Genomic DNA, 57,671 nt, shown 5'->3' on the forward strand with positions numbered 1-57,671 from the left:
ATTATCTCATAATACAGTAAAAATTCCGGCTGCTTGGCTTATCGAAAAAGTTGGTTGGAAAGGAAAAAAAGTTGGAAATGTTGGGGTTCATGAAAAACAGGCTTTAGTATTAGTTAATTATGGTGGAGGAACCGGAGAAGAAATATATCAATTATCCGAACAAATAATAAGAGATGTTAATAAGTTATTTGATATTCTTTTAGAAAGAGAAGTAAATATCATTATTTAAATTTTAATTTTGTTGAAAATATGAAGATATTACTCTATCCTTTTGCTAGTATATACTGGTTAGTCACTTATATAAGAAATAAGTTTTTTGATTGGGGATTTTTAAGGTCCAAAAAATTTAATAAACCTGTAATTGTTGTAGGTAATTTAAATGTAGGAGGAACCGGAAAATCACCCTTTGTTATTTATTTAATTGAATTATTAAAAGATAAAGGATTAATAGGTGTGATAAGTCGCGGATATGGAAGAATAACCAAAGGATATTTTTTTGCTAATTATAAAACAACTTTTGAACAAATAGGGGATGAACCTATGCAGTTTTTTGAACGTTTTCGAAATAAAATTGTAGTTGGAGTCGATGAAAAAAGAGTACATGGAATAAATAATTTTATAAAAGATTTCAATCCGGATATTTTTATATTAGATGATGCCTTTCAACACCGTTATGTAAAGGCAGGATTATATATTTTACTGACCGATTATCATTCTCCTTATTATGAAGACCATCTTTTACCCTTAGGACGTTTACGGGAAGGAGTTTATGGAGCTAAAAGAGCAAAGATCGTTGTAGTAACAAAATGTCCCGAATTCCTATCCTCAGAAGAAAAGAAAATAATAGAAAGAAAACTAAAATTACAAACTTATCAATCATTATTTTTTTCTAAAATAGTTTATGAAGATAAAATCAAATCTTATAATTTTACCCTCAATATAAAAGATATATCGCATTATAAAGTGTTGTTAGTAACAGGGATAGCCAATTGTAATAACATTTTGGATTTTGTTGAGCAACATTTTAAATCTATAATCCATTTACAATTTAAAGACCATCATAATTTTACAGAATTTGATATAGAAAATATACAAAAATCCTATCAAAAAATAGAAGGAGATAGGATAATTCTTACTACAGAAAAAGATTATATGCGATTAAAATGTTTTCATCAATTTAGAGATAATTTATATTATTTGCCTATAAATATTGAATTAGATAGACCTGAAGAGTTTTATGAACTTGTAAATTCATATCTGAAAAAAAATAAGTAATTTTAAATAAAATAAATTAAAAATTATGTTATATTTATTAAAATAACTGTTTATGAATAAAAAAATATTATTTTGGATTTTTTTTACTATAGGAATATTTTGGATAGCCGGGGTAAGTTATTGGTATATAAGTGAAGTAGAAAATTTAAATTTTAACAATATTCATTGGAATGAAAACTTCTCAAGTAAAGACCCTTCAACTCAGGCATTTTTTAGAGGAGTATTATGGGTAATCGTACCATTAATAATAACAGCATTTATATTTTATTTCATGGGCTTATTTTTTGGTAAAAAAGCAGAGGATAATTTGCATATAATAGAACAAGAAAATGAGAAATTAAAAAATAAATTAGCACAACATGTTAATAAATTAGAGGATATGAAAGTGCTTTATACCGGAGGAATTATTGAAAAAAGAAAAAAACATATAAAAAACGAGAAATCTAATGAGGAAAAATATAATTTTACAGATACTCAGCAGATAAAAGGGGAAATACTTGAAAATAAAGAAATTTCATCCTCTATTATTAAAGATGATTTGAAGATTATAGAAGGTATTGGAGAAAGGATTGAGTTTTTTTTAAATGAAAACGGAATATATACTTGGGAACAATTAGCTTCAACAACAGAAGAAAAATTAAAAAATATTTTATGGATTTATGGAGGTGATTCCTATAAAATTCATGATCCCTCTTCTTGGCCGGAACAAGCAAATTTAGCCTCGAATAGAAGATGGGACGAATTAAATCATTTAAAAGAAATAATAAGAAAAAAAATTAACTAATGAGGCTATTTTAAGAGGAATTATAATGAGTATAAAACGGTTTAAAAATTTTATAAAATCAGAAGCAGAATTTAAAAATTATATACATGAAAATCATAACTTTAATGACAATGTCATACAAAATATAGATTTTGTTATACTGAAGGTTGATTGGTCCCAATTTACTTTTAAAAATACCATATTCATAAATTGTGATTTATCTCAAGAAGATTTTATTTATTTGACTAAACAAGGTGTTTTTATATACCCTAAGTTTAAAGAACTTCCATACAAACCCACACGTAAATCTTTGTATACTTGGAAAGAGTTAATGAATAAAGAACCTGAAGATAACATTACACAAGACGAAAAAATCTATGCTCATTTTAATCAAACAAGATTCAATCCCTCTATGGATGAGGCTCTTACACAAAGAGTACATGATTATAGTATAGATAATGGGTTGAGAGAGTTATTAATGTTTGATGATGAAGGAATGACAGAGAAAAAAAGTGTAGGTTTTATGGGGGGACACTCTTCCTCCAGAAAATCTGAATATTATATAAAAACAGCACAATCTGCAAGGCTCCTTGCTAAAAAAGGTTATTATATTGTAAGCGGAGGTGGACCCGGAATTATGGAGGCAGCAAATTTTGGTGCTTATATGGCTTCATATTCTGATGATGAATTTAATGATGCTTTAAAAATTCTTTCAGATTTAGATACCTGCCAACAGGAATATTTACATCCTAATTACAAGGAACAAGCGTTAAAAGTAATACAGAAATATCCTGCGGGAATGGAAAATTTAGCAGTTCCTACTTGGTTTTATGGGCATGAACCCAGCAATGTATTTGCCTCTCATATTGCAAAATATTTTTCTAATAGTATAAGAGAAGATATTTTATTAGCTATTTGCTTATATGGAGTAATTTATGCACCTGGAAGTGCAGGAACCACTCAGGAAATTTTTCAAGAAGCAACTCAAAATCATTATGGAACCTATGGATATTATAGTCCTATGGTTTTTTTGAGTAAAAAAAGATATGTGGAAGATACTTCATTATACTCCACCTTACATCAATTAGCTGTGGGAACAAAATATAAAGATTTACTTTTTTTAACAGATGAACCGGAAGAGGTATTAAATTATATACAAAATCACCCACCCATAAAAAAAGAAAATTAATTTTTGGTAGAAAGAAAAATTATTGTATATTTGCACTCACAAACATCGCGGGATGGAGCAGTAGGTAGCTCGTCGGGCTCATAACCCGAAGGTCACAGGTTCGAGTCCTGTTCCCGCTACTAAACTAAAAGTCAATTATTTGTAAATCAGATAATTGACTTTTTTATTTCCCAAAACTTTCCGAATATTCTAATTTTTCGTATCGAAAAACAATGTCTTTATGGGCTAATGATAATAAAGATTTTACCTAGAATTCAATGTAAAGTAGATAATATAAGATAATTTGAACATTCTGCTAGGTTCTTTATTATAATGAAAAATTAATGATTTTAATAGACTTAATGTTACAAAATTTTCTAAATGCCTTATTTTTTATTGAACTAATTTTATTAAAATAGAGTTTGACTAAATTCTTATAATTTCTGTAATTATAATTAGGGGTATCTAAAATGACTAAAGTTGTAATCCTTAGATAATTGATGCTAAAAAAGTAAGGAATTAATTCAAATTCCTAAACTGAATAGGGGGAATGCCTGTTTTTTGCTTAAACAGTCTTGTAAAATGTTGCGGATATTTAAAACCTAATTCATAGGCAATTTCACTGATAGATTTATTGTTTTCAAAAATTCGTTCTTTGGCTATATTAATTACTTTAGATTGTATATATTCTTGCGCTGATAAACCGGTTTCTTTTTTAATTAAATCGCCAAAATAATTAGCTGATAAATGAAGTTCCTCAGCACACCATGCGACAGATGGTAAACCTATATTTTGTGGTTTATCCGAAAGGAAATAATTATTCATTAAAAGTTCAAAACGCTCTAAAATTCCTTTATTTACATTATCTCTTGTAATAAATTGACGATCATAAAATCGTGTACAATAATTTAAGAACAATTCAATATTAGATATAATCAGTTGTTTACTATGTTTATCAATAGCATGTTGTAATTCATATTCAATTTTTGAAAAACAATCCTGAATAATCTTTCTTTCCTGTTCAGACAAATGCAAAGCTTCATTAACAGCATAAGAGAAAAAATGATAATTACCTATATTTTTTCCGAGTGAGGTTCCTGCAATTAAATCATGATGGAATACTAATGCTATGCCTTGTGGCTGATAATAATTATTTTCGCTTTGCCCGATTACCTGATTAGGAGCAAGAAAAATTAACGTACCTTCTTCATAATCATAATTACTTAATCCATAACGAAGGTCACCACAGAAAATTTGTTTCAAAAATATAGTATAAAAACCATAGCGCAAGCGTTTAAGTTTTCTTGGTTCAGCCTTATATAAATGAACCACACTTACCAAAGGATGCAACGTCTTATTGTTGTTGAAGGTATTATATTCTTTTATTGTATTAAAATTTAGAATATCATTCATTATTTACCTCTTTTAAACTAACAAAACAAATTTACAAAATCATTTACCTTATTTCACGCTATTGTTCTTCAATCTGTAATATTGGTAGATAAAAACGTAATTGATATAAATAAGTAGCTTTTAATATTTCGAAATTTGTATAATTAAAAAGAGAGAAAAAACCATTGAAAATAATTAATCTTATAATTATAATAATTTCTATTTCATTGTTTACAAATTTCTTAAAAGCACAACAAATGGAAACAAGAAATAAAAATTTAAGTTTACAAGAGCAAAGCATTATTTCAATTTCTGCTTTGACGGCAAAAGGGAATTTAGATAAATTAAAGACGGCCTTAAATATAGGACTTGAAGCAGGACTTACCGTTAATGAAATAAAAGAAATATTGGTACACTTATATGCTTATTGTGGGTTTCCCCGCAGCATCAGGGGATTACAGACTTTTATGGAGGTCATGGAAGAAAGAAAGAGAAAAGGCTTAAAGGATAAGGTAGGTAAAGAGGCTTCAAAGATTGATGAGACGGATAGTAAGTATGAGCGGGGAAAAAATATTTTAGTTAAATTAAACCAAATGCCACAATCCGATATACTTACAGGCTATTCAGCATTTGCACCAATAATTGATATCTATTTAAAAGAACATTTGTTTGCAGATATTTTTGAAAGAGATGTATTAAACTATATTCAAAGAGAATTGGCGACCATTTCCGTAATTACATCCATAGGTAAATCGGAACCGATGCTCAAAAGCCATTTAACCATTTGTATGAATTTAGGTTTATCTCCCGAACAATTATATGAATTTATAAATGTTATAAAAACAACCTTAGGAAAAAAAGAAGCAAAATCAGCAAAGAGAGTTTTGAATGGGATACGGATACTTAAGATCAATCAATCAAAATAGAATGCAAAAAAGAATATTAGGGAGTAGTGGATTAGAAGTATCTGCATTGGGTTTAGGTTGTATGGGTTTAAGTTTCGGTTATGGAAAAGTTTAAAAAAAGGTTTAAATAGATAATAGCAATCATAAAATAATTATGATAATGAGAAAATTAACATTCATAATAGTATTAATAAATTTATTATTAACTGATATGGTAAATGCACAAGTAAATCAAAAAAATTACGATCAAAATCCCTTTGGTTTAGTATATGAAGGAGCAATTACAGAGAATATAAAAGGTAAGATAAATATTCACCCTGTAACTTATAAAGTTAATGGAATAGATATTGCAGCAAATGTTTATACACCTGCCAATTACGATGTATCCAAAAAATATTCTGCCATAGTTGTAGCACATCCCAATGGGGGAATAAAAGAACAGACTGCCGGATTATATGCTCAACGTTTAGCAGAGGCTGGTTATATCACTATCGCTTTTGATGCGGCCTATCAGGGAGCAAGCGGAGGTGAACCTCGTCATATGGATAAACCGCAATACAGGATCGAAGATATACGTGGAGCAGCTGATTTTATTACACAATATCCGGGCGTAGATGCAAATCGTTTAGGTGCTTTGGGTATTTGCGGTGGAGGTGGTTATACTTTAAAAACAGTACAAACAGATAAACGGTTTAAAGTAGTAGCTACATTAAGTATGTTTAATTCAGGCCAAGTAAGGCGTAACGGTTTTCAAAATTCTCAATTAAAAACGATTCAGGAACGATTGAAACAAGCATCGGATGCAAGAGCACAAGAAGCCGCAGGGGGCAAAATACTTTATTCGGGTGTTGCAAGCATAACAGATGAAGAAATTGCAAAAACTTCAACCGATCTGTATCGCGAAGGATATGAATACTATTATAGGACGCACGCTCATCCTAATTCAACCTTTCTGTATACTACAAGTAGCTTGATGGATTTAATGGCTTGGGATGCAACGGATCAAATTGAATTGATTAATCAACCTTTATTAATGATAGCAGGAAGCAAGGCAGATACAAAATATATGACTGATGAAGCATTTAAAAAAGCAGTCAATGCAAAAAATAAACAATTGTTTTTAGTAGAAGGTGCTACTCATATACAGACATATTGGAAACCTGAATGCGTATTACAAATAGTAAATAAATTGGTTAATTTCTATAAAATCAACCTTTAAAATTGAATGATGGTAAATCATAAATTAAAGTATATATTACTATTGTTTTTTTTAACTATTTTGTATACAAGCTGCAAGAGTAGTAAAAATAAGAACGAACAAGATAACCTTGTTTTCCCGCAAGGCAAAGAAGTAAATAATAACAATTTTACTGGCAAAGTTTGGCTACAAATGTTGGTTCAATCCGACAGTACATTATACACACAAATTGGCAATGTTACTTTTGAACCCAAAGCTAGAACTAAATGGCACTATCACAAAGGAGGTCAGATACTTTTGGTAACAAGAGGAGTGGGGTACTATCAAGAAAAAGGCAAACCGAAAGAAGTTATTAAAAAAGGAGATGTAATAAAATGTCCTTCTAATATAGTGCATTGGCATGGAGCTTCGTCAGAGGATACAATGATACACATAGCAATAAGTCCAAACTTAAATGATGGTGGTGTGGTTTGGTTAAAATCTGTGTCCGATGAAGAATATTATCAATAAAAAATGATGAAAAATTTTTCATTATGATAATTCTTACTTGCAAGGCATTTACATAACGACATTTCGTGTCATGCTTCAAAGAGAAAAATGTTAGAAATCTGTATAGCATATTTCAGGTAAATCCTTGCTTATATAAGAATGTATATATCTTTTCAAAATTATTATGAAATTATATTGAAGTCAAACGTTGAAAAGAAATTTTTATTTAACATTTAAAATATAATTATTGAATATATAATTTTGAAAATATTATATTAAAAAATATGTAAATTTTAATATATTACAGGCTATTAGTTTATATAAAAACTGTAATTTATAGATCATTTAAATAACCTATATTTTCAAATATAAGTTGTATAATATTTGTATGAATATTAAGTTAAATTATCTTCTAGCTGTTTTTTTATATTTTCTATTTCTTTCATATCTAATTGATGATAACAATGATATATACTAAGGTTCTGGATATTAAAAGTAATTATAGGTACTAAAAAAACGTACGAATAATTAACAGACTTGATCAATTGAATAAAAAGAAAATTAAGAAAGGAGTAAAAGACTTTAATGTTTTTTTATCACAAATTTTTTATCAATTCATCTATATTGATACGATTCATATAATTGGCATCAACAAAAGAGTATGTGATCTTATAATTTTTATCTATAACAAATACAGCAGGTATAGGAAGAGAATTTTCATCATTTCCGTTAAATTCTCTCAAGTTAATTCCTAATTGCCGGTAATGAGTAATAACAAAATCCTGTAATTGAAATGAAATACCAAGTTGTTTAGCAAAAATGTTATCTTCATCAAATAATATATCATAAGATAATTTATTTTCCTCTTTCATCATTGTGCTGTATTCCGGTTTTTGGGGAGATATTGCAAGCAGCTTAACCTTCTTTTTTTCAATTTGTCCCAAAGAATTTTGTAGTGCCTTTAGTTCCAGATTACAATACGGACACCAGTTTCCTCTGAAAAAAGCCAAGATAACCTTATCATAATTATTCAATAAATCATCCGAATTAATACTTATTCCTTTTCGTGTTGATTTAAGACAAAACGAAGGGATTTTCCTTCCTTCCTTAAAAGAATAATTTTCTATTCCTTTTGCCTTTAAATCAGCAATTGAATCAGCAAATGCCTTCAATATTTCCTGAGGTAATTGCGAACCTATTGAATTATTCAGATTTTCGATTTGTTTTTGTAGATTTGTCATATCCGATTTATTTAATATATTATAAGCGAAACTCGGTATTTCCTTTTAAATACACAATACCGCATATTTTTATGCGGTAGGGATATAAAAGTCACTCTTTGATGAAAGAAAAGATACGAACAATTACAGAAAAAGAATGCCCACTCGAAATTGCAGTCAATACCATTTCAGGAAAATGGAAAATCCCCATAATCTGGCATATGAATGCAGGAAAGAAACGTCCTTGTGAATTTCTTCGGGAAATAGAAAATGTAGATAGACGTGTTCTGAATCAACAGCTTAAAGAAATCGAAACGGATGGACTTATAGCAAAGAAATCATACAATCAATTGCCTCCTAAAGTGGAATATACATTGACCGAACTTGGTCAAAAGTTAGTAGAAGTACTCAGGCAATTGAACGAATGGGGTAAATTACTTCAGTAATAAAAAATTGAAAAATAATGTATCAATCCTTATATTCAATAGTGACGGACAAGCTAAAACTTTCTGATCATTACTATGATAGATTAATAGAAGTTTCAGAACAGAGATTTTTTACAAATAAAGAATATCTTTTGCAAATCGGTAAGACTTGTTCGTTTATAGGATTTGTGGAAAAAGGATATCTGCGTTCATTTAGAGAGAAGGATGGAGAAGAGTTTATCAGTGATTTTTATGTACCCGGCACTTTTATCACTTCTTACAGAAGCTTTATCAATCAGGAACCCAGTGCCGGAGCTATTCAATCGCTAGAAAATTCTGAAATCTGTTGGCTTTCTTTTGATACCTACAATCTGCTATTGAATGAATCATCGGAATGGTTTAAGTTGGGAAAATATATCTCAGATACACTTTTTATTAAAAAGTGTATGAAAGAAACTTCCTTGCTTATGGATTCGGCACTAGACAGATACAAGTTACTCTTGCAAACCTATCCTCATCTTGAACAACATGTTGCCCAATACCATATAGCATCTTATCTGGGAATAAAACCCGAATCGCTGAGTCGTATTAAATCTCTTAACCTAGGTCATTAAATTATCCATATTCTAGCCGTTACTTTGAAGTGTTAAAAAACTTAAAAGTATGAAACAAAAAGTGACCAGAGCAGATTTGCTATCTGTTTTCTTAAACCAATCAGTAACTAATATTGAAATTAAAAAAGTGACAATTCCGGCAGGAGGAAAGGGTGCATATCATTCACATCCTTGTCCGGTTGTAGGTTACGTTTGTTCGGGTAAAGTCCTTTTTCAGATTGAAGGACAAACTGAAGAGATATTACAAGAGGGAGATGCTTTTTATGAACCCAAAGATATTCCTATCCTACATTTTGATAATGCCTCGCATACTGAGCCTCTTACATTTATTGCTTTTTATCTGAGAGAAGCTAAAGAAGATCTAATAACTATATTATAACCAGAGATATGAAAACAATAAATCCAAAAACAATAAAGAAAGATTTGGTAACAGACAAATATGTTGTTGGGCATGTAATGACAAAACTATTAGATGCAGGGAAAGAATCAGGTATCCATATTTCTGAGTCTTTCTTTGATGTGGGAAGCCATACACATTGGCATACACATCCTAATACCCAAATTTTGATAGGAAAATCAGGAAGCGGCTTTGTTCAGAAAAAAGGAGAGAAACTAAAACATATCGAAGTGGGAGATATAGTGATCATCCATGCCAATGATATACATTGGCATGGAGCAGGAAAATATGACACTTTTGTACATATAGCCATACAAATAGGTGATGACGAGGGAAATATTATTATGCCACTAACTGAATCGGAATATAATGAAGTAGATAATCTAAATAAATGATAAATTATGCCCTTTGTAAGAATAAGCCTTCATAAAGAACTAAACGAAAAAGTAAAGAATCAGATATCTTTATGTGTACATCAGGCATTAATGCAAAAATTTCTGATACCAGAAAACGATTATTTTCATATAATAGAAGAACTAGATGCAAACCAAATAAAATATCCTAAAGAATATCTTGGAATAAGGCATACTGATAGAATAGTCTTTTTACAAATAATTGCTGGCTCAGGAAGAACGGAAAACCAAAAAAGGGAATTATATGCAGAAATAGGTAAAAGTATTTCAGCAACTACGGAAATATCTATTAATGATATTATTATCATCTTAATAGAGAGTGATTCCTATTATAATTGGTCTTTTGGTATGGGAAAAATACAAAAACTGACGCACATCAAATAGAAAAAGAAGAACTAAATTCTTAGTAATATTTAAAGTATTTTCTGATATACGTTGAAATATAAATCACAAGGAGCTATATTTTTTATCTGATATAGCTCCTAAATTATTATCTTCTTACAATTTTCATATCTAGTACCTAGTAGTATTTTTAGATGATTTTTAAAATCTTATTCACAGTCTACAATACTTTATTTTCGAAATAGATACTAAGGTCTTTAATTCGTAAAACCTTTTATTATATTTTTATTTTTATTAATTCAAGTACTTTTATTGAATTTATTAAATAACAAGATAATAGTTAGTTAATTGGGAATATTAGATTTTATATGTTAAGATTAAAATTCAATTTTGTGAGTAAAATTTAATAATATGAAAAAAATATTTCTTGTTACACTAAGTCTTTTATTGTTTTATTTAATCAATTTAAAAATAAAAGCACAAATGAAAAATGATACACTTAATTTTCTATCCGAAAAAAAAATTAAGCTTGAAGAAAATAGCAGTTTTAAAGACAATTTATTGAAATTTAATCAATGGAGTATAAATATAGATTCCAAGGGAATTATTATTTGCGAAAATAATAATAAAATTTTTAAAGATGAATCTACTTATTTATTATTAGATACGTTAACATATCTAGAAAAAAATAAATCTGCAATAAAAAAAGATTTAAATTTTTTTAATAATAATTATAAAAATATTGGACAAAATAAGGATATATTTAAAAATATGATTTCACTCACAAAAACAACAAATGAAACGATTAATTATGACGAAAGCAAAACTATAAATATAGATAATAATCAGGATATCAATAAAGGTAGAGCTATGAATAACAATAGAGATCGTAACCGGGATTTTAAAAGAGATAAAAATAGAGATAGGGGAAGGGATAAAAATAGGGATAGAAGTAAGAATCTAAATGATAGTACAACTAAAATAAAATGTAAAATTCAATATTTAATAATTAAGTAAATATATATTTGAAATATAGTTTAATATTCAATTTTTATTTTATTAAAATAAAAAAGTAGTCATATTAAAATATTTTAATATAAAATTGATATAAATCATGTTTTATTTAACCAATATATGGTATAAAATTTATATTTTTATGAAAAATAAATAATATAATAGGTTTGTGTTTGAGTTGTTGTAGAGAATGTTAGAACAACTGAGAAGCCCCCTTAAAGGGGGCTTTGTTAATTATAAATTGTATAAAATATGTATACACTAATTTTCTAATTTAGCCTTTTCCCATAACTCATTCATTTCATCTGTAGATAAAGAGGGTAAATCCAAATTGGAGTTTTTAGCAATTTTTTCCATTTTTCTAAAACGAGATATAAATTTTCTATTTGTTTTTTCTAAGGCATTTTCAGCGTCAATATTATTATATCTGGCATAATTTATAAGTGAAAATAATATATCACCAAATTCAATTTCTTTTTTTATAGGATCCTGTTCTTTTTTAAACTCATTTATTTCTTCATTTATTTTTTCTAAAATTTGTGAATCATGTTCAAATTCAAAGCCTATGCCTTTCACTTTTTCCTGAATTCTAAAGGCTTTAACCAAGGCTGGTAGGGCAGAGGGTACTCCTTCTAATATAGATTCTCTTCCTTCTTTCAGTTTAAGTTTTTCCCAATTAAGCTTTACTTCATTTTCATCTTTAACCTTAATTTCTCCATAAATATGTGGATGACGATAAATTAATTTCTCGCAGATTCCATGTATAACATCTCCTATATCAAAATATTGAGATTCTGAAGCTATTTTAGAGTAAAATACTAAATGTAGCATTAGATCTCCTAACTCTTTTTTTATTTCTTCTATTTGTTTATTCTCTATGGCATCAGCAAGCTCATAAGTTTCTTCAATAGTATTATTTTTTAAAGATTGAAAGGTTTGCTTTTTATCCCATGGGCATTTTTCTCTCAATTCATCCATTATATCTAATAATCTGCTAAAAGCTTGTAGATTTTCTTCTTTTGTATTCATAAACTAAAAATAATAAAAAAGGCTGAGATTAATTCAGCCTATATATTTATTGAATATAGATATTTTTTTATTCTTCTGTTTTATTTTTATTAGATTTTGTTTTTGAAGTTTCTTTTTTCTGACTTGTTTTTTTATCTTCTTCATTTTCAGCACCCACTTTTTCTTCAGTTTCCTTTAATGAATTTTCATAAGTTTGGATACTTTCTTCTGTAATAATATTGTTTTTAATTAAAATATTATACCAATTAAAAAGTTTCTTTAAATCCGAATCATAAACTTTATCTTCAGCATAATCGGGTTGAATTTCAGCCATCATTTTCCTAAGAGATTGAGGGTCATTTTTAGAAAAATTGATTTCTTTGCAAGAGTATTTTTTTGAAATGTTTACTAAAACTGATATAAGAGAAACTTCAGTTTCAATTGTATAAATTGATATATTTTGTAATAAACTTACTTGGCTGTTGGCGTTAATTGAAAGTTTCTTTTGAGTAACTAAATCTTTTACAATAAATCCACCCTTAGTTTGAGAAGCTAATTCAAATAATCCGGGTTTCCCGGTAATAGCAATTATTCTTGTAAGATCCATTTTTTTATAATTAATTATATTATGATTTAATTTATTATTAGTTTTTTATTTTAACGAGAATGAAATTTAATTTTATAATCTACCTGTATTTTTCCTTTAGAAATATCTTCTAACTTTCTTTTTATTAATTTCTTTTTTAAAGGAGATAATAAATCTGTAAATAAAATTCCTTCAATATGGTCATATTCGTGTTGAATGATTCGTGCTCTAATATCTTTGAAAGTTTCTGTTTTTTTTACCCAATTCTCATCATAATATTCAATGGTTATTATTTCGGGTCTTTTAATATCTTCTCTTATATCGGGAATACTTAAACAACCTTCATTAAATTTCCAGAGTTCCCCTTCTCTTTTTATAATTTTTGGATTTATAAAAATCTTTTGCCCATTATTTTCCAAATCCTTTTTTATATCTTGATAATCTTCATCTTCTGCTAAAGGAGTGGCATCAATAATAAAAAGTCTTATATTTAAACCTATTTGGGGAGCAGCTAAACCTATCCCGTGAGATGCATACAAGGTATCAAACATATTTTTAATTAATTGATCCAGCTCAGGGTAATTTTTGTCTATATCAACTGTCTTTTTTCTCAAAACAGGCTCTCCATAGGCATATATGGGTAAAATCATAATTTTATTTTTTTTCTAAATAAGTTTGAAGAATTAATGTAGCACTTACCTTATCTAGTAAGTGCTTATTTTCTCGTTTTCTTTTATTTTTTCTACTTTGACTAATTGCATTTGCTGCAATTTTAGAAGTAAATCTTTCATCTACTCTTTCTATTGGGATAGTTGGAAATTGATGGTTAATTTTAGTGATATATTTTTGAATTGAGTTTTCAATCTCCGATAATTCCCCATTTAACCTTATAGGTAATCCAATAATTATTTTATCTACATTGTTAGTACTTAAATATTTCTCTAAATAGGGAAGAAGATCCTGAGTCATAATTCCTTCTAATCCACTAGCAATAATCTGCATATCATCAGTTTCAGCCAGACCCGTACGTTTTTCCCCAAAATCAATAGCTAAAAGCTTAGGCATATGAAATGAGTATAAAATTAAATATTAAATACTTTTTTAATGGAATCTACATAATCTAATTTTTCCCATGTAAATAATTCTACTTCCATTTCTTTTACTTCAACATTTCCCCCTTCTTTGTTTCTTTCAAATCTTTTTACTACAGTTTCATTTTTTCTTCCCATATGTCCATAAGCTGCTGTTTCAGTATAAATAGGGTTTCTTAATTTTAATCTTTCTTCTATAGCATAGGGACGCAAATCAAAAAGATTTTGAATTTTTTGAGCAATTTCTCCATCAGAAAAATTTACTTTAGAAGTTCCATAAGTATTGACATAAACACCACAAGGTTCTGTAATACCTATCGCATAAGAAACTTGAACCAAAACTTCATCTGCAACACCAGCCGCTACCAAATTTTTTGCAATGTGTCGAGTTGCGTAAGCAGCTGAACGGTCTACTTTTGATGGATCTTTACCAGAAAAAGCACCACCTCCGTGGGCTCCTTTTCCCCCATAAGTATCAACAATAATTTTTCTACCTGTTAATCCAGTATCTCCATGAGGTCCTCCAATTTCAAATTTACCGGTAGGATTAATATGATATGTAATATCACCATCAAACAAAGCCTTAATCTCTTCTTTAGATTCGGCTTTTACTTCAGGAATTACAATGTTTTTAACATCTGCTGCAATTTTATTCAGAACAGTTTCCTCATTGCTGTCAAAACTATCATGCTGGGTAGAAAGAACTATTGTATCTATACGAATTGGTTTATTATCATCACTGTACTCAATAGTAACCTGAGCTTTTGCATCAGGACGAAGATAGGTCATAACATTTCCTTCTTTTCTTATTTTAGACAATACTTTTAAAATGCTATGAGAAATATCTAAAGCCAATGGCATATAATTGTCTGTTTCATTGGTAGCATAACCAAACATCATTCCTTGGTCTCCAGCACCTTGATCTTCCTTCTTCTCCCTATCAACTCCTCTATTTATATCTTGAGATTGTTCATGTAGGGCAGATAAAATTCCGCATGATTCAGCTTCAAATTTATATTCACTTTTAGTGTATCCTATTTTTCTGATTATATCTCTAGTAATATGTTGTACATCTATATAAGTATTGGATTTAATTTCTCCGGCTAATATAACCTGTCCGGTTGTTACTAAAGTTTCACAAGCAACCTTAGAATCAGAATCAAATGCTAAAAAATTATCCAAAATAGAATCAGAAATTTGATCTGCAACTTTATCTGGGTGACCTTCGGAAACAGATTCCGAGGTAAATAAGTAAGGCATATTTTTTGATTTTAATTACAATAAAATTTTTGGTAAATTTAATAACATTAATTAAAAAATTTGCTATCTATCATATAATAAATTTCAATAACAACATTAAACATGAAAATAATTAAGATATTTATATTTTTATTGGGACTAGTTTTATTTATAAAATGCGCTACTAATCCCTTAACAGGAAGGAAATCATTAAGTTTTATCTCAAACGACCAGATATTTCCCTCCTCATTTCAGCAGTATAAAGATGTTCTATCTTCAAGCAAGATTATCACCAATACGCAACAAGCAAAAGAAGTGTCAGAAGTGGGGAATCGTATAAAAATAGCGGCAGAAAATTATTATAAGTCCATAGGCAAACAATCGGTTTTAGACGGGTATCAATGGCAATTTACATTAATAGATGATCCCAAAACAATCAATGCGTGGTGTATGCCTGGAGGAAAAGTAGCTGTATATACAGGTATTATGAACGTTTGTAAAAATGAAACAGGTTTGGCAGTAGTTTTAGGACATGAAATTGCTCATGCTTTAGCAGGACATGGATCAGAAAAAATTTCGCAGACTTGTGTAGCTGAATTAGGCGGTCAATTGTTAGGAGGAGTAACAGACAACCAGGTTCTGAGGGAAGTAATTAATGATTATTATCCAATAGCTAGTGATATCACTTTGTTAAGATATGGAAGAAAACAAGAGACAGATGCAGATACTATGGGATTGTATTTAATGGCCATGGCAGGATATGATCCTAGAGAAGCCCCAATTTTTTGGGAAAGGATGATTAGAAAAACAGGCAATAGTACTACTCCCGAATTTTTATCAACCCATCCGGACCCAGAAAATAGAATAGCAAAGCTCAATCAAATTATGCCTAAAGCTCTAGAATATTATAATAATGCATTAATACATGGAAGTAATAATATATTAATACCAAAAAATAATCAAGATTTAGAACCGTCTTTTGATAAAAAAAATGATAAAAGAAAAGAAGCTTCGAAGGGATATATTTATAATTAGATAAAATTTAAATATGAAAAAAAGGATTTAATAAGAATTAAATCCTTTTTTTAACATTTTATCTAGTAAAAAAATATTAGTTATTTAAGGCATTTTAGGAAGTACGGCATCAGATATTACTTTAACAACCGGTCTATCTGTTCCAGATAAAATTTCGTTTACAGCTTTTAATAAAGTTAGTTCTTCTTTAAGCTGTGGAGCAGATTGTTCAACTAAAGTACTTGCTAATCCGGCAGCAGGAACACCTTCTACAGTTTGCTCCAAACGATCCATTTCTGCGAGAGCATCTTTTGCTGTTTCACCTCTACCAATTCTAACGCCATAAACTTTATTTCTTCCTGATAATCCTGTTACTTCCAAATCACCTACACCTGGAAGACCAAAAGCTGTTTCTGCTTTAGCTCCAAGGGCCAGACCTAATAAAGACATTTCTTTTACAGCTCTATTAAATGTAGCTGCTTTAAGATTATGGTGAGGAAATCCGGTACCTTCTTCTAATCCATCAGCAATTCCTAAAGCTATGGCATATACATTTTTCATAGGAGCACATATTTCAACCCCAGTCTCATCATCGGTTGCTTCAATGCAGTAAACATCTGTTCTTGCTTCTCTGGCATATTTACGTGAAACTTCTAAATCTTTACAGCCAAATATAGTTGCTGTAGGTTTTCCCTCAGCGCATTCATTCGCCTTTACAGGACCAGCTATGGCAACTATTGGTGGGAGGGATATTCCTTTTTGTTTAGCTATAGTACGTATAGCTTCAGGAAGAAGCTGAATTTTTCCTTCATTATTTGGGCAGAAACCTTTTGAGGTAAGCCACAATGCCTTTGCTTTGGAAATGCCCTCTAACGCCATTTCTGTAATTTTTGGTACTCCCACAGAGGCAACAGACATAACAACTACATCTGCCCCATCTAAAGCTTTTTCTAATTGGGCAGCTCGGAATAACTTTACTCCTTTAGCCAGTGGAACATTAGTTCGAGGGTGAGGCTTTCCTGCTTCGCAGGCGTCGATTAAATGATCATCAAGCCATGTGCCCCAAAGCCTTACTTCCCATCCTGCATTACGGACTGGGGTACATAAGCCAGATCCCATTGCGCCAGCTCCTAAAATTGTGATAATTGACATTTTCTTATTTTTTTTATCTATTAAATTATTTATTATTTTTTATTTATGATATAACTATAGTTAAGATTTAGGAGATTCAGGTTTTGGACCCGGATATTTTTCTCCTAATTTATGGAGTTGTGTAAAAATATCTTTTAGCTGAGGATAAAGTTTTTGTTGAATTTCACTTACCTCATTATAGATTGCATGCCTTTCTAAATTAGGTTCAATTGTATCTCCAAAATGAGCCATTTGTTTTGATGCATATGCGATATCTTTATTTCCAAATACCCCGGTGCTGGCCATAGCTTGTATGGCCGCTCCTAAGGCTGAAATTTCATCTTCCAAACATATTGTTATAGGTATACCGGTAATATCTGTTACCATTTGCCTCCATAATTCAGAACGCGTTCCTCCTCCCATAATTCGTAATGAAGTTAGATTAACTCCAGTTCCTTTTTGTAAAAATTCCAGATTCATTTTTACCTCATAGGTAATACCTTCTAGAATTGAACGATACATATGGGCTCTGGAGTGAGTACCTCTCCATCCGACGACAGCACCTCGCGCCAAGGCATCCCAATATGGACTTTGTACTGCGTTCCAGTAGGGTAAAGTGATAAGACCTTCACAACCAGGAGGTATGATATCTGCTTCTTTATCCAATCGAATATCAGGTTCACCCAATAATTTGGGATCTCCTAATGCCTGACGAAACCATCCAGCAAGATATGCTCCAGAGTGTTGAACTACTTCAAAAATATAGTTTCCGGGTATTCCAGCTACATAATTACGAAATACTGGGTTATATTTATATTCAGAACTTTGTACACCGGCAACTACTGCTGTGCCTAAATTTAAATATGCAATATCGGGAGTAACCGCAGCTGCTCCTATTCCTGCTGCCATGCCGTCTCCTGCTCCGGCAATTACCGGAATAGATTTTGAAAGACCCCAGGTTGTAATTAATTCAGATTTTAAAAACCCCATTATCTGCCCTGGAGGAACAAGATCTGCCATTTGATCTCTTTTAACTCCAGCAATGTCCATGAGTTCACTACTGTAATTTCGATTACGAATATCAAATAACCCCAAGGTATCTGCACTAGCTTCTGAAGAAACCCATTCTCCCGTTAAATTCCATGTTATATACCCGTGCACATCTACAATTTTATAAGCTTTTTCAAGTGTTTGGGGTTCATTTTCTTTTAGCCAGGCTAATTTATAGATAGCAGGAGGTTCTCCTGGTGGTTTACCGGAAAGATTATGAATGTGTTTAGATCCAAATTGTTTAATTTGTTTAGTAGCTCTTCCATCAAGCCAAAGAATACCATTACGAATAGGTTTTCCTTCTTTATCAAAACAGGCAAAACTTTCTCTTTGGTGCGTGATACCTATAGCTGCTATACGTTCACGGTCTTTAGGCAATAGTTTAGAAACTGCCTCTTGAATGCTATCTCGTGTTGTTTCCCACCAACGGATAGGATTATGTTCATAAAAATCCATCGCAGGTGTATGAAGCTGAATTGAATTTTTAGCACTTACTACTACGTGCCCGGAAGCATTTACTATAATAGCTTTGGTAGAAGTAGTAGAAGAATCTATAGCTATAACTAGAGGTCCATCATTGTAATTTTTTGTATTCATGATGTTAATTATAAATATTGATGGAAAGTTAGTGCATTAAATTTCTGATTTAGGTGATTCGGGTTTTGGACCTGGATATTTTTGCGCTAAGTTGTATAATTGTTCAAATATTCCTTTTAATTGAGGATATAAGTTTCGTTGTACTTGAGCAACTTCATTATAAACTACCGTTTTCTTTAAATCAGGTTCAATTACATCGCCAAAATGAGCCATTTGTTGGGCAGTATAAGCAACATCATTATTCCCATATACTTTGGTACTAGCCATAGCTAAAACGGCAGCTCCTAAAGCAGAAATTTCGTCTTGTAAACATATAGTAATAGGAATACCAATGGTATCAGCCATGATTTGTCTCCATAATTTTGAGCGAGTTCCTCCTCCCATAGCTCTAATGGAAGTTAGTTTAACTCCTGTTCCTTTTTCAATTGTATCAAGATTTAGTCTCATTTCAAAACCGATAGATTCTAAAATAGAACGATACATATGTGCTCTTGAGTGAGTACCTCTCCAACCTACGACAGCTCCTCGCGCTAAAGCATCCCAATATGGGCTTTGAACAGCATTCCAGTAAGGAAGAGTTACTAAACCTTCACATCCGGGAGGAATCATAGAGGCTTCTTCATCCAGTTTTGGATCGGGTTCTCCTAGAAGTTTCGGATCTCCAAGTGATTGTCTAAACCATCCTGCCAAATAAGATCCGGAAGATTGTAAAGCTTCAAAAACATAATTGCCTTTTATTCCTGAAGCATGGGTACGAAATGCAGAATCACACTTATAGATAGGGCTTTCAACTCCAGCATTAACTGCTGTTCCTAAATTTAAATATGCAATATCCGGTGCTACGGCTGCAGCCCCTATTCCTGCAGCTTGACCATCTCCTAAACCTGCGATTACAGGAATTGATTTTGAAAGTTTCCATTGAGATACTAATTCGGTTTTTAACATACCCATTGGTTCACCCGGTGGCACTAATTTAGCCATTTGATCTCTTGTTACTCCTGCTATTTCTAATAGTTCATCACTATAATCAAAATTTTGGATGTCTAATAATCCTAATGAATCTGCAGCAGCCACAGATGTCACCCATTCCCCGGTAAGATTCCATGCGATATAACCATGCACTTCTACTACTTTATAGGCTTTTTGAAAAATTTCAGGTTCGTTCTCTTTTACCCATGCCATTTTATAAATTCCAGGTGTAACTCCTGGGGGCTTTCCTGAAAGTTCATGTATGTGTTTGGAGCCGTATTTATTTATTTGTTTGGCGGCTCGACTATCTAGCCAAAGAATACCGTTTCGTAATGGCTTTCCTTCTTTATCAAAAGGTGCAAAACTTTCTCTTTGATGGGTTATTCCAATTGCTTGAATTCTTTCTTTGTCTGTAGAAGATAATTTAGAAATAGCTTCTCCAATGGTTTCATAGGTCGTTTCCCACCAACGTGCCGGATTATGTTCATAAAAATCCATAGCCGGAGTGTGCAATTGAATGTTTCTTTTAGCGGTTACTAATACATGTCCTTTTGCATCTACAATTATTGCCTTGGTTGAAGTGGTAGATGAGTCTATAGCAATAACTAATGGACCTTCATTTAATGTTTGTGTGTTCATGTTTTTTTGTTGGGTTTTAGTTTTTAACTTAAAAATTTTATATAGCAAATATACTTACTAAAACGAAAGCAAAAAAATATATTTTTTTGTTTTTACATGATAAAAGACAGGTTAAACGAAACTAATGGAAACTAAAATTACAATTTAAATAAAAAATAATGGATTTGGATAAATAATAAGTTTCGTAAATGAAGATTTATTCAATATAGGTAAATTAAGTTTTTTTTAGATTTTTTGCTGATTAATTTGTACTTAAAACGTGTAATAAATATAAATATAGAAAATCTAGTTATAAGAGTTTTTATATTTTATATCTAGCATTAGCAGAAGCACTTAGATCTGTAAATTTTTGATTTTCAAACTTTATACTACCAACTATTGCAATCATTGCTGCATTGTCGGTTGTATATTCAAGTTTTGGAATGAATATTTTGCAATGATCACTTTCTTTTAATTTTAATACTTCTGTTCTTAATTTTGAATTAGCTGATACTCCACCTGCAATTGCGATGTTTTTAATTCCTGTTAGGTGAATAGCTTCTTTCAGTTTTTTTATAAGAGCTTTAATAATTGTTTTTTGTACAGAAGCACATAAATCATTTAGATTCTCATTTATAAAGTTTGAATTTTTTTTAATTTCTTTTTGTAAAAAATAAAGCACAGATGTTTTTATACCGCTAAAAGAAAATTTTATGCCATTTAATTTTGGTAGAGGAAAAGAATATTTATTTTCATTTCCTTCTTGCGAAATCTTATCTAATAATGGACCCGCAGGATAATTCAAACCTAATAGTTTTCCAATTTTATCAAAAGCTTCTCCGGCAGCATCATCTAACGTTTCTCCCAATATTATCATGTCAAAGTAATTATTAACTTGAACAATTTGAGTATGGCCTCCACTTACTGTAAGGCATAAAAAAGGAAATGTTATAGGTGATCTATTAGCATCTTCTATAAAATGAGCAAAGATATGTCCTTGCATATGATTTACTTCAATAAGTGGGACATCTAAAGACATAGATAAAGACTTAGCAAAACTAGTTCCCACAAGAAGAGAACCTACTAATCCGGGACCTTTTGTAAAAGCTATGGCATCTATTTGTTTTTTGCTTATATTTGCTTTATAAATTGCTTGATGTACAACCGGGACTATGTTTTGTTGATGTGCTCTTGAAGCTAGTTCTGGAACTACACCTCCGTAATTTTCATGTACTTTTTGAGTAGCCACTATATTTGAAAGAATTTTTCTTCCATGTATTATTGCTGCTGAAGTATCATCACAAGAAGATTCGATTCCTAAAATTATAGGTGTTTTCATTCTATGGCAAAGTTAAAAATTAAAAATTTATTTTTCAGATTATTAAAAGGTGTATTTTATATTCTTTGTTTCATACTCTTTTTATTTACTTCTTTATTTGTGGTTATTAATTTACCGCCTGTAAAGGAAAAAATAGCACAAAGAGGAATAACTTTTTTAAATCAACAATTTAAAACTCATATTTCAGCTCAAAAAGTTGATGTGGATTATTTTGGGAATTTAATTTTTTATGAAGTAGCAGTAAAAGATCATCATAATTTTGATTTTATAAAAATAAAAGAACTCAAAGCCTTTACCAACACTCTTTCTTTAATTAAAAATTTAAATGATATTAAAATTGATCAGTTAAGACTCAAAGAACCTGTAGTAAGAGTAATCACATACAAAGGGGAAGAAAAAGATAATTTTTCTCTTTTTATTGAAAAGTTTAAATCAGATAAACCTAAATCTAAGGAAGTTTTTAAATTAGAAGGTAGGGTTGATTTAATTAACGGACAATTGTCAATTATAAATCAGAATCTACCTAAAATAGATCAAATTTGGTTAGATACACAAGAATTAAATTTAAAAATTCCTAAAGTTAAAATCATAGATTCTGATGTTTATGTTACTTTAGATCAATTCAGATTTAAAGGAAAAAGACATAATGAAAATTATATAGTTAAACAAATTTCTGGTGATATTCATTATTCGGATACTGAATTAGTTTTAAAAAATCTTACATTAGAAACAGATTCTTCTTTATTGTTAGGAACTCTGTATTTTAATTATTCTAAAAAGAATGGATTTAGTAACTTTTCAAATAAGGTTCTATGGAATTTAGATTTGTTGCAAAATAGTAAGATTTCTGGAAAAGATATTAGATATTTTGTAAAAGGTTGGCAATCAGATGCAGTAATGAATCTTTCTTCTAAAGCACACGGAACTTTAAATAATTTACAATTATCTAATTCAATATTTTCTTCAGATAAAACTTTTTTTTCAGCTCCCAGTCTTATATTGAAAGATTTAGTTAGTAAAGATAAGATTCGGTCTTTTTCTATAATTACCAAAGAAGCTACATTACAAACCTCTTATAATTCTTTACGTACATGGTTACCTAAATTTATTTCTGTTAAAATTCCTCAATTAATTACAAACTTTGGTAAAACAAATTATAAAGGAGATTTTTCTATTAATAAAAATATTGTATCAGCTAAAGGATATATGATTAGTTCAATAGGTAAAGTCAAAGCAGATGTGCAATTATGGGAATATTCTTCAAAAACACCTAAATATAAAGGGCATGTAGAAACATTTAATCTTAATTTGGCGCCATTTACTAAAAGTACAACTATAGGTCCTATAACTTCTAAAATATCATTTGAAGGAGAAGGATTTAATATAAATCAAATTGATACACGCTTTGACGCTCAGTTGTCTCAATTAATTTTGAATGGAAAAATAATAAATAATATTTCAACGGTAGGAAATTTGAATCGCCAATTATTTAAAGGAAGTTTAAATGTAGCAGATCCTCATATGAGTTTAGAAATTAAAGAAGGTCAATTCGATTTTTCAAATAAAAGAAAGATAACGAAGTTTGAAACCAATATCCATAATTTAGACCTAAATTATTTTACTTCTTTAGTCGATAAAAATACTATTCTAAAAGGTTATATAAATACTGATATTCAGTTTAATAATATAGATGACTTAATTGGAGAAATTAACCTGAATAATGTTACTTTAATACATAATGATTCTATTAATTATGTTGAAAATTTCCAAATTAAGACTACTTCAGATAATGGAAACAGGAATTTTGATATTTTTTCGCCTAATATGATTATGGCTAATATTTATGGTAAATATAAATTAAATGATGTTCCGGAAATGCTAAAAAACGGTGTCGGAAATTTACTAGTTAATTACAGGCCTAAAAAGCGATTTGATAATCAGGAGTTTTCTTTTATTTTTGATGTACAAAAATCTTTATTTGATATCTTAATGTTGGGAGTAGATATATCACCGGGAACTACTATAACCGGTAATTATATCGGAAAAAGCAATCAACTACAGGTTCAATTGATTTCCGAGTATATTTATTACAAAAATTTTAAACTTATTTCCCCTAATATTTTTATAAATACAGCAGATACCTTAAGGCAATTTAAAGGGTCTATGGCTTCATTCAAAATTAATAAAAATAGTTTTGATAATATTAATTTATCAGGATATAAGAAGCATGATTCGTTATTTGCATCTACTAATTTCGCATATGGAAAATATAAGGATCAACAAACTCATTTTGACTTAAATTTGTATCAAACGAGAGTTGGAAATGAACTGATTTTTGGATTTAGCCCATCTAAGATAGATTTAAATAAAGGACAATGGACCTTAAATCCTGATTTTGAACCTAATGAGGCTATAGCCCATTATAATGTGATAACTAATAAGCTTACCTTAGAAAATATTCAGTTTAAATCAGAAGAATCAGAAATTAAAATATCAGGCGATTATATATCTAAAAATAATTATAATTTTAATATAGATTTAAATGATGTTGAATTAGCTAAAATTATACCTCAAAGTATACTTAAAGATATGTCTATCGAAGGGATAGCTAATGGTTCTGCTAAAATATATAAAACTTCTCAAGAATTTAAACCTCTCATAGATTTAAATATAGATGAATTGAAATTTAATAACAAAGTATTAGGAAATTTAACAATGGCAGCTACTTATAGTGCTAATGATGATAAATATTTACTAAATGCCCGTTTATTAGATTCTGGAGAAGAACGTTTTTTAGCGAAAGGTTTTATTAAAAATGAACCGGGAAAGCCTTCACAATTAGATGTAGAACTTATACCCAATAAAATGAATATTGCGCCTATAGGAACCTTTTTACAAGGAATATTTTCTAAATTTAGAGGAGAAGCAACCGGTGATGTGCATATTACAGGTAATTTAACTAATCCTGTTTATCAGGGAATGTTAACATTAAGTCAGGTTGGGTTTACAGTTAACTTTTTGGGAGTAGACTACCAATTGACTCAAGATCAGGATCTACAAATTTCCGATGGAAGGTTTTTCTTCAATAATATAGAATTAATGGATACCAAAACCAAAACCAAAGGAACAGTATATGGGGTTTTGGAAACCAAGAATTTCCAAGAATGGGGAATAAGTTTAGATTTTACAACTAATAATTTATTGGTTTTAAATACTACGGCTAAAGATAATGACCTATTTTATGGAAATGTTTATGCTTCTGGTGATTTTTCTATAAATGGAACAACCACGAAAGAAATACGGATTTCGGCTAAGGCTAGGGCTCTGGCAGGAAGTAACCTTACTATAAATAGTAGTAGTACTACTAATGCAACGGATATAAGTTTTATTAAATTTTTGCCCCAAAAGATTAAAGAAGATGAAGAAGAAAATGAGGTAAAACCCCCATTAGGATTATCTATTAATGCCGAGGTAACAGCAGATCAGAATTCGGTTGTAAATTTAATTATAAATCAGGAGACCGGAGATAGAATAGAAGTAAGGGGAGATGCAGAAAAATTAAAATTTAATTTGTCTTCTGTAGGAAGAATTACAATGGAAGGAACATATACAATAAAAGGAGATAGTAAATATTACTATCAAATGTTTGTTAACAAAGATTTTACAATTGTTCCGGAGAGTACCATTATTTGGGATGGAAGAGGCCCCACAGATGCCAATTTAAATATAACAGCTACTTATTCAAGAAATGTGAGTAATATTGGTGAGTATTTAGGTACCTCTACTGTGCCGGCTACCAATGTTATTGTTAAAGCAATTTTATCAGGATATTTATCTAAACCTAAAATTGACTTTGATATAGATGTTGACGGAGCAATAAATGTAAAAGACCAATTGAAAACTAAATTAAATAATAATGAAGGAGAAAAACTAAATCAAGTTGCAGCAATTGTTATGTTTGGTAGTTTTCTTTCTGATAATATGGGCGGAAGTAATTATGCTTCATCAGCTTATGATATTGTATTAAAACAACTTACTTCCGTAATAAATAACATAAGCGGAGTTTTTTCCTTAGATGCTAATTTTAATGCAGGTTCTCGTATTGGAAATACAAGTGACAGAATATCATTAGATCCAACTTTTAAGTTAAATAATAGATTATCTATTGTAGGATCTGTAAATATGCCATTAGAACAAAAAAGTGCCGCTGATGTTTGGACTTATGGAGCAAAAATTGATTATGATATCTCTAAGAATGCAGATAAATCCCTTATAATTAGTGGTTTTTCCAAACCTTCAACTTTCGGTTTAGAGACTTCTGTTTTAAGCAATTCAGGAGCCAATAATCAGGCTTATGGAGGAGGAATTGTGTATAAAAAATCTTTTAATAATATTAAAGAAATTATTGGAAGAAAAAAGAAAACAGCCAAAGAAAAAAAAGATTCAGAAGAAAAGAAAGATTAAAAAATATACAAATATTGATTTTAAAATTATGTCTTTAGAGCTTCAGCTTAAAATATTGCCTAACAAGCCGGGAGTCTATCAGTTTTTTGATGATAAAGGAGAAATTATATATGTTGGAAAAGCAAAAAATTTACATAAAAGAGTACATTCTTATTTTAATAAAGAACATAATGGAAAAACACGACTTTTAGTTTCTAAAATTAAAAATATAAAAACAACAATAGTTGATACTGAATTTGATGCTTTATTACTGGAAAATAATCTAATAAAAGAATTTCAACCCAAATATAATATTCGTTTAAAAGATGATAAGTCTTATCCTTGGATATGTATTAAAAATGAACCCTTTTCTCGTATTTTTCTAACCCGTAAACTTATTTATGATGGATCTGAATATTTCGGACCTTATAGCTCTGTCCTTATAGCACGTACTCTTTTAGAACTTATAAAAAGTATTTACCCGCTCAGAACATGTAAATTAGATTTAACACAAGAAAAAATACAGTCAAATAAATATACAGTTTGTTTAGAATATCACATTCATAATTGTTTAGGTCCTTGTGAAGGATATCAGACTTTAGAAGATTATAATGAAAATATAAAGGAAATTCGCGAAATAATAAAAGGAAATTTTTCAGAGCCTCTTTCTTCACTTAAAATGAAAATGATGGAATATGCGGAGAAAACAGAGTTTGAAAAAGCCCAATTTATTAAAGAAAAGCTAGAATTATTAGAAAAATATCAAGCTAAATCTACTGTAATTTCTCCAACCATATCAGAAGTAGATGTCTTTAGCATTATTTCAGATGAATCTGCAGCTTATGTAAACTTTTTTAAAATAGTTAGAGGAAGGATAATTCAATCCTATACAACAGAAATAAAGAAAAAATTAGAAGAAACTGAGGAAGAAATTCTTGAAAAATCAATTATAGAAATCAGAGAAAAATTTAAATCATTTTCAAAAGAAATCTATATTCCTTTTTTTATTGATTTAGAGATACCTGGGGTAAAACTTTTTGTTCCTAAAATTGGAGATAAAAGAAAAATATTAGACTTATCAGAAAAAAATGCAAAAGAATATAGGCTAGAAAAACTTAAACAGGTAAAAATAACAGATCCTGAAAGACATACTAATAGAATTATGGCAGAAATGAAAAACCTTTTGCATCTGCCTAAAGAGCCCCGTTTAATAGAAGGTTTTGATAATTCTAACATTCAAGGAACTAATCCTGTGTCTGCTTGTGTAGTATTTAGGAATGGTAGACCCAGTAAAGGAGAATATAGAATTTTTAATGTTAAAACAGTTGAAGGTCCCAATGATTTTGCTACAATGGAAGAAGTTATACAACGAAGATACAGTAGGCAATTAAGAGAAGGAAATGAATTACCCCAATTAATACTAATTGATGGGGGAAAAGGACAGCTAAGTTCGGCATATAAATCTCTAGAAAATTTAGGTTTAGCAGGTAAAATTCCTATTATAGGTATAGCAAAACGTTTAGAAGAAATTTATTTTCCTCACGATTCTATTCCTTTGTATTTAGATAAAACTTCTGAAACACTAAAAGTTTTGCAAAAAGTAAGAGATGAATCACACAGATATGGGATTACACGTCATCGAAATAGAAGAAGTAAAAAGACTTTTACAACCGAATTAGATACCATATCCGGAATTGGAGAAAAAACGATACAACTCTTACTTACTCATTTTAAATCTGTACAGGGCATAAAAAAGTCTACTAAAAAAGAATTAGAAGAATTGATAGGGAAAAAAAGAGCTGACATTCTTTTTGAGTATTTTGAAAAAGAAATGTAAAAAAATATAGTTTTTTGATATATATTTTTTTGTAACTTTTTATTTTCAGTTCAAACATAAGTAATTTCGATATTAATAGAAATTATCTAAATAATTATGCAACGAAATAAAATTATAGTAGTTTGTTTGGATTAGCTAAAGAATACAAATTTGTTCAATTATGTTTATATGTTAAAATTAAATAACATTATTTGCTTTTTTAATAAATTATAGGTAGGGAAATGTAATGCGTAAATAATCAATTTTTTATCAAATTTTTATAAAAGGCATAATAATTTTTATAAACAATATCAAGGGTAAATTTTTCTTTTATCAGATTATTTGCATTAGTGGTAATTTTTTTGCATAATTCCGGATTATTCAATAATTGTATGGTTTTAGAAGCCAAACTATTACTATCTTTAACCTCACATAACATCCCAGTTTCACCATCTACGATTATTTCCGGTATACTTGAAACGTTGGTACTTACTACAGGAACTTTTTTGTAGAATGCTTCAAAAAGAGATAGAGGGATTCCCTCTCTGATTGAAGTTATTAAATATATATTTAAATAATTTAAATATTGAGAAGCATGATTCACAAAACCTAAAAAGTGAATATGATTTTCTATTCCTATCTCTTTGGAATATTTTTTTAAATCATCTTTTAATTCACCATCACCAAAAATAAGAAAATGCGTATTAGAATAATAAATAAGAATTTTTTTAGCAGTATCTATAAAAGTAAATAAATCTTTTGCCTTAGTAAGGCTTGCAAAAGTACCTATTAAAATTTCGTTTTCATTACTTTTTTTATAAATACTTTCTAAAGGAAGAGCAGCGGATTGCTCTGTAAGGGAAATTCCATCATATATGGTAATCAACTTAGATTGATCTTCAATAGAATTTCCCATTACTTTTTCGATAATCTTTGTAACGCAAATAATTTTTGAAATTCTTTTATGATTATATTTCCAATGATTCAATTTTTTATTTTTAATTATATTATTACTTTTTCTAGAATAGATAATCATTACCCTTTTAGGAAGAAAATAAGAAGAGGCTAATGTAAATGTAAGAGCTGTAGAATCATGAACATGAATAATATCTATTGATAATTTTTTTACGAGTTTTATAATTTTATATACGAACCTCAGATCAAAATTGTTAGCTCTGGGAACTTCGTAATAAGGAATTTTTTCTTTAATTAAATCTGAAATAATTACTGCATTTTTTCGAACTAAAACAATATTTTCAAATTTTTTTTGATTTTTAAATTGTTTAATAACATTTAACATCTGAATATCCCCACCTCTAAGTTCTTTAATAGAAGTAATGTGTAAAATTTTTTTCATTATTTTTAAAACCCATATTCAAATATAATTAACTTTACATAAAGATAATTAATGTTATATATTATTATATTAAAAATATTGAAAAATTAAAAATAAATTTTATGATAATAATTATATTTTTATTTATTTTATTTACTATAATTGTTTTCTTCAATTATCAGTTTAAAATTATAACATATAAAAAGAAAATTAGAGTGGTTATGTATCATTCAATATCTACTAACCAATTTGAAGATCAAATAACAATTACAAAAAAGAAATTTATTGAGCAGCTAAATTATTATAAAGAGAAAGGATATAACACAATAAATTTTACAGATATAGAAAATGGCACTATTCCCCCCAAAGCTTTGCTTATCACTTTTGATGATGGATTTTTAGATAATTATCAAGAAGCTTTTCCTCTATTGAAAGAATATGGTTTTAAGGCTGTTTGTTTTCTAGTTTTAGGTAAGTTAGGTAAAAATATGGATTGGGCAGGCAAGTATGTTGTAAAAGAAAGGAAATTAATGACCATTCAACAAATAAAAAGTTGTGGTCCTCATATACAATTTGCTTACCATACTTATAAGCATGATAATTACGAACAACTTTCTTTGGAAGAAATTAAAAAAGATTTAGAATTATGTACTTCAGTTGTGCAAGAAAACAATCTTTCACTATTTCCGGCTTTATCCTATACCTATGGTGGATATTACAGAAAAAAAGGTAAAGAACAAAAAGCTTTTTTTTCCTTATTAAAAAAATATGGAATAAATTATGCTTTTAGAGTTGGGAATAGAATTGCTCTTTTTCCTTTTAGAAATAGCATGACAATAAATCGCATGGATATAAGGGGATATGAAGATATGAATGTTTTTAAGAAAAGAATAAAATGGGGGAGAATTAAACTTATGTAATTAGATAAATTAATTTAATAATATAAATATTTTACCTTATATATAAACAAAAGCCACTTGAAAAAGCGGCTTTTGTTAGTATTTTTTATTTAAAATTATTTAATCATTTCAAAGCTTCGCTTAATAAAATCAGTCAAATCTTTTCCTTTTAATATATTTTGCGAAAGTTTAGCCAAATCTAATGCTTGTTTTATAATTTGAGCTTTATCTGTCTTGTCTTCCTTAGATAAAATTTCAGAGGCTAAAGGGCTATTAGTATTTACTACCAGATTATACATTTCAGGAAAATTACCCATCATTCCATACATTCCTCCTCCGGTTTGTTGCATATCTTTCATACGTCTCATAAATTCCGGTTGGGTTAACATAAACGGAGCATCATCTCTTCCTAAATTTTCCAATGCTATAGTGTAGGTTTTAGAGTCTATAGTTTCTTCTAATTCTTTTTTTAATGTTTCTTTTTCATCTTCAGAAAGAATAGAAGTGGTTTCTTCTTCTTTTTTGATCAAATTGTTTATATGGTCAGCATCAACACGCACAAAAGAGATATTTTCCTTAGAAGTTTCCAACTTTTGTATTAAATGAGGAACAATAGGTGAATCTAAAAGAAGAACTTCATACCCTTTACTTTTAGCGGTTTGAATATATTGATCTTGTTCATTAATATTTGAAGCATAAAGAATAACCAATTTTCCCTCTTTATCGGTTTGATTATTTTTGATTTTATCTTTTAGTTCATCAAAAGTATAATACACTCCGTCTACAGTAGGATATAAAGCAAATTTATCTGATTTTTCGAAGAATTTATCTTCAGATATCATTCCATATTCAATAACTACTTTTATATCGTTCCATTTTTTCTCATAATCTTCGCGGTTTTCATTCATTAATGAAACCATTTTGTCTGCTACTTTCTTCGTGATATAGGAAGATATCTTCTTCACAGCTCCGTCTGCCTGCAAGTAAGACCTGGATACATTCAATGGAATATCAGGAGAATCTATAACGCCTCTTAGAAGCATTAAAAAATCTGGAACAATACCTTTAACTTCATCTGTAACAAATACTTGATTTTGGTATAATTGAATTTTATCTTTCTCAATGTTTATATTATTTCCTAATTTAGGGAAGAATAAAATACCGGTTAGGTGAAATGGATAATCTACATTTAGATGAATATAAAACAGTGGCTCATCAAACTGCATAGGATACAGCTCATGGTAAAAGGCTTTATAATCTTCATCTTTTAACTCAGAAGGAGATTTAGTCCATGCAGGATTAGGATTATTAATAATATTATCTACAGTTACTTTTTCCGGTTTAGCGTCTTTATCAGCTCCTTCAGGTAAAGGCAAAGTTTCTTCTTTAGTTCCGAATTTTATAGGAACCGGCATAAACCGATTGTATTTTAATAAAAGTTCGCGGATTTTATATTCTTCTAAAAATTCCACAGAATCTTCTGCAATGTGAAGTATGATTTCCGTTCCTCGATCTGTTTTATCTGAAGGTCCTAAATCAAACTGTGGACTGCCATCACAAGACCAACGAACCGCTGGAGTGTCTGTGTAGGATTTAGTAATAATTTCAACTTTATCTGCTACCATAAAAGAGGAATAAAAACCTAATCCGAAATGTCCGATGATTCCCTCTTTTTCTGCATCTTTATGTTTAGAAATAAAATCTTCTGCTCCGGAAAAAGCCACTTCATTTATATATTTCTGCACTTCTTCTTCGGTCATACCAATTCCCTGATCGATAATATGAAGAGTTTTATTCTCTTTATCGATCTTTATTTCAATCATAGGATTACCATATTCTACTTTAGCTTCTCCTATATTGGTTAAATGTTTTAACTTTAAAGTAGCATCTGTAGCATTTGAGACCAGTTCGCGTAAAAATATTTCGTGGTCACTATATAAAAACTTCTTAATCAGAGGAAAAATATTTTCTACCGATACATTAATATTTCCTTTTGCCATATATTTTCTTTTTAATTCAAATTTTATTTGTAGTCCTAAATTTCAAAAAAAGTACCAATTCTCAAAGAATGACAAAATGACAATGAATCATTTTAAATAAAAATTATTGGGTATAAGTAAAATAAAAATTACATTTGTTTAAAATTAAATTATTATGAAAAAAATACTTATGAGTTTATGTTCTTTGTTATTTATAACTACATGGGTAAAAGCCCAGAATCAATATCCAACAGAAAAAAATTCAACTCTGGTTATTGATGGAGGGGCTATTGAAATGATTAAGCCATCTATGGATGGAGCTTGGGCGAAAGGTTTGTTTTATAAACAAACACTTAATTCTCCAATTTCAGCAGGAATAGGGGCTTTTGGTATAGGAAATGATTATCATTTTTTATATTTTGGAATAAATAGTTCTCCTTGGGATGACTTATCCACAGGAATGTTTTTACGGGAAAATGGAAGATTGGGAATAGCTACTCATAATCCTATAGCCAAATTTGATGTTTCTGGAGGTAAATTAGGACAAGAAAAAGGATCTGAATTACCAATTGCTGCTTTTACTTCTTCTAATGCTAATCAAAGCAAATTAATAATAAAACAAATGAGGTGGGCAAATGATAACGGATGGATTTCAGCAAGTACCAGATTACAGTTAGTTACCGATGCTACCCTTCAGGGATATATAGAATTTAATAGTATTCCACCCTCAGGTGTAGGTGTTTCTGGAAATCATAGATATGATAAGGTAGGAATAACAATGGGATGTGATAATAATGAATATTTTAGAATGAATCATGGAAATGGTTTTATAGGATTAGGAACTAATGATCCAGATGAAAGGCTTACTGTAAAAGGAAAAATTCATGCAGAAGAAGTAAAAATAGATTTGCAGGTTCCTGCAGATTATGTATTTCAGAAATATTATACAGGAAGATCTTCGCTAAAAGAAGAATATAAGTTACCTTCTTTAGAAGAAGTAGAAAAATATACCAGAGAAAATCATCATTTACCGGAAATACCTTCTGCTAAAGAAATTCAGGAAAATGGATTGCAATTGGGAGAAATGACTAATCTTTTGTTGCAAAAAATAGAGGAAATGACTATATATATAATTGAACAACAGAAACAAATAGAACAACTTAAACAAATAATAGATTCTCAGAATAAATAATATATATTTTTAGAAAAGTTAAGTATAGATTTTGTATATTTCATATTTTACAGATTAAGAAATAAAAGCCTTTTATTTTTAAAGATAAAAGGTTTTTTATTAGATATGTTTAGTTTCAATTTTAAATGTAAAATAATTATGATGTTAGATATACAAATACGAAGAGCCCAAAAAGGAGATTGTTCCAGGTTATTAGAATTAATTCAGGAGTTAGCAGAATATGAAAAAGCAACAGAACAGGTTACTATAACTTTAGAACACCTAGAAGAAAGCGGTTTTGGTAAAAATCCGGTTTGGAAAGCTTTTGTCGCTGTAGATACAAAAACCAATATTATTGTTGGGTTTTCGTTATATTATATACGTTTTTCTACTTGGAAAGGACAACGGTTGTATCTGGAAGATATTATTGTCAACAAAGAATGGAGAGGAAAGGGAATAGGAAGCATGTTATTTAATTCACTTCTTAAGGAAATGAAAGAACAAAAATTTACGGGTATGATGTGGCAGGTTTTAGAATGGAATAAACCGGCAATAAAATTTTATAAAAAATATAAGGCTTCTTTTGATCCGGAATGGATAAATTGTAATATAGAAAATTAATTTTCATATTTTATTTTTAACTTTGAAATAGGTAAAAAAAATCAAATGACTATACAAGTAACTTATGAAGGAGATTTGCATACGGATTCTGTTCATATTCAGAGTGGTGCTAAAATATTAACAGATGCTCCGGTAGATAATCATGGAAAGGGAGAAAACTTTTCTCCTACTGATATGGTTGCTAGCGCATTAGCCAGTTGTATATTGACAATCATGGATATCAAAGCCAGGGAAATGAATATAGATTTAAAAGGAACAAAAGCAGAGGTTACTAAAATAATGAATGCATCGCCAAGAAGGATAGGAAAAATAAAAATTATAATTCGTTTTCCTCAATTAAATCTGGAGGAAAAGCAGAAAACTATTCTGGAACGTGTGGCGCATACTTGTCCGGTTGCGTTAACCCTTTCGCCGGATATAGAACAGGACGTTACTTTTGAATGGTAAAATTATTAACACAAATTTAACTTTAAGTATAATTTTATACTTACTAATTTTACACTTTATTATAATATTTTACAAAATGAAAAAAATAATATGTTTAGCAAGTTTTTTATCTTTTGCCATTGCTTTTTCACAACATCATCATTGGGGATATGAAGGACAAGAATCTCCTGAGCATTGGGGCGAAATAGAAGAAGGAAAACAGTGTGGAATAGGGAAATTACAATCACCAATAAATATAAATATATCTCAAACTGTAATTAATAAAAAATTACCCAAAATTTTATTTAATTATGGCGATGGTAGTGTAAATACTATTATTGATAATGGACACTCTTTAGAGTTTGATTTTAAACAAGGCAGTTCTATAATTTATGATCATAAAGTATATAATTTAGTTCAATTTCATGCCCATGAAGAATCAGAACATACAATTGACGGCATAAGATTTCCATTAGAACTGCATTTTGTTCATAAAGCAGAAGATGGTTCTGTATTAGTAATTGGCGTTTTTGTAAAACAAGGAAACGAAAATTCTTACTTTGAAAAATTAAAAATTTTCAAAACTTTGGCTAAAAATGGCAAAGTAAATACTGAGGTTAATTTCAATCCTGAAAAAATGTATCCTAAAGATAAAAGTTATTATCATTATTTAGGATCATTAACCACTCCACCTTGTGTAGAGAACGTAAACTGGATAATATTTAAAAATCCAATAACTATGTCTATTGAAGAAATAGAAGAAATAGCAAAACATCTTCCTAAAAATAACAATAGACCCATTCAACCTGTTAATGGAAGAGAAATTTTGCACAATTAGTTTAATTTAAAAGTATTGATTTTTTATTAAGCTATTAAAAAGTATTAATTTTGTAAAATGCTTGAGAAAACAAAAAAATCAGTAGCATTTCATACCTTGGGGTGTAAGTTAAATTTTGCAGAAACTTCTACTATAGCAAGACAACTTTTAAACGAAGGATTTACAAAAGTTTCCTTTGATGAAGCTTCTGATATTTATATTATTAATACCTGCTCTGTAACAGATAATGCAGATAAAGAATGTAAAACTATTGTAAAAAGGGCATTAAGTAAAAATCCGGAAGCTTTAATTTGTATAATAGGTTGTTATGCGCAGCTTAAACCTCAAGAAGTAGCCCAAATAGAAGGTGTTGATTTGGTATTAGGTGCCAAGGAAAAATTTAATATTCATAGGTATATTAATGATTTAAAAAAAGATTCTGAAACAAAAATTCATTCTTGTGAAATTGATGAAGCTGATTTTTTTGTCGGATCTTATTCCATAGGAGACAGAACACGTGCTTTTTTAAAAGTACAGGATGGTTGTGATTATAAGTGTACTTATTGTACTATTCCTTTAGCGAGAGGAATTTCTCGTTCAGCAACTTTAGATAATATTGTAAATCAGGCCAGAGAGATATCTAATAAAGGAATAAGAGAAATTGTTTTAACTGGTGTTAATATCGGAGATTATGGAAAAGGGGAGTATGGAAATAAAAAACATGAACATACCTTTCTTGAATTGGTAAAAGAACTGGATAAAATAGAGGGAATAGAGAGGGTAAGAATTTCTTCCATAGAGCCCAACTTATTAAAAGATGAAGTGATAGATTTTGTTTCTCAAAGTAAAATTTTTGTCCCTCATTTTCATATTCCTTTACAATCCGGATGTGATGATTTATTAAAGAAAATGAAAAGACGATATCTTTCCCATTTATATAAGGAAAGAGTAGAAAAAATCCGGTCCGTATTGCCGGATGCATGTATTGGAGTCGATGTTATTGTTGGATTTCCTGGAGAAACAGAAGATAAATTTATGGAAACCTATAATTTCATTCAAAGTTTACCTATAAGTTATTTACATGTTTTTACCTATTCGGAAAGAGAAAATACGGAAGCTATTGAGATGGAAGGAATCGTATCTATTGTAGAAAGAAAAAAAAGAAATAAAATGTTAAAAATTCTTTCTGAGAAGAAAAGGCATGCTTTTTATGAATCCCAGTTAGGTAAGGAAAAAACAGTTTTATGGGAACATGATAATAAAGAAGGAAACATGTTTGGGTATACAGAAAATTATATCAGGGTAAAGCAGCCTTATACAGAAATATCTGTAAATCAATTGGAAAAAGTTTGCCTAGATACAATCGATTCTTTAGGAAATGTAATTGTGAAAGATAATATTCTAATTTGATAGATATCTAACTAACTATATAAAAGCATCCATAAATTTAATTGTGGATGCTTTTAATTGTGTCATTTTTTATTATAAATGATCATAATTTTTTAATAAAATCCATCCGGTAAATTTTCTACCATCAGCTATGTTTATAATATACCAATAAGAATTGGTGGGTAATATCCTGCCTAGATAGTAACCATTCCAAGAAAAACAAGTAGTTGATGATTCTTCAAATACTAATTTTCCATAACGATCAAAAATTTGTAAACGCGAAGGAATTCCATCAAACAGATCTAAACCACATAATGTCCAATTATCATTATGAGAATCTCCATTAGGAGTTATTAAATTATTAATTTTAAAAATAATACTTTTTGCTGTTGTAGGTTTACAGAGTGATGTTTTAGACCTTACATAAATAGAATAAGTAGAAGGCTCTAAATTGCTAAAGGTGTTACTTTTTTGCCAAGTAATATTGTCCATGGAATATTCAAGGGGTTTCGGACCTTCAGCAATAATTTTAATATAGTCTTTACCGGCAATGATTTGTTTTATTTTAACTTTTTCATATTCGGATACAAATGTTTTATATGTGTATTTACATCCGTTAGTTCCCGTAATTGTTACCCAGTAATGACCTGAAGCATTGATCGTAATTTTATGCAGATTTGTTCCCTTTTCACCATTACTCCATTCGTAAAAATCATCAACATTTCCCGTATTAGCATCAATAATTATAGTTTCTCCATCCGGACATATTTTATATCCGGATTTTAAAGAACTTTTCGGAACAGGTAATACAGTAAGTTTAATGGAACCTATAGAAGGACAGTATGAAGAAGTTCGAGAAGATATTCTTACATAAACTACCTCATTAACCGGGTTGATATTTTTATAATTTTCGGGATTGCTAATTTTATTTATTTGATTTTGAGCATCTGACTGGTTATGATAATATTCATAGTATACGTCTTTAACTAAACTGATTTGATCAGAAACCGAAGTGAGATCAAAAGTTGTAATACCGTCAAAGTCTTCGTCACAATTTATAATTTCAGGAGTTTTATCTATTGGTATTTTATTTAATGTGTAAAGAGTTACTTTTTTTACAGAACTACAATTAAATTTATTAGTAGCTTTTACATAAATATCTTTGGGAAAAGAAGTAATGATAAATTCTTTTTTATCCGGATAGGGGATTGGATTTATATTGTCATCCGCATCTTGTTGGGAATGAAAATAAGAAAAAGTATATTCATTAGTATCTGCAATTACTTCATTTTTAAGTTTTTCTAACCATATTGAAAAGATGCCGTCAAAATTATCATCACAAACTAAATATTTACTGTCTACTAATTTGGGAAGCGGAATAATATTGATTTCAATACTACGAATGGTGTAGCAATTATTGATTGTATTATTAAATCTTACCCATACATAGGATTGAGTAGAATTAATCGGGTAATTATTAATTTGAGAAACGGGAATTAAATCTGAATTAAGTTCTTTAATAGCTCCATCTTTTGAATAATAAAAATTTATATTTATATCTGAAATATTAGATTTTAACATTTCTTTCTTTGCATAATCCATTAAATTTATTGGAGGTCTATTTTCATAATTACATAAGTTAGAAATATAATCAACCGCTTCTATGGTATTAATATCTTGAAAATTTAATTTAGAAATGTTGAAACAGGAAGAATCATCATTTATTCTTACATAAATGGTTTTTGGAAAATTAACAGCATAATTAGTAAAATTAATAATAGGTTTTAAATTATCGTGTGCATCATCATAACTTTCAAAATAAGAAAAATTATATCCTGTAGTATTACTAATTAAGAAATTATTATATTCTGTAAGATTTACAATTTCACTATTATCAGAATTATTATCACATAGTTTTACTGTATAGTCTTTAGTTTCAGCAAAACTATGATTAACTAATAATAATCTAATTTTATAAGTAAAAAAACAATTATTTTTTAATTCAACTTTTATATAGACATCTGTATCTTGGGTCAATAGTATATCAGTGATGGATGAATCTAAAGTTGGCGAATTATAATAAGTGACTTTGGTTTCGCTAGGGTATCCGTCAAGCATAATTTTATTCAAGTTTTGTAATGAGAATTTTTCTTTACCATCATGCCCCATATCACAAATTTCGAAAGAAGGTATTTTTTTTACTTTAGTATAAAAATAAATGTCAATAGGTTGATTAAAATCACAATTAAATTTAAAATCATGAAATTTTACATAAACGTTAATAAAATTTTGAGATATTTCAAATACATTAGGATTAGAAACAGGGATAGTTGCATTTTTGTCATAATAAAAGCCAATTAACGAAATATTAGCGGAGCCAACCATTTCTTTGAAGAAATCATTTAGATTTACATTGGTTTTTCCTTTATCATTATTATCACATATATATTTTATTAAAGGTTTTACGGAAGTCTCAGCCTCTGTAATTATTATTTCTCCTATTGGAGGACAATATTTATTATCATAGTTATTTATTCTTACATAGTACACATCATATGTATTTACAGGATAATGCTTCGGGTTATCTATAGGATTTATTCCCTTAAGAGCATCCTGATTACTTTTGTGATAGGTAAAATGATATTTTTTATAATCGGTAACCAATTTTTCATAAACCGTTAGGTCTTTATATTCACCTTTAACATTTCCACAGGTTATGATATTCATAGTTGGTAACTCTATGCTAGTGGGAAAAGAAAATTGAGCAGTAATAATTTGCGAACATTCCTCAAAATTTTTATTATATATGCGTAGATATAACTTTTTTTTGTCTGGTAAATGTATTTCAAGAGAATTTATCGGGCTAATTTGTTTTTGGGCATCTTCATAAGAATAATAATATTCTACATTCATCCAATCTGCATAATTTTCAATTGATTCGCATAAATCCTTGGTATATAAGGTTAACGGATTATTTTTTTTATTAGAACAAAATTGAATTTCTTGTTTGTCTCTTAATTTGGGAGTTTTAAATAGTTTTATAGTTAACGGAACCACTGTAAAACAGGTTTTAGTTTTTTCAACTCTTAAATAAAAAGTTTTTGAATCAGCCATCATCGAATAATTATCAAGCCCGTTTATTGAGTTTTGATAATTTATAGCATCATCTACAGAATTATGAAAACTATAAGTAACATTTTTTTGTGATCCAATAGATTCAAGTGCCAATGAATTAAAGTCAACTTTGTTAGGGAAATTTCCATCAAAACATTTATTTTTATCTATTTTTTTAGCTGTAGGAAATTCCTTATCAAAAATAACTTGAATGGTACCGGAAAGATAAGTTTCTGAACAAGTATTATACAAAATTTTAGCTTTATAAGAAGTATTACTTGAAGGATATACAATAACACTTTCTCCAGTCCCTATTAAATTATTGTTATCATCATACCACTCTATTGAAGTTTTAATTTTTCCTTTTGGAGTAAAACGCCAAGCCTCATTTTGTGTTTCCCATATTCCTTTATTTCTGTTGGGTGGAAAAATACCTATAGGATTTTTTTCACTTCCATTGGTTAATCCTATAAGTGCTTGTTTTTCATTTCCAGCAGCACACGTTAAGGGTTTATCCTTTATAAAAACATCTATTATATTAGTAGTTTCATAAAGAACAACTTGAAGTGTAGATTTTTTATTATCGCAGTTAAAATGATTCATATTAAAATAATTGATAACTACAGTTCTAAAAGGTTTTGAGCCATAGGTAGCCATAGTAATTTTTCCACAATTACCAATATTAGCGCAACCAAAGGCTTTACTATCATTGGTCATGTCATGATAAGCCCCAAAAATAGTATTACGCATAAGAGATACATTCGGAATTGGGCCAGCAATAGTATAAGGACATTCTGTAGAGGCATATTCGGCGGCATTAAAACTTATAACTCCATTATCTCCTACTACAATAGATTTAAAGGTATTACCATAAAAACAAAAGTCGAATGGCAGCTTAATTTCATCACTCCATTTATCGTCTTTGTCAATTATAATTTCTTTTCCTTCACTAAAATTTCCATAAGGTGTATAATTTATAGATGAGACAGTATAATCTAAAGGTTTATTGATTTCAGGATATTCTACAGTAAACTTAATGCCATGTGCTTTATTTTCAAATTTATAATTACAATCTATATTAATAGAATTTTTTGTTTCATTATGATCTTTTATAATAACAGGAGAAACTGTTTGGCTATTACAAAAATTATTAAATACTATGATAAAAAATATAAAGAAGGAAAATAAAGATAGATTTCTCATATGTAGTATATTTTTATATGATCATTTATTGATATACACAAATATATAAATATAATTTTATAGATATTTAAATAATATTTAATAAAAAAAAGAATATAAAAAAATAATTTTAAGCTATAAATTATTTTAAAACAATCGAATTAGAAATTAATGTTTAAAACAAAATTTTTCTATTTCTATATTTTAAAAAATATAAACTTATTCTAAAAGTTTGGTTTTGAACTAGAAAACAAATATATAGTTACTTCAAATACATTAATTGTTAATAGATTAATCAATTTTTTATAATATTACTATTTGTAAAAAAAGTTTAAGTTATTTTTTTAATAAATTTATTTTAGTGTAATTTTAATTACTATTTAAAATAAAAGTATTAATTTTGGTGACCATAAGTTAAAAGAGTTTTTTGAAAAATAAGTCATCCTTAATGGAGGGGTATAACAGTTAATTGACTTTCTGCCACTTAGAAATTTAATTAGTTAATATACAATTACTTTTCTTAGAAATCAACCCTGCTGGTATACACCCTCTCTTTTTTATTTCTATTTTATTCTAATATCATAGCGAATGAGTAACTTTGCAATTAGGTATTATTAAAGTAAATAAACACAAATATTATATATTATGCCAGGATATGAACTTTGGGGTGATAATGAAAAAAAACACCTGAATGACGTTATAGAAAGCGGAATATTAATGCGCTATAATTTTGAATCTTTACGAAACAATCATTGGAAAGCTAAGGAATTTGAGCAAGCAATTCAAAAAAGAATGAAGGTAGAACATGTACAGCTTACAAGCAGTGGTACCACAGCATTGCTCACAGCTTTAAATGCAGCAGGAATAGGTGCAGGGGATGAGGTAATACTACCTACTTTTACTTTTGTTGCTAGTTTTGAAGCAGTATTAAGCGTTGGAGCAATTCCTATATTAGTTGATATTGATGATACACTCACATTAGATCCTAAATCTGTAGAACAAGCGATTACGCCTAGAACTAAGGTGATTATGCCAGTGCACATGTGTGGCGCAATGGCAGATCTTACAGCTCTTAAGGAAATTGCAAAAAAACACAATATTCTTCTTATAGAAGATGCATGTCAATCATTTGGAGCTACTTATAAAGGAAAATATTTAGGGACAATTGGAGATTTAGGTTGTTTTTCCTTTGATTTTGTAAAAACCGTAACATGTGGAGAAGGAGGAGCTGTACTAACTAATAATAAAAAATATTATATTCATACAGATCAATATACAGATCATGGTCATGACCATATAGGAAATAATAGAGGTGCGGAAAATCATCCTAATTTAGGATTAAATTACAGAATCTCTGAATTACATGCAGCTGTAGGACTTGCTCAGTTTGAGAGGTTAGATGAAATTCTTTCTATACAAAGAGAAAATAAAAAAATACTTAAAAATGCATTAAAAGAAATAGAAGGGGTAAGTTTTAGAAAAATTTTAGATGAAGAAGGCGATAATGCCTCTTTTTTTAGTATATTTCTTACAACTGAAGAGTTGGCTAGAAAAGCTTCTTTAGCTCTATCAGCTAAAGGTATAGGAAATGCTTATTGGTTTGATAATAACTGGCATTATATTAAAAAATGGGATCATTTAAAATTAGTTAAAACATTAGCTCCTTTATATAAAGAACATAAAGAATTATTACCTAATTATGCAAGTGCCGATTATTCTAAATCAGATGCTGTAATAAGTAGGACTGTTACCATACCTATTTCCTTATTATGGACCCATGAAGAGGTACAAAAAAAATCCAATATAATAAAAGAAGTTCTTTCCGAAATTTTGAATAAATAATAAAATATTAAATTCCGAATGATGAAATTAATTCGGAATTTATTTTTTTAACTAAAATTTTCTTTTTTTATTATAATTCGAATAACTGTTTCAGATAAGGTAGTATAATCACGAATTTAATTTTATGTAAACTTTAATTTAATTTTTCATTATAAAATTATTTAGAAAAAATTTTGGTTAAAGTTTTAGTTCTATAAATGGCTATAAATAAAAATATAATACCGAAAAATAATATTTTTAAATAAGAATAGCTGTATTGGCTATATATTAAGCTAAACCATCGGGAAAAACTCATTTCACCATTAAAAATAAACTTTGTTAAAAAAAAATTATCTATAAATCCATATAATATAAAATCCAAAATACTCATAAAGATAGCTCCTAATAGAACAAATATAACAATATATCCAATTTTCCCTAATGGAGAGGTAAAGATTTTTTTTTCAATTTTAAGATATTTCACCGGTTTATTCATAAATTTAAATTTTCAAGACTATGGTTTCTATTCAATTCTATATTTTCTATGGTCCATGTAATTTTTTGTTTAAAAGGGTACTTTCTTACAGGACAATCCTTTTTCTGACATATTTGGCATGAATAATCTTCACATCCATCAACATGTACAAACATTTCAAAACGATTTCCAAAATTATCTTTTATAATTTTTTCTAGTGAACGTAATTCCTTATCAGACTCTTTTAAGTTAAAATACCATGGCATGGTTAAATGGCTATCTAAATGCAAACTACTTCCATATTTTATAAACCTTACATTATGGATATCTATCCAATTATCATTACGTTTCTTTTCTAATGTTTGTACAAGTTCTTTTATTAAATCCTCATCGGCTTCATCCATAATACCAGCTAAAGATTTTCTTATAATTTTTATTCCTGTGTAAATAATAATTCCTCCAAAAAATAATGCAATAATACTATCTAACCAAAAAAAATGAGTAAAATAAATTAGTATTAAACCTATAACTAACCCTATAGTTGAGTAGGTATCGGATTTTAAATGTTCTCCACCTGAAACCAAAGCTAAAGATTTATTTTTTTTTCCTTTTTGTATGGCTATTACCCCTAAAATATAATTTACAAATCCGCTTGCCGTTACCAATACTATCCCATAATCCAATTTGGAAATAGAATGAGAAATAAACAAATTTTTAATAGATTCAAAAATTATAATAAAACCGGCAATTGTAATTAAGCCTCCTTCTACACCTGCTGAAATAAATTCAATTTTTCCATGTCCATAAGGATGATCACGATCTTTAGGTTTAGAAGAGATAAATAAACTATACAAAGAAAATAAACCAGCAAGTATATTGATTGTACTTTCTAAAGTATCGGTAAGTATGGAAACAGATTTTGTAAGATACCAAGCAGATAATTTAACAAGAAATAAAATACAACCTACAATGACTATAATTTTCTGGAAAGCATAGCTTTCTTTAACCGGATTCTTCATGTATTAGATTATTGTCTCTCTGATTATAGCTGGTGCAAAGGTACTTATTTTAAGTCGGACTATAGATTAAATATAATAAAATTTGACACTTTATATAATTAATTTCTTGAAAAATTTTCCTGTAGTTTTATTCAGATTTGAGTAGACCCAATAATGAGTTTTAAAAGTCTAAGTATATAAGACAAACAGCATTATGTCACCAGTATATTTTTATAAAAAAATAAAATTTCTACAAATATAAAATAGATCCATGTATTTATGGCTTATGCATTTAATGATTATTAAAACAAGAAATAACATTTATAAATATCACCTTTTATTTATATTTTTGCAAGCTCTACTAAAATTCTAATAATTTATGAATTTAAAAGAACATATTAAAGCAAACACAAAATTAGCTTTGCCTGTAGTAATTACTCAATTGGGGCAGGTTTCAGTTAATTTTATTGATATTATAATTATAGCAGGTTTAGGTGAGAGAGCTGTTGCATCTGCTTCATTAGCAACCAGTGTTTTTATAATATTTTTAGTTTTTTTATTAGGATTTTCATTCTCAATGTCTCCATTAATATCTTCTTCGGTAGCTAAAAATAATAATACTAGAATTTCAAAGATATTCACCCATGGAATGACAATGAATGTAGGGCTTGCATTATTTATCATAATTATGTTAGAATTAGGATCCCCTTTATTACATAAAGCCCATCAAGATCCGTCTGTTATACCTGATGCTATTCAATTTTTAAATATAAGTGCTTATAGTTTACTACCTCTAATGATTTTTCAGTCTTATAGACAGTTTTCTGAAGGGATATCAATGACAATTTTAGTTACTATAGCTACAATTACTTCTAATGCAATAAATATTATATTAAATTATGGATTAGTGTATGGGTATTGGGGTTTTCCAGAAATGGGAGTAAAGGGTTCTGCTACAGCAACTTTAATATCGCGTATTTTTATGATGTTTTTACTAATTTTTGTTTTACATGTAAATAAAAAATCATCTGCTTATTTAAAATTAGTAAAATGGAAAAATTATAATATAGCTTATTATAGGAAATTGATATCTATAGGTTTGCCTTCTTCATTACAATCCTTATTTGAAATTACTTCTTTTGCAGCAGCATCTTTTATTGCCGGTATGCATAGTTTTTTAGATACTTCTGCTCACTCAGTCACTTCTAATTTAGCTTCAATGACTTTTCAGATATGCAATGGATTTGCTGTAGCTGCCACAGTAAGAGTTGCAGGTTTTTATGGAAAGAGAAATGTTTCTGATATGAGGAAAGCAGGAATGGCAAGTATTTACGTGGTAACAGGTTTCATGGCTTTATGTGGAATAATTTTTATTCTTTTTAAAAATCAACTTCCATTAATATATTTTTCTAAAGATAAAATAGAAGTAATTTCCATAGCTTCAAAATTGGTTATAATTACAGCATTTTTCCAAATTTTTGACGGTATACAGGTTGTATGTATTGGAAGTTTACGAGGTATGAGAGATGTGGTTGTACCAACAATAATAAGTTTTATTTCTTATGTGGTTATCGCTCTACCTATAGGATATTATTTATGCATTTACCAAAAAATGGGAGCAGTAGGAACTTGGATAGGTCTTTGTTTAGGTCTGGGATTCGTATCTATAATGTTGCTTTGGCGTTTTAATCTCATCACAAAGTCAAAATTTTTAAATAAATAAATGATTTATATTTATCTGGAAAATAAACCGAATTTACTTTCTATTAATAAAAAAGAAGCACTACCTGTCTTAGAGTCTCAAGCTATCGAAATTTTTTCTAAGCTAAATTCTTTAGAAGATGTTATATTGGGATTAATAAAAGATGATATTTTTGAATTTAAAATTTTGCCTTTTAACAGGTTTATTTGGAAGATAGAGATTAATGATTTAAAAAATGAAGAAAAAAAAGAATTGTTTTTTTCTACTCAAAAGGTAATTAATCTAATCCATAACATTTTTACTAAAACTAATTTATTTTTAGATATTTAGGTTTACTCTGAAAATTGGTTTTATCTTTGATTTAAATTTCTTTTTAAAAGAATTTAGAAAAAGCACATTTATTATCTGTTTTATAAAACATTTATTGGTGAAATATAAAATAACAAGTGAGTCTATCAAATCAATTTTATATTATAATTTTAACTTTTTTATTACATTATTTACATGACAATCTAAAAATAATTTATGCAGGAGGTAAAAATATCTAAATGGCTACCTTGGGTAGGGGCCATTGCTATGTTTATGCAATCTTTAGATGGTACAATTCTAAACACAGCCTTACCATCTATTGCTAATAAATTACATAGATCTCCCTTAGAAATGCATTCAATTATCATAGCATATACTCTTACTTTAGCTTTATTAATCCCCTTAAGTGGATGGCTTTCAGATAAATTTGGATCGCGTAATATTTTTATTATGGCGGTAGCTATATTTACCATAGGTTCTTTAGCCTGTGCTTTATCAAAAACTTTAGAATTGCTAATAATAACAAGAATTATACAGGCAATTGGAGGATCTATGATGGTACCTGTATCACGTTTGATACTTTTGTATACCTATCCTAAAAATCAACTTCTTAAAGTTATTAATTTTGTTACTATGCCCGGACTGATTGGCTCAGTAATAGGACCAACCTTAGGAGGGTGGTTAGTACAAGTAGCTTCATGGCATTGGATATTTTTAATTAATATTCCTATTGGATTTATGGGAATTTTTTTATCATTGAAAGTAGTGCCCAATTATAAAAGAGAAAAAGGTAAATTTGATTTTATAGGTTTATTTTTATTCGGATTGGGATTAGTTTTGCTTTCTTTGAGCTTGGAATTTGGTGGAGATCAAACTTCTAATTTATGGGAATTTTTAATTACTTTCCTTTTAGGTTTCTTTTTATTAGTAATCTATGTTATATATTCAAAACATACATATTCTCCTCTAATAAATTTAAATATATTTAAAATAAGGACTTTAAGAATAGGGATTATAGGGAATTTAGCTACTCGTTTAGGAGTTGGGGGAGTTCCCCTTATGCTTCCGTTAATGTTACAAGTAGGTTATGGGAAAAAACCATTTATTGCTGGAATCATGCTTATTTTTTCAGCCATTACTACAGTGATAGCTAAATCTTGGGTAGTTCCTTTAGTAAAATATTTTGGGTATAGAAAATTGCTGATTATTAATACCTTACTATTAGGTTTTATTATTTCATTATTTGCATTACCTAATAAAAATACACCTTTAGTGTATTTCATTCCTATTTTAATTTTATATGGAGCTATTAATTCTATTCAAATGGCATCTATGAATAGTATTTCATTAGCAGATTTAACTCTTAAAAATGCTAGTCATGGGAATACTATGTTATCAGTAACTCAACAATTATCAATAAGTTTTGGAATTTCTGTAAGTTCAATGATTTTAAGAGGATTTGATGCTTCTAAAATATTTAAAGATGTAATTTTTACTTTTAAAGCAACCTTTATTGTTTTAGGGTTGATAACAATCCTATCTACATTTATATTCCGAAGGTTAAAATCGGGAGATGGCAAAGAAATGTCCGGAGTAAATCAGTAAAAAATCTTTTTCAAGATATGTTTAACATTTCTATATCTTCTGAGGAATCTTTGTATCCTAAAAAATATAAAATTCCATCTAATCCAATTGTAGAAAGTGAATGTTTTGCATTTTCTTTAACTGTTTTTTTTGCATGAAAAGCGATACCTAATCCGGCAATAGAAAGCATAGGTAAATCATTGGCACCATCTCCTACAGCTACTGTTTGTTGAATATCAATATTTTCTTTTTGAGCTAAAAATTTTAGATATTCAGCTTTCTTTTTGCCATCAACTATGTCACCTATATATTTTCCAGTTAACTTACCATCAACAATATCTAAAGTATTAGCAAAAACATAATCAAAACCAAACTTTTCTTTTAAATAATTTCCGAAATAAGTAAAACCACCAGATATTATAGCAGTTTTATAACCACTTTTTTTAAGAATAATCATTAGTCTTTCTAACCCTTCAGTTATAGGAAGTTTTTTTGCTATTTTTTCTAATATTGACTGGTCTAAACCTTTTAATAGCTTTATACGCCTTTTAAAACTTTCACAAAAATCAATTTCACCATTCATAGCGGATTCCGTAATAGCTTTTACTTCTTTGCCAACTCCTGCTTTTTCCGCTAATTCATCAATTACCTCGGTCTGAATTAAAGTAGAGTCCATATCAAAACAGATTAATCTACGCATTCTCCGATATTTATTTTCCTCTTGCAAAGCTATATCAATATTTAATTCAGAAGAGATGATTAAAAATTTTTTTTGAATTTCTCTTATATTAGTAAGATTTCCTCTTACGGCAAATTCAAAACAAGTACGATTAATTTGTTTATTTAAAGGGATTCTCTGAGTAAGACGAATTATTCTTTCAATGTTTAGTTTAAATTTAAGTAGAACTTCGGAAACAATAGAAATTTGATTTGCATTTAACTCTTTTCCTAAAATATGAATTATATAGCGATTTTTTCCCTGTACTTTTACCCAATCAGAATATTCCTGTTGCGTTAATGCAGAAAAACGTACATTAATATTTAATTCATTAGCCTTAAAAAGTATTTCTTTCAGAATATTTCCTGAATTTCCATTTTTAGACATAAAAATTAAAGCTAAAGATAGTGAATGGTGGATATTAGCTTGTCCTATATCTAAAATTTTAGCGTTATATTTTCCTAATATATGAGTTAAAGCACTAGTAATACCAGGTTTATCTGCCCCTGTAATATTTACCAAAATAATTTCTGAATTTTGCATACAAAAAATGAGGTAATAAAATTATAAATATTTTTAAAACTATCTCAACATTTCCCATAATTTTATTATTTCTTTTGCTTCTTTTACATCATGAACCCGGAGTAAATGAGCTCCATGTTCTAAAGCATACAAATGTAAAGCAGAAGTTGGGGTAAGAATTTTCTGGGCAGTGGTATTTAATAATTTATATATCATTCCTTTACGGGATATACCTACATATAAAGGAAGATTGAAGATAGCGAATTTGTCCAGGTTTTTCATTATTTCATAGTTTTGTTCCAAAGTTTTGCTAAATCCAAATCCCGGATCTAAAAGAATATCATTAACACCCAATTCTTTTAATTCGTTTATCTTTTCTGAAAAGAAATAATTTATGTCTAATATAAGATCTTTGTAATTAGTTTGTTGAGACATAGTTTTAGGAGTCCCTTTCATGTGCATAAGAACATAAGGAACTTTCAAACGCCCTATAGTTGAAAACATATTTTCATCAATATTTCCACCGGAAATATCATTTATCATTCCTGCGCCTTCATTGACTGTTTCTTCCGCTACTTTTGACCAAAAAGTGTCTACGGAAATCTTAGAATCTGGAAATTCTTTTTTTATTTGTCTAAGAACAGGAATTATTCTTTTTAATTCTACTTCAGCAGATAAAAAATCAGCACCAGGACGTGTAGATTGACCACCTATATCTATAAAATCAGCCCCATCTATAATTAATTTTTCCGTTTGTTTTAAAGCTTTATCCATAGAAGAATATTTGCCTCCATCATAAAAAGAATCTTCAGTTAGATTTAAGATTCCGGCAATTTTAGGCTCTGAAAAATCTATTAGCTCTCCATTTACGTTGATAGTCATATAAAATATAATTTATACAAAATTAAATATGACAAATATATAATCTTATTTTTTATTGATTTTTCTAATACTTCAGTTGTAACCAGTAGGAATTGAAATTTAAATGTAAACTCTGTTGTATTTATAATTTTAATTACTTATATGTACAAATAAAATTATTCTTTAAGCAAAAAAATAATTTATATGTTGTCTATTATTTATTTTTTTAAATATGAGGGATATATTTTTTAAAAACATATGAAATATTTATTTACAAATTAATAGAAATTTATAATGCTTATACTTTCTTCATTTGCAATATGTTTAACTAATATATTATATTACATTTTCAGATAAAATTTTTAATAAGAAAATATATTAATTAAATAATAGTATTTTTGCTAAGAATTATAAAAATATGAAAGATACTTCTCAACAATTTGATAATGTTATTTCTAGCTGTAAAAAATTATTTAAGAATAAAATGTTAGATTATGGCTCGGCATGGAGAATTTTAAGACTTCCATCTTTGACTGACCAGATATATATCAAAGTTAGTAGGATAAGAACTTTACAAGAAAAAGGAGAACAAAAAGTACCTGAAAATGTTGATGGAGAGTTTATTGCCATAATTAATTATTCTGTTATGTCATTAATTCAAATGGAAAAAGGTATAGCAGAACAACCGGATTTAAATACAGAAGAAGCAATAAAACTATACGAAAAAAAAGTAAATGAGGCTAAAGATTTAATGCAAAAAAAGAATCATGATTATGGAGAAGTTTGGCGAGATATGAGGGTTAGTTCAATTACGGATTTAATTCTTCAAAAATTGTTACGAATAAAACAAATTGAAAATAATGAAGGTAAAACTCTAGTTTCAGAAGGTTTAGATGCTAATTATTATGACATTGTGAATTATGCAGTTTTTGCATTAATTTTATTAAACTATAATTCCTAGAAAGATGTTATATGAAATACGTTACAAATTTTTTTAGAGTTATTGTGGGGATCATTTTTATAATTTCTGGAATCGTAAAAACAATAGATCCCATAGGTTTTTCATATAAACTGGAAGAGTATTTTGGAGAAGGAGTTTTTAATATTTCTTTTTTAGAAAATTTGGCTTTGCCATTATCTATATTTTTTGTAATCGCTGAAGTTATGTTAGGATTGTTATTACTTCTGGGAATATGTAAAAAATTTACTGTATATGCACTTTTATCACTTATTATATTTTTTTCATTTTTAACATTTTATTCAGCATATTTTAATAAAGTTACTGATTGTGGGTGTTTTGGTGATGCATTGAAACTTAAACCTTGGTTTTCTTTTTATAAAGATATAATATTATTGTTATTTATAATAATATTGGTTTTAGGTTTAAAATATATAAAACCTGTATTTCCATCAAAAATAAGAATTACATTAGTTATAATATCTTTTGTTTTTTGCTGTTGGATAGCATATATGGGAATAGCACATTTACCTCTTATCGATTTTAGACCCTATGCCATAGGTAAAGATTTAAAAAAAGAAATGAATGATGGTATTCCTCCAGAAATTTCTATAATTTATACTATGGAAAATAGTAAGGATAAAAAACAAAAAAAAGTTTCTTCAGAAGAATACATGAATAGTGGCATTTGGGAAGATACTTTATGGCATATAATAAAAACGGATCAAAAAATAATTAAAGAAGCAGTATTGCCTTCAGTTCATGATTTTTACATAGAATGTGACGGTTTTGATAGAGCAAAAGAAGTAGTAAATTCAGACAAGTTTTTAGTATTTACAATTCCCTATGCTCATAAATTAAGCATTATAGAAAAAGCAAAGTTGAGAAAAATCACTAATGAGCTGATGCAAAAAAATATTAATTTTGTAGTGGCTACTAATGATCCGAAGATTATGATGCCTATTAAATCATGTATAACAGATCCTACTACTTTAAAAACAATTAATAGAAGTGTAATAGGATTAATGATCTTAAAAAAAGGAATAGTAGTAGCTAAATATCATGTAAATGATCTACCTACTATAAAACAAATTGAAAAATTATAGATAAATAGTATAATTATGAGAAAAAAAATCGTAGCAGGTAACTGGAAAATGAATAAAACTCTACCAGAAGCACAATTATTATTATCAGAAATAGACAAATATTTACAAGCAAATTCACCTAAATGTGAAGTGATAGCTGGGATTCCTTTTGTTTATTTAGAAAACGCTAAGGCTCAACATAAAAATTTTAAAATATTTTCTGAAGATATCTCTGAACATAAATCAGGAGCCTATACTGGAGAAGTGTCTGCAGAGATGCTAACTTCTCTTCATGTTGATGGATCGATTATAGGACATTCCGAAAGAAGACAGTATCATAAAGAAACCGATGAACAAATAGGAGCTAAAGTTAAAATAGCATTAGAGAATGGATTAACACCTATGTTCTGTAATGGAGAAGTATTGGAAGAAAGAAAAGCAGGAAAACATTTTGAAGTTGTAAAAAGACAAACAGAAGTGGCCTTATTTAATCTTTCAGCAGAAGAAATTAGTAAAGTAGTTATTGCCTATGAGCCGGTTTGGGCTATAGGAACAGGAGAAACAGCTACTCCAGAACAGGCTCAGGAAATACATGCATATATCAGAAGTTTAATAGCAGATAAATATGGGAAAGAAGTAGCCGATTCTGTATCAATATTATATGGTGGAAGTGTGAAACCTTCGAATGCTAAAGAAATTTTTTCTAAACCCGATGTAGATGGAGGATTAATAGGAGGAGCATCACTTAATATAGAAGATTTTAGTGCATTAATAAAAACATACTCTGAAATTTAATTCAAACCTGTATAAAACAAAAAAATCGGATATCATTATCCGATTTTTTTGTTTGTAATATAATATAGAAAATGTAAAAAATAAAGAAACATTTTGCATTTAGTTCATAGAGAAATACAATAAAATATTGTATTTTTGTAGTTAACTGTTTCAGTTAAATAAAGAATTGATATTATAATAATATGAGTGAAAAAAAATATACAGCTGATAGTATTCAAGCATTAGAAGGAATTGAACACGTTAGAATGCGTCCATCAATGTACATTGGAGATGTAGGACTTAGAGGTCTACACCATTTAGTATATGAAGTTGTTGATAATTCCATTGATGAAGCATTAGCTGGTTATTGTGATCGAATCGACGTAATTATTGAAAAAGATAATTCTATTACCGTAAAAGATAATGGACGGGGAATACCTGTAGATATAAATACCAAAACCGGACTTTCGGCATTAGAACTGGTTATGACTAAAATAGGTGCGGGTGGTAAGTTTGATAAAGATTCTTATAAGGTTTCTGGAGGATTACATGGAGTAGGGGTTTCCTGTGTAAATGCATTATCTACAGAATTGATAGCTATTGTAAACAGAGACGGGAAACAATATAAACAAGTGTATTCTAAAGGAGTAGCATTAGCACCTGTAGAAGTTGTAGGAACTTCCGATCATACAGGAACATTTGTAACATTTACACCGGATGCTACAATTTTTAATGATACAGAATATAACTATGATACTTTAGCAGCAAGATTAAGAGAACTTTCTTTTTTAAATAAAGGAATAACTATAAACCTTTCAGATCTGCGTGAAATAGATGAAGATGGAAATCCCAAATCAGATACTTTTTATTCAGAAAGAGGATTAGAAGAATTTGTAGAATTTATAGATGGCAATAGGGAACCTTTAATGGAAGAAATTATACATATGGAAGGTGAAGTGGATAATGTTCCTGTAGAAGTGGCTATGAGGTATAATACTTCTTATACTGAAAATATACATTCATATGTAAATAATATTAATACCCATGAGGGTGGAACCCATCTTACGGGCTTCAGAAGAGCTTTAACCCGAACTTTAAAGAAGTATGCAGATGAAAATATAAATTTAGCAAAAGAAAAAGTTGAAATTACAGGAGATGATTTTAGGGAAGGATTAACAGCAGTTGTTTCAGTAAAAGTTATGGAACCTCAGTTTGAGGGACAAACTAAAACGAAACTAGGAAATTCTGAAGTTAGTTCAGCTGTAGATAAAATTGTTTCGGAGATGTTAACTAATTATTTAGAGGAACATCCTAATGAAGCTAAACAAATTGTACAAAAAGTATTATTAGCAGCCAAAGCAAGACAAGCTGCCAAAAAGGCTCGAGAACTAGTTCAGAGAAAATCTCCCATGGGAGGAAGCGGACTTCCTGGTAAATTAGCTGATTGTTCCTCTCGTAATGCAGAAGAAAGTGAATTATTTTTAGTCGAAGGAGATTCAGCTGGAGGAACAGCTAAACAAGGGCGTGATCGTATGTTTCAAGCTATTTTACCACTAAGGGGTAAAATTTTAAATGTAGAGAAAGCCATGAGCTATAAAGTTTTTGAAAGTGAAGAAATAAAAAACATATATACAGCATTAGGAGTTTCCGTTGGCACTGAAGAAGATTCAAAGGAGTTAAATCTATCAAAACTAAGATATCATAAAGTAGTTATTATGACAGATGCAGATGTCGACGGTTCCCATATTACAACTCTAATATTAACATTCTTTTTCCGTTATATGAAAGAAATGATTGAAAGAGGATATATTTATATAGCTACCCCGCCTTTATATTTATTAAAGAAAGGAAATAAAGAATATTATGCATGGGATGATAAACATAGAGAAGAAATAGCAACGCAACTAGCTAATGCCCAAGGAAAAGGATTTACAGTACAAAGATATAAAGGGTTAGGAGAAATGAATGCAGAACAGCTATGGGATACAACTATGAATCCGGAACGAAGAACTTTACGTCAGGTTACAATAAATAATGCATCAGAAGCAGATCGTATATTTTCTATGTTGATGGGAGACGATGTACCACCTCGTAGAGAATTTATAGAAAAAAATGCCGCTTATGCTAATATAGATGCATAAAGAAATATAAAATTCAAAATAATAAAAAAACTCTCTTATATAAAGAGAGTTTTTTTATTATAATATTTATTGCATTTGATAAATTGAAAATATTATATCTATAATTTTATTAACATAATTTGTAATAAATATAAACTAATTCCATTTATTTCACAAATAGAGGAGTATTAAAAAAATTATTAATCTTATATTTTGAAACTTTTTTCCTTAGCTGAGATAAATAATATTATATATAAAAAATTTACAACTATTATAATATTTTCACATATAAAACATATTTATTTATCAAATAATTTTTTTTGATATTCATCATGAACATTTTTATTATCTTCGTTAATATTATCAACTTCTTCATTAATATTCATGTCTTTGGAAAAATTATTTTCTTCTATATCATTAATTGAATCAGAAGTATTATTATTTAATTCATCCAATGCTTTAATTTTACTTTGAAAATCAGATATTACTAATTGTTGCGCCTGTATTTCTTCATCCAAAGATTTATTACGTTCGGTAAGGTTCTGTATATCAGATTTATTAATTTCTATATTATTTTTTATTTTAGATAATTTGGTAATTTCTTTATCAGATAAATCTTCAGAATTAGAAACTTCTATCCTTTGACTATCTTTTCGTATAGCACCTTCTAAAAATTTAATATTATCTAAATTTCTTATTTTTTGCTTATTTAAAGAAAGACTATATGTTTTTGCATTATTTAAATCATCTGAGTAACAGGATTTAAGGATATTGAGACGGAATTTTTCTAAAGCTATTACCGCAGGTTTCAATTCCTCTTTGGAACTTTCGGCTGTTAAAAAGTCTCCCTGTATATTTTGAAAAGAAGTAAATATAGTCATAGTATTGTCCTCATTGTAACTGTAGGCAAAATTTCCATTCCATTCCTCTCCTGAAGATGAAAATTTAATATTTGTACCTTTAACTTTATTAACAATACCTCCTTTGATTTTCCCATTTTGTTTCTTAATAAATGTTTTCCAGTTATTAACCAAAACCTCTTTATTACAGATAGGATTAGAAAACCCAAAAGCATCCATAGTTTTATCATTTTCTGTATAAGTCATTTCTTGAATATTTTGAGCATGTAGAAATAAAACATATAAAAAACTTATACTTGCAATCAATCTTTTTTTCATATTTTCACATTTTTTAAATAATGCTTAGCAATTTCTTCTCCGGAACTTACAGAATTTATTGCCCATTTTATTTTTAAATTCAATTTTTCTTGTTGGGTTAGTTTCCAGTTTAAGTTACTTTTTTCCAATTTGTTTCTCATCTCATAGAAACAGATCCCTGCAGCAACAGAAACATTAAGACTTTCTGTAAATCCTAACATGGGTATTTGAATACAAACATCAGAAAAATCTAAAAAATCTTTACTGATACCCCTAAATTCTGTTCCAAATATAACTGCTGTAGGTTGATTAGGAATATAATTTTGAATATTTATAGCTGTTTTTTCAGGTGAAATTGATGCAATTAAATACCCTTTATCCTTAATTTTCTTTAATGAATCAATATTGGATTGCATAAAATGAATATCTATCCATTTATCAGCACCTCTGGAAACAGAACTCTCAGGAATAAAAGAATTTCGGTTTTCCAAAGCATATAAGGTTTGAAATCCAAAAGCTTCCATACTTCTGACTATAGCACCTGCATTTCTAAATTGATAAATATCTTCCATTACTGGAACTATAAAATTACTTCTTTCATTTACTAGATTCTCAATCTTTTGTAATTTTTCAGGAGTAATAAAATCCTTAAGATATTCATATAGTTTTAAATTATTTTGAAAATCTTTTTGAATCATGTCTCAAAAATAAGAATTTTAGATGTTAATATTTTCATAAATTGCAAAGTTAAAATCTAAAAATTAATATGAAAAAACAGGTTTTAATTATTTATACCGGAGATACTATAGGAATGGTAAAAAAATATGGAACCGGAGTATTACAACCTTTTGATTTTAATCATATTTTAGATCATATTCCCGAAATTAAATGGTTGGAAGTTTCAATAGATTTTATAGAATTTGAAACACCCATGGATTCTTCTGATATTACCTCCCAAAGAATGGAAGAGGTTAGCAAATATTATAATAGAGAAATATATGAAATATGATGGTTTTGTAGTTCTACATGGAACAGATACTATGTCGTATACTTCTTCAGCACTAAGTTTTTATGTTACAAGGATTACAAAAATCTATAATTTTTACAGGATCTCAATTACCTATAAGAAAGTTAAGA

The 57,671-nt window shown here is 28.7% G+C and carries 53 protein-coding genes and 1 tRNA gene (3 of these 54 only partly in view); 34 read left to right on the top strand and 20 right to left on the bottom strand.

What is annotated here, in order from left to right; genetic code table 11:
- The 5 genes from murB to C4S76_RS08490 form a co-directional block, all read left to right on the top strand.
- Positions 1-229 carry the final stretch of a UDP-N-acetylmuramate dehydrogenase gene (gene murB / locus C4S76_RS08470; RefSeq protein ID WP_105194128.1) on the top strand. It extends 794 nt beyond the left edge of the window, so the window shows 229 of its 1,023 coding nt (coding positions 795-1,023); its start codon lies off the left edge, out of view; it ends in the stop codon at positions 227-229.
- A gap of 20 nt (positions 230-249) precedes the next feature.
- Complete coding sequence (lpxK, locus tag C4S76_RS08475) at positions 250-1,275, top strand: tetraacyldisaccharide 4'-kinase (RefSeq protein WP_105194043.1); 1,026 nt, start codon at positions 250-252, stop codon at positions 1,273-1,275.
- Positions 1,276-1,327: 52 nt separating this feature from the next.
- The gene (locus tag C4S76_RS08480) at positions 1,328-2,059 is read left to right on the top strand and encodes a hypothetical protein (RefSeq protein ID WP_105194044.1); all 732 of its coding nucleotides are present in this window, start codon (positions 1,328-1,330) and stop codon (positions 2,057-2,059) included.
- Positions 2,060-2,084: 25 nt separating this feature from the next.
- The gene (locus C4S76_RS08485) at positions 2,085-3,227 is read left to right on the top strand and encodes an LOG family protein (RefSeq protein ID WP_221405004.1); all 1,143 of its coding nucleotides are present in this window, start codon (positions 2,085-2,087) and stop codon (positions 3,225-3,227) included.
- 46 nt (positions 3,228-3,273) lie between these two features.
- Positions 3,274-3,346 (top strand) — tRNA-Met (locus C4S76_RS08490).
- A gap of 379 nt (positions 3,347-3,725) precedes the next feature.
- Here C4S76_RS08490 and C4S76_RS08495 read toward each other — a convergent pair.
- Positions 3,726-4,619, bottom strand: a complete 894-nt coding sequence (locus C4S76_RS08495) for a helix-turn-helix domain-containing protein (RefSeq protein ID WP_105194045.1) — start codon at positions 4,617-4,619, stop codon at positions 3,726-3,728.
- A gap of 236 nt (positions 4,620-4,855) precedes the next feature.
- Between C4S76_RS08495 and C4S76_RS08500 the strand changes: the two genes are divergently transcribed.
- From C4S76_RS08500 to C4S76_RS08510, 3 genes are all read left to right on the top strand, one after another.
- The gene (locus C4S76_RS08500) at positions 4,856-5,524 is read left to right on the top strand and encodes a carboxymuconolactone decarboxylase family protein (RefSeq protein ID WP_105194130.1); all 669 of its coding nucleotides are present in this window, start codon (positions 4,856-4,858) and stop codon (positions 5,522-5,524) included.
- Positions 5,525-5,663: 139 nt separating this feature from the next.
- Positions 5,664-6,722, top strand: coding sequence for an alpha/beta hydrolase (locus C4S76_RS08505; protein ID WP_105194046.1), 1,059 nt, complete (start codon positions 5,664-5,666; stop codon positions 6,720-6,722).
- Positions 6,723-6,782: 60 nt separating this feature from the next.
- The gene (locus C4S76_RS08510) at positions 6,783-7,211 is read left to right on the top strand and encodes a cupin domain-containing protein (protein ID WP_245915816.1); all 429 of its coding nucleotides are present in this window, start codon (positions 6,783-6,785) and stop codon (positions 7,209-7,211) included.
- Between the two features lie 575 nt (positions 7,212-7,786).
- Here C4S76_RS08510 and C4S76_RS08515 read toward each other — a convergent pair.
- The gene (locus tag C4S76_RS08515; RefSeq protein ID WP_105194047.1) at positions 7,787-8,431 is read right to left on the bottom strand and encodes a peroxiredoxin-like family protein; all 645 of its coding nucleotides are present in this window, start codon (positions 8,429-8,431) and stop codon (positions 7,787-7,789) included.
- A 101-nt stretch (positions 8,432-8,532) separates the two neighbouring features.
- On the opposite strand from C4S76_RS08515, the gene C4S76_RS08520 reads away from it, so the two are divergent.
- From C4S76_RS08520 to C4S76_RS08545, 6 genes are all read left to right on the top strand, one after another.
- Positions 8,533-8,856 carry a winged helix-turn-helix transcriptional regulator gene (locus C4S76_RS08520; protein WP_105194048.1) on the top strand — a complete coding sequence of 108 codons (324 nt, stop codon included), beginning with the start codon at positions 8,533-8,535 and terminating at the stop codon, positions 8,854-8,856.
- A gap of 17 nt (positions 8,857-8,873) precedes the next feature.
- Complete coding sequence (locus C4S76_RS08525; protein ID WP_105194049.1) at positions 8,874-9,449, top strand: Crp/Fnr family transcriptional regulator; 576 nt, start codon at positions 8,874-8,876, stop codon at positions 9,447-9,449.
- A gap of 49 nt (positions 9,450-9,498) precedes the next feature.
- Complete coding sequence (locus C4S76_RS08530) at positions 9,499-9,828, top strand: cupin domain-containing protein (protein ID WP_105194050.1); 330 nt, start codon at positions 9,499-9,501, stop codon at positions 9,826-9,828.
- A gap of 8 nt (positions 9,829-9,836) precedes the next feature.
- Positions 9,837-10,241 carry a cupin domain-containing protein gene (locus tag C4S76_RS08535; protein WP_105194051.1) on the top strand — a complete coding sequence of 135 codons (405 nt, stop codon included), beginning with the start codon at positions 9,837-9,839 and terminating at the stop codon, positions 10,239-10,241.
- 6 nt (positions 10,242-10,247) lie between these two features.
- Positions 10,248-10,643: a tautomerase family protein gene (locus C4S76_RS08540; protein ID WP_105194052.1), complete on the top strand. Its 396-nt coding sequence runs from the start codon at positions 10,248-10,250 to the stop codon at positions 10,641-10,643.
- Between the two features lie 369 nt (positions 10,644-11,012).
- Positions 11,013-11,618, top strand: coding sequence for a hypothetical protein (locus C4S76_RS08545; RefSeq protein ID WP_105194053.1), 606 nt, complete (start codon positions 11,013-11,015; stop codon positions 11,616-11,618).
- A 258-nt stretch (positions 11,619-11,876) separates the two neighbouring features.
- On the opposite strand, the gene mazG is transcribed toward C4S76_RS08545, so the two are convergent.
- The 5 genes from mazG to metK all read right to left on the bottom strand — a co-directional run bounded on the left by mazG (position 11,877) and on the right by metK (position 15,560).
- Positions 11,877-12,644, bottom strand: a complete 768-nt coding sequence (gene mazG / locus C4S76_RS08550; protein ID WP_105194054.1) for a nucleoside triphosphate pyrophosphohydrolase — start codon at positions 12,642-12,644, stop codon at positions 11,877-11,879.
- Positions 12,645-12,711: 67 nt separating this feature from the next.
- Positions 12,712-13,230: a DUF5606 family protein gene (locus C4S76_RS08555; RefSeq protein WP_181044091.1), complete on the bottom strand. Its 519-nt coding sequence runs from the start codon at positions 13,228-13,230 to the stop codon at positions 12,712-12,714.
- 50 nt (positions 13,231-13,280) lie between these two features.
- The gene (def, locus tag C4S76_RS08560; protein ID WP_105194055.1) at positions 13,281-13,859 is read right to left on the bottom strand and encodes a peptide deformylase; all 579 of its coding nucleotides are present in this window, start codon (positions 13,857-13,859) and stop codon (positions 13,281-13,283) included.
- Positions 13,860-13,863: 4 nt separating this feature from the next.
- The gene (ruvX, locus tag C4S76_RS08565; RefSeq protein WP_105194056.1) at positions 13,864-14,274 is read right to left on the bottom strand and encodes a Holliday junction resolvase RuvX; all 411 of its coding nucleotides are present in this window, start codon (positions 14,272-14,274) and stop codon (positions 13,864-13,866) included.
- 17 nt (positions 14,275-14,291) lie between these two features.
- Positions 14,292-15,560, bottom strand: a complete 1,269-nt coding sequence (gene metK / locus C4S76_RS08570; protein ID WP_105194057.1) for a methionine adenosyltransferase — start codon at positions 15,558-15,560, stop codon at positions 14,292-14,294.
- A 102-nt stretch (positions 15,561-15,662) separates the two neighbouring features.
- Between metK and C4S76_RS08575 the strand changes: the two genes are divergently transcribed.
- Complete coding sequence (locus tag C4S76_RS08575) at positions 15,663-16,574, top strand: M48 family metallopeptidase (RefSeq protein ID WP_105194058.1); 912 nt, start codon at positions 15,663-15,665, stop codon at positions 16,572-16,574.
- Positions 16,575-16,658: 84 nt separating this feature from the next.
- On the opposite strand, the gene C4S76_RS08580 is transcribed toward C4S76_RS08575, so the two are convergent.
- From C4S76_RS08580 to tsaD, 4 genes are all read right to left on the bottom strand, one after another.
- Positions 16,659-17,705: an NAD(P)H-dependent glycerol-3-phosphate dehydrogenase gene (locus tag C4S76_RS08580; RefSeq protein ID WP_105194059.1), complete on the bottom strand. Its 1,047-nt coding sequence runs from the start codon at positions 17,703-17,705 to the stop codon at positions 16,659-16,661.
- A 60-nt stretch (positions 17,706-17,765) separates the two neighbouring features.
- Positions 17,766-19,331 carry a xylulokinase gene (locus C4S76_RS08585; RefSeq protein ID WP_105194060.1) on the bottom strand — a complete coding sequence of 522 codons (1,566 nt, stop codon included), beginning with the start codon at positions 19,329-19,331 and terminating at the stop codon, positions 17,766-17,768.
- A gap of 36 nt (positions 19,332-19,367) precedes the next feature.
- Positions 19,368-20,939, bottom strand: a complete 1,572-nt coding sequence (locus tag C4S76_RS08590) for a xylulokinase (RefSeq protein WP_105194132.1) — start codon at positions 20,937-20,939, stop codon at positions 19,368-19,370.
- Positions 20,940-21,240: 301 nt separating this feature from the next.
- Positions 21,241-22,257 carry a tRNA (adenosine(37)-N6)-threonylcarbamoyltransferase complex transferase subunit TsaD gene (gene tsaD, locus C4S76_RS08595; protein WP_105194061.1) on the bottom strand — a complete coding sequence of 339 codons (1,017 nt, stop codon included), beginning with the start codon at positions 22,255-22,257 and terminating at the stop codon, positions 21,241-21,243.
- 3 nt (positions 22,258-22,260) lie between these two features.
- Here tsaD and C4S76_RS08600 point away from each other — a divergent pair, with 3 nt between their 5' ends.
- Together C4S76_RS08600 and uvrC are read left to right on the top strand one after the other, a co-directional pair.
- Positions 22,261-26,721 (top strand): translocation/assembly module TamB domain-containing protein, encoded by a 4,461-nt coding sequence (locus C4S76_RS08600; protein ID WP_105194062.1) that lies wholly within the window; start codon positions 22,261-22,263, stop codon positions 26,719-26,721.
- 28 nt (positions 26,722-26,749) lie between these two features.
- Positions 26,750-28,537 carry an excinuclease ABC subunit UvrC gene (gene uvrC, locus C4S76_RS08605; RefSeq protein WP_105194133.1) on the top strand — a complete coding sequence of 596 codons (1,788 nt, stop codon included), beginning with the start codon at positions 26,750-26,752 and terminating at the stop codon, positions 28,535-28,537.
- 238 nt (positions 28,538-28,775) lie between these two features.
- On the opposite strand, the gene C4S76_RS08610 is transcribed toward uvrC, so the two are convergent.
- Positions 28,776-29,873, bottom strand: coding sequence for a glycosyltransferase family 4 protein (locus tag C4S76_RS08610; RefSeq protein WP_105194063.1), 1,098 nt, complete (start codon positions 29,871-29,873; stop codon positions 28,776-28,778).
- Positions 29,874-30,073: 200 nt separating this feature from the next.
- On the opposite strand from C4S76_RS08610, the gene C4S76_RS08615 reads away from it, so the two are divergent.
- Entirely contained in the window at positions 30,074-30,772 is a 699-nt protein-coding gene (locus C4S76_RS08615) for a polysaccharide deacetylase family protein (RefSeq protein ID WP_181042847.1), read from the top strand.
- 95 nt (positions 30,773-30,867) lie between these two features.
- Here the strand turns inward: C4S76_RS08615 and htpG are convergent, their stop codons facing one another.
- Positions 30,868-32,751, bottom strand: a complete 1,884-nt coding sequence (gene htpG, locus C4S76_RS08620) for a molecular chaperone HtpG (RefSeq protein ID WP_105194065.1) — start codon at positions 32,749-32,751, stop codon at positions 30,868-30,870.
- Positions 32,752-32,905: 154 nt separating this feature from the next.
- On the opposite strand from htpG, the gene C4S76_RS08625 reads away from it, so the two are divergent.
- From C4S76_RS08625 to mtaB, 5 genes are all read left to right on the top strand, one after another.
- Positions 32,906-33,922: a hypothetical protein gene (locus C4S76_RS08625; RefSeq protein ID WP_105194066.1), complete on the top strand. Its 1,017-nt coding sequence runs from the start codon at positions 32,906-32,908 to the stop codon at positions 33,920-33,922.
- 138 nt (positions 33,923-34,060) lie between these two features.
- Positions 34,061-34,522: a GNAT family N-acetyltransferase gene (locus C4S76_RS08630; protein WP_245915817.1), complete on the top strand. Its 462-nt coding sequence runs from the start codon at positions 34,061-34,063 to the stop codon at positions 34,520-34,522.
- 45 nt (positions 34,523-34,567) lie between these two features.
- Positions 34,568-34,969 carry an OsmC family protein gene (locus tag C4S76_RS08635; RefSeq protein ID WP_105194068.1) on the top strand — a complete coding sequence of 134 codons (402 nt, stop codon included), beginning with the start codon at positions 34,568-34,570 and terminating at the stop codon, positions 34,967-34,969.
- 76 nt (positions 34,970-35,045) lie between these two features.
- Positions 35,046-35,786, top strand: a complete 741-nt coding sequence (locus C4S76_RS08640) for a carbonic anhydrase (RefSeq protein WP_105194069.1) — start codon at positions 35,046-35,048, stop codon at positions 35,784-35,786.
- Between the two features lie 57 nt (positions 35,787-35,843).
- Positions 35,844-37,175, top strand: a complete 1,332-nt coding sequence (gene mtaB / locus C4S76_RS08645) for a tRNA (N(6)-L-threonylcarbamoyladenosine(37)-C(2))-methylthiotransferase MtaB (protein ID WP_105194070.1) — start codon at positions 35,844-35,846, stop codon at positions 37,173-37,175.
- A gap of 72 nt (positions 37,176-37,247) precedes the next feature.
- On the opposite strand, the gene C4S76_RS08650 is transcribed toward mtaB, so the two are convergent.
- A complete protein-coding gene (locus C4S76_RS08650; protein WP_105194071.1) occupies positions 37,248-41,471 on the bottom strand; it encodes a T9SS type B sorting domain-containing protein in 4,224 nt (1,407 codons plus the stop codon).
- A 624-nt stretch (positions 41,472-42,095) separates the two neighbouring features.
- Here C4S76_RS08650 and C4S76_RS08655 point away from each other — a divergent pair.
- Positions 42,096-43,292, top strand: a complete 1,197-nt coding sequence (locus C4S76_RS08655) for a DegT/DnrJ/EryC1/StrS family aminotransferase (RefSeq protein WP_105194072.1) — start codon at positions 42,096-42,098, stop codon at positions 43,290-43,292.
- 157 nt (positions 43,293-43,449) lie between these two features.
- Here the strand turns inward: C4S76_RS08655 and C4S76_RS08660 are convergent, their stop codons facing one another.
- Together C4S76_RS08660 and C4S76_RS08665 are read right to left on the bottom strand one after the other, a co-directional pair.
- On the bottom strand, positions 43,450-43,767 hold the full coding sequence (locus C4S76_RS08660) for a hypothetical protein (protein ID WP_105194073.1): 318 nt from the start codon (positions 43,765-43,767) through the stop codon (positions 43,450-43,452).
- Complete coding sequence (locus tag C4S76_RS08665; RefSeq protein WP_105194074.1) at positions 43,764-44,765, bottom strand: cation diffusion facilitator family transporter; 1,002 nt, start codon at positions 44,763-44,765, stop codon at positions 43,764-43,766. Before C4S76_RS08665 ends, C4S76_RS08660 begins: the two co-directional genes overlap by 4 nt.
- 358 nt (positions 44,766-45,123) lie before the next feature.
- On the opposite strand from C4S76_RS08665, the gene C4S76_RS08670 reads away from it, so the two are divergent.
- From C4S76_RS08670 to C4S76_RS08680, 3 genes are all read left to right on the top strand, one after another.
- Positions 45,124-46,467, top strand: a complete 1,344-nt coding sequence (locus C4S76_RS08670; RefSeq protein WP_105194075.1) for an MATE family efflux transporter — start codon at positions 45,124-45,126, stop codon at positions 46,465-46,467.
- Positions 46,468-46,776 (top strand): hypothetical protein, encoded by a 309-nt coding sequence (locus C4S76_RS08675; RefSeq protein WP_105194076.1) that lies wholly within the window; start codon positions 46,468-46,470, stop codon positions 46,774-46,776.
- A gap of 195 nt (positions 46,777-46,971) precedes the next feature.
- Positions 46,972-48,360, top strand: a complete 1,389-nt coding sequence (locus tag C4S76_RS08680; protein ID WP_105194077.1) for a DHA2 family efflux MFS transporter permease subunit — start codon at positions 46,972-46,974, stop codon at positions 48,358-48,360.
- A 10-nt stretch (positions 48,361-48,370) separates the two neighbouring features.
- Here C4S76_RS08680 and serB read toward each other — a convergent pair whose 3' ends face one another.
- Both serB and folP read right to left on the bottom strand, forming a co-directional pair.
- The gene (gene serB, locus C4S76_RS08685) at positions 48,371-49,600 is read right to left on the bottom strand and encodes a phosphoserine phosphatase SerB (protein WP_105194078.1); all 1,230 of its coding nucleotides are present in this window, start codon (positions 49,598-49,600) and stop codon (positions 48,371-48,373) included.
- Between the two features lie 39 nt (positions 49,601-49,639).
- Positions 49,640-50,461, bottom strand: coding sequence for a dihydropteroate synthase (gene folP / locus C4S76_RS08690; protein ID WP_105194079.1), 822 nt, complete (start codon positions 50,459-50,461; stop codon positions 49,640-49,642).
- A gap of 397 nt (positions 50,462-50,858) precedes the next feature.
- On the opposite strand from folP, the gene C4S76_RS08695 reads away from it, so the two are divergent.
- The 4 genes from C4S76_RS08695 to gyrB all read left to right on the top strand — a co-directional run bounded on the left by C4S76_RS08695 (position 50,859) and on the right by gyrB (position 55,398).
- Positions 50,859-51,401, top strand: coding sequence for a DUF1599 domain-containing protein (locus tag C4S76_RS08695; protein ID WP_105194080.1), 543 nt, complete (start codon positions 50,859-50,861; stop codon positions 51,399-51,401).
- Positions 51,402-51,412: 11 nt separating this feature from the next.
- Positions 51,413-52,504: a BT_3928 family protein gene (locus C4S76_RS08700; RefSeq protein ID WP_105194081.1), complete on the top strand. Its 1,092-nt coding sequence runs from the start codon at positions 51,413-51,415 to the stop codon at positions 52,502-52,504.
- A gap of 15 nt (positions 52,505-52,519) precedes the next feature.
- Positions 52,520-53,278, top strand: coding sequence for a triose-phosphate isomerase (gene tpiA / locus C4S76_RS08705; protein ID WP_105194082.1), 759 nt, complete (start codon positions 52,520-52,522; stop codon positions 53,276-53,278).
- Positions 53,279-53,460: 182 nt separating this feature from the next.
- Entirely contained in the window at positions 53,461-55,398 is a 1,938-nt protein-coding gene (gene gyrB / locus C4S76_RS08710) for a DNA topoisomerase (ATP-hydrolyzing) subunit B (protein ID WP_105194083.1), read from the top strand.
- A 278-nt stretch (positions 55,399-55,676) separates the two neighbouring features.
- Here the strand turns inward: gyrB and C4S76_RS08715 are convergent, their stop codons facing one another.
- Together C4S76_RS08715 and C4S76_RS08720 are read right to left on the bottom strand one after the other, a co-directional pair.
- Positions 55,677-56,555: a hypothetical protein gene (locus C4S76_RS08715; protein WP_105194084.1), complete on the bottom strand. Its 879-nt coding sequence runs from the start codon at positions 56,553-56,555 to the stop codon at positions 55,677-55,679.
- On the bottom strand, positions 56,552-57,232 hold the full coding sequence (locus C4S76_RS08720; protein ID WP_105194085.1) for a TrmH family RNA methyltransferase: 681 nt from the start codon (positions 57,230-57,232) through the stop codon (positions 56,552-56,554). Before C4S76_RS08720 ends, C4S76_RS08715 begins: the two co-directional genes overlap by 4 nt.
- A 68-nt stretch (positions 57,233-57,300) precedes the next feature.
- Between C4S76_RS08720 and C4S76_RS12145 the strand changes: the two genes are divergently transcribed.
- Positions 57,301-57,543 (top strand): asparaginase domain-containing protein, encoded by a 243-nt coding sequence (locus C4S76_RS12145; protein ID WP_317045854.1) that lies wholly within the window; start codon positions 57,301-57,303, stop codon positions 57,541-57,543.
- A protein-coding gene (locus tag C4S76_RS12150) for an asparaginase domain-containing protein (protein WP_317045855.1) crosses the window boundary here: on the top strand, positions 57,533-57,671 show its 5' portion. The gene runs 77 nt beyond the window's last position; 139 of the gene's 216 nt are visible here — the first part of the coding sequence; the start codon lies at positions 57,533-57,535; its stop codon lies off the right edge, out of view. Before C4S76_RS12145 ends, C4S76_RS12150 begins: the two co-directional genes overlap by 11 nt.
- Positions 57,657-57,671, top strand: the start of a protein-coding gene (locus tag C4S76_RS08725) for an asparaginase (protein WP_317045856.1). Its footprint extends 654 nt past the window's final position; only the first 15 of its 669 coding nucleotides appear in the window; it begins with the start codon at positions 57,657-57,659; the stop codon falls past the right edge of the window. Before C4S76_RS12150 ends, C4S76_RS08725 begins: the two co-directional genes overlap by 92 nt.

The organism is Apibacter adventoris (assembly GCF_002964965.1).
In the GTDB taxonomy this organism is placed as follows: Bacteria; Bacteroidota; Bacteroidia; order Flavobacteriales; family Weeksellaceae; genus Apibacter; species Apibacter adventoris.

Coding starts and splice junctions, on each gene's coding strand:
- serB (WP_105194078.1), bottom strand. CDS start 49,600: ATGCAAAATTCAGAAATTATTTTGGTAAATATTACAGGGGCAGATAAA.
- C4S76_RS08680 (WP_105194077.1), top strand. CDS start 46,972: ATGCAGGAGGTAAAAATATCTAAATGGCTACCTTGGGTAGGGGCCATT.
- mtaB (WP_105194070.1), top strand. CDS start 35,844: ATGCTTGAGAAAACAAAAAAATCAGTAGCATTTCATACCTTGGGGTGT.
- C4S76_RS08505 (WP_105194046.1), top strand. CDS start 5,664: ATGAGAAAATTAACATTCATAATAGTATTAATAAATTTATTATTAACT.
- C4S76_RS08655 (WP_105194072.1), top strand. CDS start 42,096: ATGCCAGGATATGAACTTTGGGGTGATAATGAAAAAAAACACCTGAAT.
- C4S76_RS08535 (WP_105194051.1), top strand. CDS start 9,837: ATGAAAACAATAAATCCAAAAACAATAAAGAAAGATTTGGTAACAGAC.
- C4S76_RS08715 (WP_105194084.1), bottom strand. CDS start 56,555: ATGAAAAAAAGATTGATTGCAAGTATAAGTTTTTTATATGTTTTATTT.
- C4S76_RS08495 (WP_105194045.1), bottom strand. CDS start 4,619: ATGAATGATATTCTAAATTTTAATACAATAAAAGAATATAATACCTTC.
- htpG (WP_105194065.1), bottom strand. CDS start 32,751: ATGGCAAAAGGAAATATTAATGTATCGGTAGAAAATATTTTTCCTCTG.
- C4S76_RS08625 (WP_105194066.1), top strand. CDS start 32,906: ATGAAAAAAATACTTATGAGTTTATGTTCTTTGTTATTTATAACTACA.
- C4S76_RS12145 (WP_317045854.1), top strand. CDS start 57,301: ATGAAAAAACAGGTTTTAATTATTTATACCGGAGATACTATAGGAATG.
- C4S76_RS08650 (WP_105194071.1), bottom strand. CDS start 41,471: ATGAGAAATCTATCTTTATTTTCCTTCTTTATATTTTTTATCATAGTA.
- gyrB (WP_105194083.1), top strand. CDS start 53,461: ATGAGTGAAAAAAAATATACAGCTGATAGTATTCAAGCATTAGAAGGA.
- C4S76_RS08610 (WP_105194063.1), bottom strand. CDS start 29,873: ATGAAAAAAATTTTACACATTACTTCTATTAAAGAACTTAGAGGTGGG.
- C4S76_RS08590 (WP_105194132.1), bottom strand. CDS start 20,939: ATGAACACACAAACATTAAATGAAGGTCCATTAGTTATTGCTATAGAC.
- C4S76_RS08640 (WP_105194069.1), top strand. CDS start 35,046: ATGAAAAAAATAATATGTTTAGCAAGTTTTTTATCTTTTGCCATTGCT.
- C4S76_RS08695 (WP_105194080.1), top strand. CDS start 50,859: ATGAAAGATACTTCTCAACAATTTGATAATGTTATTTCTAGCTGTAAA.
- tpiA (WP_105194082.1), top strand. CDS start 52,520: ATGAGAAAAAAAATCGTAGCAGGTAACTGGAAAATGAATAAAACTCTA.
- C4S76_RS08540 (WP_105194052.1), top strand. CDS start 10,248: ATGCCCTTTGTAAGAATAAGCCTTCATAAAGAACTAAACGAAAAAGTA.
- uvrC (WP_105194133.1), top strand. CDS start 26,750: ATGTCTTTAGAGCTTCAGCTTAAAATATTGCCTAACAAGCCGGGAGTC.
- C4S76_RS08720 (WP_105194085.1), bottom strand. CDS start 57,232: ATGATTCAAAAAGATTTTCAAAATAATTTAAAACTATATGAATATCTT.
- def (WP_105194055.1), bottom strand. CDS start 13,859: ATGATTTTACCCATATATGCCTATGGAGAGCCTGTTTTGAGAAAAAAG.
- C4S76_RS08580 (WP_105194059.1), bottom strand. CDS start 17,705: ATGTCAATTATCACAATTTTAGGAGCTGGCGCAATGGGATCTGGCTTA.
- C4S76_RS08575 (WP_105194058.1), top strand. CDS start 15,663: ATGAAAATAATTAAGATATTTATATTTTTATTGGGACTAGTTTTATTT.
- C4S76_RS08485 (WP_221405004.1), top strand. CDS start 2,085: ATGAGTATAAAACGGTTTAAAAATTTTATAAAATCAGAAGCAGAATTT.
- C4S76_RS08635 (WP_105194068.1), top strand. CDS start 34,568: ATGACTATACAAGTAACTTATGAAGGAGATTTGCATACGGATTCTGTT.
- C4S76_RS08500 (WP_105194130.1), top strand. CDS start 4,856: ATGGAAACAAGAAATAAAAATTTAAGTTTACAAGAGCAAAGCATTATT.
- C4S76_RS08670 (WP_105194075.1), top strand. CDS start 45,124: ATGAATTTAAAAGAACATATTAAAGCAAACACAAAATTAGCTTTGCCT.
- C4S76_RS08520 (WP_105194048.1), top strand. CDS start 8,533: ATGAAAGAAAAGATACGAACAATTACAGAAAAAGAATGCCCACTCGAA.
- C4S76_RS08480 (WP_105194044.1), top strand. CDS start 1,328: ATGAATAAAAAAATATTATTTTGGATTTTTTTTACTATAGGAATATTT.
- C4S76_RS08530 (WP_105194050.1), top strand. CDS start 9,499: ATGAAACAAAAAGTGACCAGAGCAGATTTGCTATCTGTTTTCTTAAAC.
- C4S76_RS08600 (WP_105194062.1), top strand. CDS start 22,261: ATGGCAAAGTTAAAAATTAAAAATTTATTTTTCAGATTATTAAAAGGT.
- C4S76_RS08700 (WP_105194081.1), top strand. CDS start 51,413: ATGAAATACGTTACAAATTTTTTTAGAGTTATTGTGGGGATCATTTTT.
- tsaD (WP_105194061.1), bottom strand. CDS start 22,257: ATGAAAACACCTATAATTTTAGGAATCGAATCTTCTTGTGATGATACT.
- C4S76_RS08615 (WP_181042847.1), top strand. CDS start 30,074: ATGTATCATTCAATATCTACTAACCAATTTGAAGATCAAATAACAATT.
- folP (WP_105194079.1), bottom strand. CDS start 50,461: ATGACTATCAACGTAAATGGAGAGCTAATAGATTTTTCAGAGCCTAAA.
- ruvX (WP_105194056.1), bottom strand. CDS start 14,274: ATGCCTAAGCTTTTAGCTATTGATTTTGGGGAAAAACGTACGGGTCTG.
- C4S76_RS08665 (WP_105194074.1), bottom strand. CDS start 44,765: ATGAAGAATCCGGTTAAAGAAAGCTATGCTTTCCAGAAAATTATAGTC.
- C4S76_RS08545 (WP_105194053.1), top strand. CDS start 11,013: ATGAAAAAAATATTTCTTGTTACACTAAGTCTTTTATTGTTTTATTTA.
- C4S76_RS08555 (WP_181044091.1), bottom strand. CDS start 13,230: ATGGATCTTACAAGAATAATTGCTATTACCGGGAAACCCGGATTATTT.
- C4S76_RS08660 (WP_105194073.1), bottom strand. CDS start 43,767: ATGAATAAACCGGTGAAATATCTTAAAATTGAAAAAAAAATCTTTACC.
- C4S76_RS08630 (WP_245915817.1), top strand. CDS start 34,061: ATGATGTTAGATATACAAATACGAAGAGCCCAAAAAGGAGATTGTTCC.
- mazG (WP_105194054.1), bottom strand. CDS start 12,644: ATGAATACAAAAGAAGAAAATCTACAAGCTTTTAGCAGATTATTAGAT.
- metK (WP_105194057.1), bottom strand. CDS start 15,560: ATGCCTTACTTATTTACCTCGGAATCTGTTTCCGAAGGTCACCCAGAT.
- C4S76_RS08585 (WP_105194060.1), bottom strand. CDS start 19,331: ATGAATACAAAAAATTACAATGATGGACCTCTAGTTATAGCTATAGAT.
- lpxK (WP_105194043.1), top strand. CDS start 250: ATGAAGATATTACTCTATCCTTTTGCTAGTATATACTGGTTAGTCACT.
- C4S76_RS08675 (WP_105194076.1), top strand. CDS start 46,468: ATGATTTATATTTATCTGGAAAATAAACCGAATTTACTTTCTATTAAT.
- C4S76_RS08525 (WP_105194049.1), top strand. CDS start 8,874: ATGTATCAATCCTTATATTCAATAGTGACGGACAAGCTAAAACTTTCT.
- C4S76_RS08515 (WP_105194047.1), bottom strand. CDS start 8,431: ATGACAAATCTACAAAAACAAATCGAAAATCTGAATAATTCAATAGGT.